The following is a 42083-nucleotide window of genomic DNA, read 5'->3' on the forward strand; positions in this document are numbered from 1 at the left end:
GAGCTATGCGGGAGATTGGGTGACGACGGTGAGTTGAAGGCGGCGTATCGAGGCTGGTTTCGAGCCCGCCAGAACCTCTCAGTGAGAGCGATACGCCATGGAGACACCTGCCAACCTCGTTCGACTTCGTCATCCCGAAGACCTCGACGATCCCCTGACCGAGGTGCTGCGTAGCGGCGCTCGCCGCCTGCTCGCCCAGGCTGTCGAGATGGAGGCGGACGCGTTCCTGAGCGCGATGCAGGACCTGCGGCTGCAGGATGGACGGGCCCGGCTGGTGCGGCACGGTCACGGGCCGGAGCGGGCGATCCAGACCGGCATCGGCCCGGTGCCGGTCGCGCGGGTCCGTGTCCGGGATCGCGGTGCGAGCGGGTCGGAGGACCGGGTCCGGTTCACCTCGACCATCCTGCCGAAGTGGGCGCGGCGCACCCGCAGCCTGGATGCGCTGCTGCCGGTCCTGTACCTACGCGGCATCTCGACTGGCGACTTCCAGGACGCGCTGGCCGCCCTCTTGGGCCGTGACGCCCCGAACCTCTCGCCGGCCGTCATCGCCCGGCTGACCGCGGCCTGGGCGGACGAGTATGCCCGCTGGCAGGGCCGCGATCTCTCCGCGCGCCGCTACGCCTACGTCTGGGCCGACGGCGTCTATCTGCAGGCCCGGATGGCCGAGCAGGCGGACTGTATGCTCGTGCTGATCGGGGCGACGCCCGAGGGTCGCAAGGAGCTCGTCGGCTTCCAGGTGGGCGTGCGCGAGAGTGCCCAGAGCTGGCGGGAGCTGCTCGTCGACGTGAAGCGGCGCGGGCTCTCGATCGCGCCCGAGATCGCGGTCGGCGACGGCGCTCTCGGCTTCTGGCGGGCGCTGGACGAGGTCTTCCCCGGCACCGCTCACCAGCAGTGTTGGGTCCACAAGGCAGCCAACGTGCTCGACAAGGTGCCGAAGTCCATCCCGCCGGCGATGAAGGCGGACCTGCGCGAGATCCACGGCGCGCCGACCCGGGCGGCGGNACCGAGTGACGATTACAGATACGCTTTGAATGCGAGAGGTAAAATTGATCTCGTATCCGCTTTCGTATACCATGGGTCCACAAGGCAGCCAACGTGCTCGACAAGGTGCCGAAGTCCATCCCGCCGGCGATGAAGGCGGACCTGCGCGAGATCCACGGCGCGCCGACCCGGGCGGCGGCCGAGGCGGCGCTGGCCGTCTTCGTCGAGAAGTACGGGGCCAAGTACCCTCGGGCCGCCGCCTGCCTGACCAAGGATCGTGACAGGCTGTTGGCGTTCTACGACTTCCCGGCCGAGCACTGGGATCACCTGCGCAGCTCGAACCCGATCGAGAGCGTGTTCGCTACAGTGCGGCATCGGACCGTGCGGACCAAAGGGGCGCTCTCGGCCACGACCGCCAAGCTGATGGTGTTCAAGCTGGTGATGGCGGCGTCGAAAACCTGGCGCCGGCNGTGCGGCATCGGACCGTGCGGACCAAAGGGGCGCTCTCGGCCACGACCGCCAAGCTGATGGTGTTCAAGCTGGTGATGGCGGCGTCGAAAACCTGGCGCCGGCTGAAGGGCGAAAACCAGTTGCCGAAGGTCGTGGCCGGCGTCATCTTCCGCGACTGGACCGAGGTCGTCGCGAGCCCAGATCACCGCGCCGCCTGACCACCGCCGTCACCTAAAATCCGGCATAGCTCACCGTCGTCGGGCTGACGCCGTAGCGCTTGGCCAGCGCTCTTACGCTCTCTTCACGTAGCTGGATCGCGCGACGGACTGCCTCCGTCGTGGTGGCGCTTCCATGAAGAACCTGGCCCATAGCGCATCCCTCGCCGCATGGTGGCCAACCGTACCACCACATCGCGAGATCATACACCTAGCGGAGCGCGCGCCCGTCCTGGGACCCGAAAGGGCTCGCCGCGGCGGGCTCTTTTTCGCGTGCGCCGCACGCGGCCCGAATAACGAGACAGATTTTCAGGCGCGGGAAGGATTATCCCGCGTCGGCGCACGTCAACATCCCGACATGCCAAGTTTGGAAGAGCACTCAGTTTCACCGGCTACGTACCCCGCCGCGCCCATCCGCGGACGTGAGAGGCCACGCAGGGTCGGCAGTCTGTGCCCAACCCGCGAAGAGGTGCCACGGGAGCCAGCCTAAATCGCGAAATGACGCGATGTTGCGACCAATATAGTCCAAAATCAGACTCAGATTTTTTCACTTGCGTCGCGGATTTTTTCTGTCAAAACAGCGAAGCTTATTTCTAGAACAGGGGTTTATCAATGCGTATACTTGCGATCGGCGCCGTCCTCGCCGTCGTCATGCCGCTCGCGGCGCAGGCCCAGGAGGCCGGCGATGCCGCTGCCGGCGAGAAGGCGTTCGCCCCTTGCAAGGCGTGCCACAATTTCCAGAAGAACGGCGTGGGTCCCGACCTGAAGGGCGTCGTCGGCCGCAAGGCGGGCACCTACGAGGGCTACAACTACTCCGCCGCCCTGAAGAACTCCGGCATCACCTGGGACGAGGCCAATCTGCACGAGTGGCTGAAGAACCCGAAGACGAAGGTGCCCGGCAACAAGATGATCTTCCAGGGCATCGCGGACGACAAGAAGATCAACGACGTGATCGCCTACCTCAAGACCCAGTCCTGAGTTTGACAGGTCCCGGACAGAGGACGCGCACGGCCCGTCGCCGCGCGTCCGCCGCGATTAACCCTGCACGGCCTGGCCGATCGGGGTTTTCTGCGCTGGCTTCAGGGATCTGCACAAAAACATTCTTGGTTTCTCTTCGCGAGATCTTCACATCGCGCAGGAAGATGCTATTCTACGGCCAGTCGCTCGGCGTAACGCACCGGGCGTCCTCAACCTTCAGCCCCGCCGGCACCCGCCGCGCGGGGCTCTTTCGTGGCTCAGCGGCCGCTGCCTGAGGACAGGCTCGACCCGACGCTGCCGGAGAGCTGGCTCGGGGTGCCGAGCACGGTGCCGTTCGGATTGGTGTCCAGGTTGGGATCCTGCGTCGCGAGGCCACCGGGTGAGGGGTTCGTCGACTGGGCCGGCTCGAAGGCCTGACGGCCGCCGGCCAGCGGAACGATCACCCGCTCCGGCCGGATGGTGGTCTCGCAGATCCCCTGGCAGATCGGGACCGTAAGGTCGGTCTCCTGGCAGATCGCCCTCATCTCGCCCCGGACGCACGTGCAGCGGCACAGCGCCGAGGCGGGAGCGGGCAGCGCCAGCAGGGCGGCGGCGAGCATGAACAGGCGCATGATGATCGACCTCATTGCCCGCGACTGGGCGATCGGGGCTCGGCGGACCTCATAGCACGACGCGCCCCGGAGCCCGAACGCGCCGGCGCTCCGGGAGGCCAACCCGCGGGCCGGAAAGGCCCGTCGCTCAGCCGGCCGTGACGCGGCGGTAGCTCGCCGCGAAGGCCTCGGCGGCCTCGCGCGTCAGATCGGTCACCACCAGTCCTGCGGTGTAGACGGTCCACCGCCCGTTCTGGTCTTCCGTGATGCAGATTTCGGCCATCGGGCGCCTCCACTCCACGCCACAACAAAGCCGAGCGAACCTGACGAGTTCCTGAACCGCGCCGGACGATCAGGCCTCCGGCGCGCCGTCCTCCCGGAGGATGCGGACGGGCCGGAAGGCGCGCGCCGACACCGCGGCCTCGACCCAGGCGCGGGCCGCCGCGGCCGCGGGGTGATCGGCGAAGGCGGCCGGGCGCGGCGGCCATTCCGACCCGGACTGGACGACGTAGCCGCGCTTGCCCGCGGCGCAGGGGCCGACGTAGCCGAAGACCTTGCCGGTCCCGTCGACGAGGTCGGTGCAGTGGACCGGCCCCTCGGTCCAGCGGAGATCGGGCATCCTCACCCCCCATGGTCTCGCCCCGTAAGCGGTCCCGGACCGCGCTCCGCCCGGGCCGAGGCGAGTCGACGCCGGCGCGGACCGCCCCTATACGCGCCCGGCGGCCGGATCGTCATCGGCGCCCTCCGAGCCCGCAGAGGGATCCGGCGTGGCTGACGGGGCGGCAGACGGCTCAGGGGAAGACCCGGCAGACCGCTCGGCGGTGAGCGTGGCGATCGTCGGCCTGGGCTATGTCGGGCTCCCGCTCGCCCTGGCGTTCGGCCGGGGACGGGTCACGATCGGCTACGAGCGCGCCGCCGACAAGGTGGCGGCCTACCGGGCCGGGCACGACCCGGCCGGGGAGATCGACGCGGAGGCGTTCCGGGCCGCCGCGCACCTCGCAATTACCGACGACCCGACCGCTCTGGGCGCGGCGGACGTGATCGTCGTCACGGTCCCGACCCCGGTGGACGCGGCCCAGTGCCCCGATTTCGACCTGCTGATCCGGGCCTCAGACCTCGTCGGCCGGCACATGCGGCCGGGCGCGACCGTGGTGTTCGAGTCCACCGTCTATCCGGGGGCCACCGAAGAGGTCTGCATCCCGGTCCTGGAGCGGGCCTCGGGCCTGCGCTGGAAGACGGATTTCTTCGTCGGCTACTCGCCCGAGCGGATCAACCCGGGCGACCGGGAGCACAGCCTCGCCCGGGTGGTGAAGATCGTCGCCGGCGACACGCCCGAGACCCTGGAGCGGCTCAAGGCCCTCTACGGGTCGATCATTGAGGCGGGGCTCCACGCCGCCTCGTCCATCCGGGTGGCCGAGGCCGCCAAGGTCATCGAGAACACCCAGCGCGACCTGAACATCGCGCTCATGAACGAGCTGTCGCTGATCTTCGACAAGCTCGACCTCGATACGCAGGAGGTCCTCGCGGCGGCGGGGACCAAGTGGAACTTCCTGCCGTTCCGCCCCGGGCTGGTCGGCGGCCACTGCATCGGCGTCGACCCCTATTACCTGACCCACAAGGCCGCGATGATCGGCTACCACCCGCAAGTGATCCTGGCCGGGCGGCGGATCAACGACAGCATGGCGGCCCATGTCGCCCGCAGCACGGTGAAGCGGATCGTCCGGCGCGGCGGGACCGGGCGGCCGCGGGTGATCGTCCTCGGCCTGACCTTCAAGGAAAACTGCGCGGACCTGCGCAACTCGAAGGTCGCCGACCTCGTGCGGGAACTCGAGGAATTCGGCTGCGCCGTGTCGGTCCACGATCCCCGCGCCGGCGCGGCGGAGGCCCGGGCCGAGTACGGCATCGACCTCGTCGACTGGGCCGACCTACCCGACGCCGCGGACGCCGCGGTGATCGCGGTCCCGCACCGCGACTACGCCCGGCTCGGTCCGGAGGCGATCGCCGCCCGGGTGAAGCCCGGCGGCCTGATCGTGGACGTGAAGGCGCTCTTCGATAAAGCACCGTTCGCGCGGTTGGGCTACGAGGTCTGGCGACTGTGACGGCGACCGCACCGACGCCGGGACAGCGGCGAGACGCCGGGCCATAAAGCGGCAGGAGACGCGGCGAGAGGCGCGGCGAGAAACGCCACACGACCCGCGATCATCGGGACGACGAGGGAACAGGCCATGGACGAGAAGGGGGCCGAGACGGGCCACGAGAACCGGCCACCCGCGCCCAGCGACGCGTCGGCGCTCGCGGAGCGGCACGCCCGCTACCCGGACGCGCAGATTCGCACGATCCTGAACGGCACGCGCACGATCGCGCTGGTGGGGGCCTCGGCCAACCCGGCGCGCCCGAGTTGGATCGTCCTGAAGTACCTGCTCGACCGGGGCTACGCGGTGACGCCGGTTAATCCCGGCCTCGCCGGCCAGGACCTGCTCGGGCGCCGGGTGGCCGCCTCCTTAGCCGAGGTCCAGGCCGGGCTGGGCGACCAGCCGATCGACATGGTCGAGATCTTCCGCAACTCCGCAGCCGCCGGGCCGCTGGTCGACGAGGCGCTGGCGCTGACGCCGCCGCCGAAGTCGATCTGGATGCAGCTCGGCGTGCGCGACGACGCGGCCGCCGCCCGGGCCGAGGCGCGCGGCCTGACGGTGATCATGAACCGCTGCCCTAAGATCGAGTACGGCCGGCTCTCCGGCGAGATCGGCTGGACCGGCGTGAATTCCCGGATCCTCAGCGCCCGGAAACCGGTGCTGGCGGCCAAGGGCGTCCAGAAGCTGACCATCGCGGAGCGTGGCCGGCGCTCCGACGGCTAGCGGTATTCTGATACCTCAACCATCAAACCACTGATCGGAATAGATTTTTCGGGATCGCGCACTTCTCTATTGACCCGGCATCCGGGGCGGTCTATGCACCCGGCACCGCCGCCGCGTGTGCTCCACGCGGCGGCTCGTTTTTCGGCACCCCGATGTCCGCGGATCCCGACGCGTCGGGGTCCGGTCCGTCGGAACCCCTGGGATTTGGCTATGAAGACCACCTCGCTGAAGCCCGCCGAGGTCGACAAGAAGTGGATCGTGATCGACGCGGAGGGCCTCGTCGTCGGCCGCCTCGCGTCGATCGTGGCGATGCGCCTGCGTGGCAAGCACAAGGCCGCCTACACGCCCCACGTCGATTGCGGCGACAACGTCATCGTCGTCAACGCGGACAAGGTGAAGTTCACCGGCCGCAAGTACGTCCAGAAGCGCTACTACTACCACACCGGCTACCCGGGCGGGATCAAGGAGCGCACGGCCAAGTTCATCCTCGAGGGCCGGTTCCCCGAGCGCGTGGTGGAGAAGGCCGTCGAGCGCATGCTGCCGCGCGGCCCGCTCTTCCGCCAGATCCTCGGCAATCTCCGCGTCTACAAGGGCACCGAGCACCCGCATGAGGCCCAGCAGCCGCAGGCGCTCGACGTCGGCGCCCTCAACCGCAAGAACGTGAGCGCTTGATCATGGCGACCCTGCAGTCCCTCGCCGACCTCAACCGGTCAAACACCGGCGCGGTCGACCCCGCCAACGAGGCCCCCGTCCACGTCCAGAAGCTGGACGCGCAGGGCCGCGCCTACGCCACCGGCAAGCGCAAGGACGCGGTCGCCCGCGTCTGGATCAAGCCCGGCAGCGGCACGGTGACGATCAACAAGCGCCCGGTGGAGACCTACTTCGCCCGTCCGGTGCTGCGCATGATCCTGCGCCAGCCGCTGGAGATCGCCGGCCGCGTCGACCAGTACGACATCACCGTCACGGTGGCGGGCGGCGGCCTCTCCGGCCAGGCCGGCGCGGTGCGCCACGGCCTGTCGAAGGCCCTGACCTACTACGAGCCGGAGCTGCGCGCCCCGCTGAAGCGTGAGGGCTTCCTCACCCGCGACGCCCGCGTGGTCGAGCGCAAGAAGTACGGCCGCAAGAAGGCCCGCCGCAGCTTCCAGTTCTCGAAGCGCTGATACCCGGTCATACCGGTGTCACGGAGAGGGCGGTTCCTGCGGGAGCCGCCCTTTCGCGTTTTCAGGCCGCTGCACGGTCGTTGACAGCCTGTCGCACCGCGCGCACCTGATCCCCGGCCGCGGTGCCCGACTCGGGCGGCGAGGCATTTTTCTAGAGAGCGAGACGAGCGATGTCTGGCGCAGGCGCGACGAAGCCCACCGTGTTCATCGACGGAGAGGCCGGCACGACCGGTCTCGGCATCCGCGAGCGCCTGGAGCGCGACGGGCGGGTCGCCCTGCGCAGCATCGCCCCGGAGCACCGCAAGGATCCGGCGGCCAAGCGCGCGCTGCTCGCCGAGGTCGACCTCGTCGTGCTCTGCCTGCCGGACGAGGCCGCCAAGGAGACCGTGGCACTGGCCGACAGCCTGCCCGGCGGCGGACCCCGCGTCCTCGATGCCAGCACCGCCCACCGGGTCGCGGAGGGCTGGACCTACGGCTTCCCGGAGCTGACCCGGGAGCAGGGCGCGGCGGTGGCCCGCGCCCGGCGGGTCGCCAATCCGGGCTGCTACCCGACCGGCGGCGTCGCGCTCCTGCGCCCGCTAGTGGAGGGTGGCCTGATCCCGGCCGACCACCCGATCAGCGTCAACGCGGTCAGCGGCTACAGCGGCGGCGGCAAGAGCATGATCGAGGCCTACGAGCAGGGCACGGCGCCGCCGTTCCAGCTCTACGGCCTCGGCTTCGCCCACAAGCACCTGCCGGAATTGCAGCGCTACAGCGGGCTCACCCGGCGGCCGATCTTCGTGCCGTCGGTGGGTAACTTCCGGCAGGGCATGCTGGTGAGCGTGCCGCTCCACCTTGAGACGCTGCCGGGCCGGCCCACGGCCTCCGACCTCGAGGCGGCCCTGCGCGACTGGTACGCCGGTCAGAGGCTGGTGGAAGTGGTGCCGGGCGCCGGAACCGGCGCGCACCGCGAGAAGATCGAGCCGGAGGATCTCAACGACACCGACCGGCTGGAGCTGCGCGTGTTCGGCTCGGCCGAGCACGGGCAGGCGGTGCTGGTGGCGCGCCTCGACAATCTCGGCAAGGGCGCCTCCGGGGCGGCTGTGCAGAATCTCGGGCTGATGCTCGGACTCGACGGCTAGCCGACGGGCACGCCCCGTCGCCCTGCGACGGGGTCACGGGACACGCGCCCGCCTCGACAGAGCGGGCTCGCCCGGCAAAGAGGGGGCTCGGGGCGCGGGCCCCGGACCGCTCCCTACGCAGCGCGAGACGCGATGAACGGCGACCTGATCGATGCGGCGTTCGGCCGGCCCTGGCTCGGCGCGGCACCCGCGGCCGGCGAGACCGACCGCCCGGCGGGCCCTCCGAGCTTCCAGGTCGATCTCGGCTTCCGCTGCCCGGTCCGCCGAGTCGAGCTCGTGGCGGCCTGCGCGGCGCCGCCGCGCCTCGCCCTCTCCGACGACGGGCAGGCCTGGCGCGCGGCCGACCTCGACGCGGCCCGGGGCGGGGCCGAGGCCCTGGTGCTGGTGCTGGTGCCCGGGGAGGGTGCCTGGGCACGCCACGTCCGCGTCATCCCGGACGAGCCCGCCGGAGGCGAGCCGCCTGCAGTGCGGGTGCTGTGCGACCGGGCGGATTTCGACCTCATCGCCCTGCGGCGCGTGCTCGACGTGCCCTTCGACATGGCCGACGAGCGGCTCGGCGCGAACGCTTACGTCTCCTACCGCCTCGTCAGCGCCGAGCGGCCGCGCTCCCGCGCCCTGGTCGGGCTCGCGCTCTACGAGTGCGGTGCCTTCGGCAACTGCCTGATCCAGCTGCTGCTCGCGATCGGCATCGCCCGCAACCTGAACCTGAAATACATCAAACTCCCGGCCGCCGACCGGAGCGAGGTGATCGGCCTGACAGGCCCGCTGACCTGCGGCGGCCTCACCTTCATCCCCGGCTCGGAGCCGCTGCCGGAGGCGGGCGCCTTCCTGTCGGGGATGTACTTCGACCTCGGGATCCAGCAGCTCGCCGGCACCCTCGGCCCCGACGAGACCCGGCACATCGTGCGGACCTGCATCCGGCCGCTGTTCAACCGGCTGCCAGTCGAGATCCCCGCCAAGCCCGACGACGAGTTGCTGATCCACATCCGCTCGGGGGACATCTTCAGCACCTGGGTGGCGCCGACCTACCCGCAGCCGCCGCTCGCCTTCTACCAGATGGTGATCCGGCGGCTCCTGGCGGAGGGCCGCATCGCCCGGATCAAGATGGTGTTCGAGAATCGGCTCAACCCCGTGATCCCGGTGCTGGAAGCGTGGATCGCCGAGATCGGCGTGCCGCTGACGACCCAGAGCGGCTCCCTGATCGACGACGTCGCGACGCTGATGAACGGGCGCTACCTCGTCTTCGGGCTCGGCACCTTCGGGCCGGGGGTCTGCCAGCTCTCCGAGCATGTCGAGCAGGTCTTCTACTTCGCCTCCGGCTGGCCGCAGCATTTCAAGAGCATCCCGACCATCGGGCGGGTCGTCGAGGTGCTGGACGTCGCCGGCGGCTACACGAAGGTCGGCGAGTGGGACAACTCACCCGAGCGCCGCGCGCTGATGCTCGCGTATCCGGCCGAGAACCTCGCCTTCGACGACGCCTGAGCCCGGCCGTGCCGCCTTGCCGAAGCCGGCAAAACCGGTGACAAGCCCTCGAGCCACCGCCGGAGGACAGACTTGGCCAGCGCTGACCCATCCCCGGAAGCCCTGTGCGTCAACGCCTTCGACATGCACCGGGCCGAGGTGCTGATGCGGCTGCGGCGGCGGCTCCGGCCGCGCCACACCACCCTGGTCAGCTTCGCCGCCAAGTACCACTACGTCGAGAGCCAGCGCCGGCTGGTGGCCTCGGCCGCCGCCACGGGCGATTTCGACACGATCGAGAGCTGGTCCCCCGACCGGCTGCGCGGGACGGCGTTCTACCGGGAGCATCGCGCGATCCTCGACCGGTCCCGGGGCGCCGGCAACTGGGCCTGGAAGCCCTACGTCATCGCCGAGGCGCTGGAGAAGCGCCGCGACGGCGACTTCGTCGTCTTCAGCGACACCGGCATGCAGGCGGTCGGCGACGACCCGCTGCCGCCGGTGGCGCCGCTGCTCACCTGGCTCGACGGCTCGCAGCACCGGGTCGCGGTGGGCGTGCTGCACGGGAAGCCCCAGCGGGCCTGGACCAAGCGCGACTGCTTCGTGCTGATGGACTGCGACGCGGCGCGCTACTGGGACGCCGACCAGATCCAGGCCTCCTGGATCGCCTTCATGGTGAGCCCCGCCACCCGCCGGCTCGTGGCCGAGTGGCTGCGCTACGCGGGCGATCCGCGGGTCGTCACCGACATCCCGAATCAGATGGGGCTGCCGGATCTCGAGGGTTTCATCGACCACCGCTTCGACCAGAGCATCCTGTCGAACCTGATCTACAAGCTCGACCTGGAGATCCCGCCGCTGCGCCAGCCGTCCAAGCAGATCCGGACGCTGATCGACGAGCTGGAGATGGACACGCTGGTGGCGATGCGGCCCTCCGAGAACATCGCGCTGGGCAAGACCTGGACGGCGAGCTCCGCCTCGCCCTGGTCGGGCACCACGGGCACCTACGGCGAGCGCACCACCGGCGACCCGTCCTTCTTCTTCCACACCGGGCTCGACCGGAACCCCTGGTTCGTCCTCGATCTCGGCGCGGTCGAGCGGGTCTCGGAGATCCGGATCTACAACCGGTGGGGGCAGCTCAGCGAGCGGGCGCAGCTGATGCGGGTCTGGCTGGGCGAGACCGAGGGCGACTACCGCCTCGTCTTCGACGCCGTGGACGCCCACTGCCATCCCGGCCTGCCCCTCCACCTGCGGTTCGACAACGCGCGGTTCCGCTACCTCAAGATCGATCTCGACGAGGAGCAGCACCTGCATCTCGACGGGATCGAGATCTTCGCGGCGCGCTGACGCCGCCCCGGATCGCGACGGCATGAGCACGCCGATGCAGGACAAGCCGCTGTTCCCGTTCGGGCCGATCCTGTTCCTGGGCGACTCGGTGACCGCCGGGTGGACCGCGCAGAACCCGCCCCTGTTCTCCGGACCGCAGACCGTAGGCCGGGGCATCGCCGGCCAGTCGGTCCGGGACACCGCGCGCCGGCTCCGCTCGGAGATCGCCCTCTACGGTGCCAAGGGCCTGCACCTGCTCTGCGGCCGCGACGACATCCTCGGCGGCGCGCATTCGCCCACGTTGGACGGCATCGTGGGCGATATCGCCGCGATGCTGCGGGACACCAGCGACCTGTACGTGCGGACCTGGGTCGGCTCGATCCTGCCGGTCGATCCCAACGCGCCCGGGGCGGCCGGGCGGCCGGTCGCGCTGATCGGCGCAGTCAACGCGTGGCTGCGCGACCACGTGCAGGAATACGGGGCCCACTTCATCGACTACGATCCCGTCCTGGCCACGGGGGCGGGCGCGCTCCGGCCCGGCTACAGCGACGACGGGATCAGCCTCAACGCCGCCGGCCTCGCGGCGCTCGAGGCCGCGACGCTGGCGATCCTGACGGTCCCGGATCTCGAGCCGATCTGGCCGCCGCCGGAGAGCGAGGACGCCGCGCGGCGGCGCAAGTTCCTGCACCATTTCGGCTACCTCGACTCGAACACGCGCTATCCGAGCCCGTTCATCCAGTTCGCCGGCAAGCCGGGCGCGAGCCATTACGGCGTCCCGTTCGACGCGGACGGCTTCCTGAACGCCGCCCCCATCGTCGCGCGCAAGCCGGAGGGCGAGACCCGGATCCTGGTCGTCGGCGACTCGACCACGATCGACGGCGGCGACATCGCCAACACCCTGCCGGACCGCATCGAGCGGATCCTGCGGGCGGACGGCCTCGACAGCGCGAAGGTCTACAATTTCGGGGTGATGTCGAGCTGCCTCACGCAGATGACGCACCTGATCTGGTCGCGGCTCGTGACCTACGGCCCCGACGCGATCCTCGTGCTGAGCGGCAGCACCGACCTGTTCCAGCCCTGGACCTACGATCCCCGGCCGGGACACCCCTACAACGCCTTCATCACCCAGCGGCTCTACGACCACTTCTTCGACACGCACGATCCCCGCGCCCGCGAGGACGGCCTGTCCTACGAGGCGCTGATCACGCTGATCTACGAGGAGCTGAAGCGGCTGCGGGTCGAGGTGGGCTGGCAGAGCCCCGGCTGGGAGGACGCGATCGTCCACCATTACGAACTGGCGGCGCACCGGCTGACCAAGCTGTCCCACGACCACGCGGTGCCGATCGTCAGCGTCCTGCAACCGACGATCTTGCGCAAGCGCCACCTCACCGAGATGGAGCGCGGCGTCGCCTCGGGGGCGTTCCTGGCCTATCTCGACCGGCAATACGCCAAGCTGGAGGCGTTCACCGCGCAGCTCGCGGCGCGCCGCCCGTACCGGCGCACCTTCACGGCCCTCGACCTCAGCGGGATCTTTCGCGACCGGGAGGAGGGGACCTTCTACGACATCGTCCACTACGACGATCCCGCCCGTGAGATCGTCGCGGCCCGGCTGGCCGCCGAGATCCGCGGCGCCCTGGACCGGGCCCGCACCCGCACGCCGCTGGCCCGGGTGCGGCACCTCCTCGCCGGTCTGCGGCGATAGGGCCCAAAGGCGTCGCACCGGGGGCGCGGCGCCGAGATCGGCGCGGGTCCCCTCTCCCGTGCGGGAGAGGGACAGGGTGAGGGGTCGGGTCTGTCCGGATCAGGCGCAACCTGGCCCCGCCGTGATGGTAGCGCGATCCGGATCCGTCTTGTCCCTCACCCCAACCCTCTCCCGCACGGGAGAGGGGGCACGTCGTGCTGCACGGAGTCGCTCCGCCCCGTGCGATGCCGAAAGTCAGCCTCGCTCGGCCGCCCGCTTGACCCGGTGGGTGAAGATCACTGAGAGCCAGGGCACGACCTCGTGCTCAACCTCGATGGAGAGCAGCACCTCGAGATGGAGCGCGTAGGGGAGGGTGAAGCGGAAGCCGCAGCGGGCCTCCTCCATCGTGGTCGGCATGTCGCCGAGCACCGCCGCGATCACGTCCGGCCGGTGGACGTCCGCGGGGATGCGCTGAGTCTCGCCGTCGGCCTCCACGATCAGCGTCGCCTTGGCGCGGCTCGCCGAGACGACCCAGCCGGCCAGGACCACCTGCCCGTCCTGGATCTCGGCCCAGACCCGGTCCCGGGGGTCCTCCAGGTTCGCGCGGGCGAAGGAATCCGGCAGTTCGCCGTCGAGCTCGGCCACGGTGCAGCCGACCTCGTACTTCTCGAAGCCGCGCCCCTCGCCGAAGATGCCGGCGAACTCCTTCTGGTACTGGGCGATCCGGGCGTTCTTGATGTCCTCCGGCAGACCCGACCACTGGCCCTTCTCCTGGACCGTGTACACCGAGAGCAGCTCCCGCAGGAACGCGATCCGGCCCTTGTCGGCGACGTAGAGGTTCATCAGCCAGTCGGCCGCCGAGGCGTTCGCGTAGTAGGCCTCCGGCACCCGGCGCAGGGCCTCGGCGCGGTAGAAGCAGCAGGAGAAGTTGGCGGTCAGCGGCGAGTTGGCCAGGACCGGGAAGCTGATCGTGCCGGTCGGATAGCGGCCCTGCTCGTCGTGCGGGACGTAGGAGCCGGTCGCCGGGTAGTGGAGCAGCACCCAGTTGAAGCACATGTCCAGCTTGCGGTCGTTGCGCAGCATCCGCATCTGCATGGCGATCTTGCGGTCGGACAGCCAGTAATCGTCCGCCTCGCAGAAGGCGACGTACCGGCCGGTGCAGGCGGCGAGGCAGTCCTGCATGTTGCGCAGCATGCCGAGATTGTGCGGCCGGGGCCGCACCGCGATCCGCTCCGGGTCGCGCGCCCGGTAGCGCTCGACGATCGCGGCGGTGCCGTCGGTGGACTTGTCGTCGCCGATCACGACCTGCATCCGGAACAGCCCGCGCTGGCCTAGCACCGCGTCGAGGCAGCGGCCGATATCGGCGGCGTGGTTGTAGGCCGTGACGATGACGCTGACGGTGAGCTGCTCCAGCAGCCACGCGCGCAGGGCCTCCGGCTCTCCTGAAAGGTCATCTGGCGCGTCGAAGCCCATATCGCTCAAGGCGTCCCGGGCGATGTCCGGGTTGGCCTCGATCAGGCGCCCGAGGCTCGGCACGTCCTCCTCGTCGAGATAGGCCTCGGCCAGCCGCCGGAAGATCGACTTCTGCGCGGCCTCGTAGCCCGCGGCGTAGCGGCCGCCGAAATGGCCGCGCAGCTTGCGGAAGAACGCGATCTCGGAGTTGCCAAGCTTCTTGTGGCGGGCAAGTTCGGTGGCGTAGGTCGCCCACATCCCGGCGGCATGCTTGCGGTAGACCGCCATCACTTCCGGCAGGAAGCCGATGCGCCCGACCTCGGCATGCATCAGGTGGACGTACCAGTCGCCGGGGGCGATGCCCTCGTCGAACACGAACGCCTCCTCGCCGTGGTAGCGCCAGCGGTAGAGCACGCTGTTGGTCTGGACGAAGTTGTGGGCCACGAGGTCGGACAGCGACGGCTGCGGGCTGCACTGCTTCGGGTAGAGCTCGTCGACCCCCGGCATGTCCTCGTAGACGACGCGCACCCGGTGGAAGCAGAGGGTGAATTCCGGGCGCGCCCGCAGGAAATCGACCTGCCGCTGGAGCTTGCGCGGGTCGGTCCAGTAATCGTCGCCCTCGCAGATCGCCACGAACTCGCCGCGGGCGCGGGCCGTCAGGTCGGCGAAATTCCTGTTCGGCCCGAGGTTCTCGCTGCGCAGGACCGCCACGAGGTTGGGGTGGCGCGCGGCGTACTCGGCGATGATCTCGGCGGTCCCGTCCGTGGAGCAGTCGTCGCCGACCAGCAGCTCGAAGGGGAAATCCGTGGCCTGGCCGAGGATGCTCTCCAGCGTCTGCCGGATGAAGGCCGCCTGGTTGTAGCTGATGCACAGGACCGAGACGACCGGCCGGTTCCAGGCCGGCGCGGGCCGGGTCTCGGCGCGCGCCCGGATCCAGGCCGCGAAGGGATTGACGAAGCTGCCGTCGAAGGTCTCGTCCGGCGGCGCGGTGAAGTCGGCCCGGGGCCGGCGCCCCAGCCGGGCGCCGTACTTCACGTAGTGCTCCAGGGGCGACAGGTCGGTCAGGCCGACATCGGGATAGCGCGTCGCGTAGCCGATATGGTCAAACAAGCCGCTGGCGTAGATCGTGGCGAAATCGTTCTGCCACGGCTCGAGCGCAGCCGTGGTCGAGCCCGGCGCGCTCGCGCCTGCACCGTCCTGCATCGGTCTGATCCCTCGCACGCACCCCGTCCGGCCGCTCCCTAGATCACGGGACGGGGAGGGTCAACGCGACCGATAGAGACGATCGCGAAGTCTAGCTATTTCGGATCCGGATTTATACTTGGCATGATCGCCCGCAAAACGCGCCAACACTTAGGAGAGACCACTTGCAAGATCGGTCACTCCGCGGCGCGCGCGCCGTCGACCGGCCCTCACAGCGTCGAGGGCAGGCGCGCCTCCTCCGACCCGTGATTGTAATAGTGCATCATCGGATCGGCCCCCGCATTGGCGACGTCGTCGTTGCACGCGAGGTAGAACTGGCGATCGAACAGGCCGGATGTCTCGAGCCACGCGAGCATCGTCTGCTCGGGCACGACCGGGGCGCGGTCAGGGGCGGCTTCGGCGGCTTCCCGGTAGAGGTGGGCGAACCGGGCGATCCGGGCCGCGACCTCCTTGGCGGCGGGACGGCGCACCGACGAGGCGACGACGCTCGACTGCTCGCCGGGACGCCGGCGCTGGAGATCCGCCTCGGCGAGGCGCACCAGCCGGGCCAGCTCGCCCTGCGCTTCCTTGAGCCGCGCCTGGGTCTCGGCGAGCTCCGCCCGCAGCGCCTCTACGTCCTCGCCCAAGGTCGGCTCCGTCTCAGTCGCGGGGCCCGACGGGTCTCGGGCACGCGGCCGCCGGCGGGATCGGCCGGAGGCCGGCGCGACGGGGCGCCCCTGTCGGGTCGAGGCCGGCTGTACGATCGGCTCCGGGACCGGTCAACCCTGCGCGGGGCGCGCGGATCGCGGGGCGGGCGGTCACGCCGCCAGACCGACGGCCTCCTCGGCCTCCGCGTCGGCCTCGTCCTCCGGACGCGGGAGCCACCGGCCAACCACCAGCAGCAGGAGGGCGGGGACGACGAGGATCAGGGCGATGCCGAGGATCCCGACATGCCCGATCAGCCGCCCGTAGAAGCCGCCGGTGACGCCGTCGTGCCACGAGATCACCGCCATGCCGGCACCGGCGGCGACGAGCAGCACGGGGATCTTGAACCACAGGGGCCAGGGCGCGCGCCGGGTGCGGACGGCCGCGCGCGCGGGGGCCTGCGGCGCCGCGCGCGCGCGCTGGGCCAGGAGCGCCTCGATCTGATTCTGGAACTCCGCCTGGACGGGGCTGCTCGGGTCCACGCCGCCGTGCGCCGGGTGAGGCTCCATGACAGGCTCGACCCGCGCCTCGCCGAGCCCCCCGCCGAGCGGTCCCGGGATCTCGGCCTCCGCGGCGACCATCAGGCGCGCCTCGTGCCGGCGCATGAACAGCCAGAGCGCGACGGCGCCCAGCAGGACGAAGGCCAGCAGCCCGAGGCCGACCGGGCCCATCACGTTCTCGATCGACCGGCCGCACAGGTAGGCGCCGAATCCCATTATCGAGGCCCAGGCGACGCCCCCGAGGGCGTTGAAGGCCATGAAGCGGCGCGCGTCGAGCTTGTTCACGCCGGCCAGGACCGCCGCGTAGGCCCGGAGCATCGCGGTGAAGCGGCCGAAGAACACGATCTTCCCGCCGTGCCGGCGGAACAGGTACTGGCCGAGCTTGAGCCGGCCGTGGTCGAGCCCGATCAGGTGCCCCTTGCGCAGGAGCAGGGGCAGTCCCCAGCGGCGGCCGACCCAGTAGCCGGCATTGTCGCCCAGGATGGCGGCGGTCGCGGCGATCGCCACGACGACGGCGATGTTGATGTTGCCCGTGCTGCCGGCGTAGGCCGCCGAGGTCAGCAGCACCGTCTCGCCGGGCAGGGGCAGCCCGGCGCTCTCCAGGGTGATGATGACGAAGATGGCCAGATAGCCGTAATGCGCGATCAGGTCGGCGATCGGCAGATCGTGCAGGAAGGACATGGGCTCTCCTCGCGGATCGATGCCGCCCGCTGTCGCCGACAAACGTGGCCGCTCCGGGGCGAAGACGAGATCCGGTCGGTCAACCGGTGGCGGGGGGTGGACCAGCCGTCTCCGCCTGCGCCAAGTGGGCGCGCATCCACGCGATGGTCCCGGTCAGCCCGGCCTGCAGGGGGACGCGGGGCTGCCAGCCGAGCTCCGCCTGGATCAGCGCGGTGTCGAGCACGTTGGCCGGCACGTCGGCGGCGCGGCTCGGCCGGTGCACGCACGGGACGTGGTCCCGCCCGAAGGCCGCCTTCAGCTCGGCGATGACCTCGTTGACGCTCAGGCCCCGGCCGCTGCCGACGTTCAGCACCTTGTGCGGTCCCCGATAGGCGACCGCGCCCAGGAAGGCGTCGCTGACGTCGTCGATGTGCAGGAAGTCGCGCACCACCGCGCCGGTCCCCCAGACCTCCAACGGCTGGCCGGTGAGGACGCGGTGGATGTAGCTGCCGATCAGGCCCTGGTGCTTTGTGCCGAGCTGGAAGCGGCCGTAGGGGTTGGCGATCCGCAGGATCTGGTAGTCGATCCCGTGGAGGTGCCGGTAGAGGTGGAGCGACTTCTCGATCATCAGCTTGCTGATGCCGTAGGCCGAGATCGGGTCAGTCGGCGCTTGCTCGGAGATCGGAATGGCACGGGGAATTCCGTAGATCGCCCCCCCAGAGGACGAGAACACGAGCTTCCCGATCCGTGCCGAACGGCAGATCTCCAGGAGGTGCAGCGTGGCGATCGGCGCCGCCGAGAGCTCCGCCGACGGGTCGCGGTTGGAGCTCTCGGGGATCGAGCCGGCGATCAGGTGAAAGACGACGTCCTGGCGCTCCACCGCGTTGGCGAGGGCGAGGCGGTCGGAGAACTGGCCGGACACCCGGGCAACGCGCCGGTCCAGGACCTCGGCCTGCGGGTGGCTGCGGCTGAAGCACGTGACCTCGGCGCCCGCCGCCGCGAGGCGGTTGCACAGGTTCAGCCCGAGGAACCCGCCGCCGCCCAGCACGAGGCAGCGGGCGCCCGCGAGCCCTGGCCCGGGCGGCCCGCCGGCGGCGTCGCCGCTCACGGCCGCGGATCGGCGGGGCGGGCCCCTTCGGACCCGGCCTCGCCCGCCGCGATCAGGCGCTCGAGCAGCGTCCGGGCGGTGTCCTCCAGCGCGCGCCGGGTCGGCTCCAGGGGCGCCTTGCCGGAGGCGCGGGCCGCCGCGTAGGCCGCCGCGTAGGCGGTGTCCCAGGCGGCGGCGAGGATCGGGCCGCTGGCCGCTTCCAGGTCGTCGCGGATTGCCGTCCAGGCCGCCCGCTGGGCGGCGTCCCAGGCCGCCGCCCGCACGTAGGGGCCGGTCTGGCGCAGGGTGAGATTAGCGATCGCCGCCCGCTTGCGGGCGCGTCGGAGGTCGTCGCACAGCCCGGCGAGATCCCCCAGATCGCGGATCTCGGGCAAGCCGGCCAGCACGTCGGCCTCGACGTTCAGCTTGGCGAGGTGGAACCATGCCGGCAGGTGAACGCGGACGAGCCAGTCGGCCACCATCCCGGCCCGGCGTCGCTCGACGGGTTCCGAACCGCGCGTCCCGACGAGGCGGGGAAGCAGGGGGAGGATGCGGCCGTCGCGCGCCGCCTGCGGCAGGCCGTCGCTCCACGTGCGGACGAAGGCGGCAATCACGGGCGACGCGCAGGCCGGCCGGTCCGAGAGCGGCTCCCCGGCGAGATGGGCGACCGCTTCCATGGCGCACAGCGCCCCGTCGCGCCCGGCCTGCCGGCCGGCCGCCAGCGTCCGGACCGACGCGATCCGGTCACCGCCGATCTCAAGGCTCCCCGATTCCGGCATCCGAAGGCTTTCCTCATCTCCCGCCCGTGCGCCGGCCCAACGCCGCGGGCGGCGGCCGGCGCGCGAAGCCACGGCCGACCCGTTCGGGACGGGGATTTACCAGTTCCGCGGCGGGACGCTAAGGGTGGGCTCCTGCCACGACGCCCGATGCGCGGCCCCGCTCCTGCTGGCGGCCGTCCGAGGTTGGCACCACGTCGAGGCCGGGAACGGGCCGGTCGAGCACGCGGAACATGTCACACTTCCTGGACCTGATCAGAGATCATCGCGGCGGCCAGGCCGACCTGATCGCGCGGCTCGGCGCGCTCGCGGCCGACCCGGCGGCGGCGGGGACCAGCCCCGGCACGATGATCCGCCATCTCGACGCCCTGGCGTTCCGGCTGGACGGGGGCGGCGCGCCCGATCTCGCGGCCCAGGCCTACGACCTCGCGGCCATCCTGGCGGGCCGCGATGGCGGCCGCTGGACCCTGGCCGCCGCGGAGGCGCGCCTGCGCGACCTCTGCGCCCGCGGACGCTTCGCCGAGGCGGATCCGGTCGTCGCGCGCCTGCGCGCCGCGGACGCGAACCGGCTGCGCCCGCGGATCATGGAGGAGCTGATCGACAGGGCGTGGCTGCTGGAGCTGCGCGGCGAGGCCGAGGCGAGCGTCCAGTGCTACCGCCTCGCCCTGGATCTCAACGGCGGCGCGCCCGGCCTCGTCTCGCGGGACGGGGATCCGCTCGCCAAGAAGATCAAGAATCTGCGCCGGCTCCAGCTCGACGCGCTGATCGAGGCCGGGGACTTCGACGCGGCCGTCGCCCTGCACGAGACGACCCGCCGGCTGATCGGCGCCGGCCCCCTGGCCTGCTACGACATGGTCGCCGCCGCGTCCCTGGCCGGCCGGCCGGGCATCGACTACGCCGAGCTCCGGCCGCCCCGGCCGATCCAGGCACCGGAGCTCAAGTTCACCGAGCCGCCGCCGCCCCTCACCTCTGAGCCGGGGGATCTGGAGGCGCCGAGCCAGTACCTCGCGTTCGTCGACGGCTGCCACGCCTTCCCGCGCAGCAACCTCGTCGTGAAGGACAGCCACCTGATCTATGACCTCGCCGCCCATCCCCGCCGGCGGGACGTGCTGCTCCAGGACGGGGTCAACCCGGACCAGATCGTGATGGCGGCCTTCGGGGAGAGGCGGGCCCTCGTCGAGGTTCCGGAGGACAGCCTGTCGATCGAGGCCGGCCTGTCGATGTTCGGGCTCCAGAGCCGGAATTACGGCCACTGGTTCTGCGAGTTCGTGCCGCGCATGCTCGCCTACAACGACCCGTGCTGCCCGGACGGCATCCCGCTCTGCATCGATGACCACATGCCGGCGACCCACGAGGAGGTGGTCCGGCTCCTCGACACGCGCGACCGCCCGATCATCAAGCTGCCGCCCCGGCCGGTGGCGTTCGGCCGGCTCGGCCTCGCGCCGGTGCCCGCCTTCTTCCCGTTCGAGATGCGGCCGGGGCAGCCGGTCTACGACACGATCTGGCCCGCCGACATCCTGATGGATCTGCGCACCCGCATCCTCGACAGCGCCCGCGCGCGCGGGGCCCTGAGCGGCCGCACCGGCCGCCGGCTGTTCATCTCGCGCAAGGCCTTCGCGCAGCGCCAACTCGTCAACGAGGTCGAGATCGCCGAGGCGCTCCGGCCGCACGGCTTCGAGGTCATCACTCCGGAGACGATGACGTTCCTCGAACAGGTCGACGCGTTCCACGCCGCCGACATCATCGTCGGCTCGTCGAGTTCGGCGCTCACCAACGGACTGTTCTGCCGCCCGGATTGCCGGATCCTCGGCCTGATCCACGCCAACCTGAGCTTCAATTTCCGGGGCTATACGAGCTTCATCGAGGCCGGCGGCGCGCGGATCACGTTCCTGCGCGGCCAGACGACGAACGAGGACGGCCACGCCTTCCACGCCAGCTACCACGTCGCGCCGAGCGCGGTGGTCGCGGCCCTCGGATCTCTGGCGCAGCCAACCCCGGTGCTATCGCCGCAGGTGCCGCCCGTCGCGCCTGCGGTCGCCGGACGGTCGGTCGTGGGCCGACTGCTCGGCGCTCTTCCATTCCCGCGGCGAGCCGATGGACAATAGATCAGTAATTGCATTTGTTCGACAAGGCTCGCGGAAGTAGAGTCCGACCGTTGCGGATCGGTCGCGTTGCGCTTAGAGGGCTTCGCGACATCGGATCGCGCTCCGGACGCGAAGGGGCCTCGGCACGGTCCATGGTATGTTTCGCGGTCGAGGGTCGACGTCAGAGAGCCGGCATTTCGGCGAGGGAACGATGACTCAGCCACACCTGATCGAGTTTCGCCACATCCTCGATCATAGGGGAGCGCTGACGCCCATCGAGGCAGAGAAGGATGTGCCGTTCGACATCCGACGCGTCTATTTCATCTACGATGTCTCGCACGGCGCGGTGCGCGCGGGGCATAGCCACAAAGAGCTGCAGCAGGTCCTGATCGCGATTTCTGGCAGCTTCAAAGTCCACCTGGATGACGGCCGCACGCGCCAGACGTTTCTGCTCAATCGACCCAACATCGGCCTCTATGTCCCGCGCATGGTGTGGCGCGATATCGACGAGTTCTCCGGTGGGGCAGTGTGTCTCTCCCTGGCCTCGCAGCATTACGAGGAGAGCGACTATTACAGGGACTACGACACATTCTTGCGCGCCGTGGGAAGCCGGTAGGGGAGGCCCGCGATGAAGGTTCCGTTTCTCGATCTCGGCCGCACCCACGACACCGTCCGCGCCGACCTCGACGCCGCGTGGCACCGCGTCCTGGACCGTTCGCGATACGTCCTGGGTGAGGAGGTCGAAGCTTTCGAATCGGAGTTCGCCGCCTATTGCGAGGCCGAGCATGCGGTCGGCGTCGCTAACGGCCTGGACGCCCTGATCCTGATCCTGCGCGCCTACGGGATCGGTCCCGGCGACGAGGTGCTCGTGCCGTCGAACACCTTCATCGCGACCTGGCTAGCGGTGAGCCAGGTCGGCGCGAAGCCGGTCTCCGTCGATCCGGATCCGTCGACCTACAACATGGACCCGGCCGGAGCCGCGCGGGCTGTCAGCAGCCGGACGAAGGCCATCATGCCGGTCCACCTCTACGGCCAGCCGGCCGACATGGAGGCGCTGCGCGCCCTCGCGCACCGGCATAATCTCGTCTGCATCGAGGATGCCGCGCAGGCCCACGGCGCGACCTTCGCCGGGCGGCGGACGGGCAGCCTCGGCGACGCCGCCGCTTTCAGCTTCTATCCGGGCAAGAATCTGGGTGCTCTGGGCGATGGCGGGGCCGTGACCACGTCCGACACGGCAGTCGCGCGCCGGATCCGCGAACTCGCCAACTACGGCTCGCGCGAAAAATACGTGCATCGGCAGCAGGGGGTGAACTCGCGGCTCGACGAGCTTCAGGCCGCGCTGCTTCGCATCAAGCTGCGCCATCTCGACGACTGGAACAGCCGGCGCCGCGCCGTCGCGGCCGCGTATCGGGACGGCCTCGCCGATACGGACCTCGCTCTTCCGCAAGTCGATCCGCGCACCGATCCCGTCTGGCACCTGTTCGTCGTCCGGTCCGGGCAGCGGGATGCGCTGGCGGCGCGGCTCGACGAGGCGGGGGTCGGCACGCAGATTCATTACCCGATCGCACCGGCAGATGCCGAAGCCTATGCGGGCGTCTCGATCGCGGGGGAGAGCCGTCTGGGCCGCGTCCTCGGTCGAGAGATCCTGAGCCTTCCCATCGGGCCCCATCTTCAGGAAGAGGAAATCCGGCACGTCGTGCTCGCCTGCCGTGCGGCCATGGCCTCGAACCAGCGCCACGGCCCGGCGTGAGATCTACAGCCTCGGACCGCTGAGCCCGGGGCCGTCAGCAGTCCTAAGATCCGCGGCCGGTTCCCCGCGCCGCGCAGTTCGGGCAGCTGGAGCGTCTCGGGACCGGGACCGCCCGGGCTCGGACGCCGATTCCAAACGGAACAGGAGGCCCCCGTGTCATCGTCACCCCTGAACGCTGCCGACGGTGGGCCTCCCAAGGACGGCCCGAGTTCCTTGGAGAACCTCCGGACCGGCCGCGACGTCGATCTCGCCAAGGTCGACCTCACGTTCGAGGGATTCCGCGCCCTCGCGCAGAATCCGCACCTCTCCGCCAACGAGCGGATCGGCTTCCCGGAGACGTATCGCGACGGCTTCGAGGAGGCGATCCTGCGCGACATCGCGGCCAAGCTCCCGGCCCTGCTCGGGACCGGCGCCACCATCGTGGATATCGGGCCCGGATGCGCCGGGCTGCCGCATCGCCTCATTGATCTGTGCCGCGAGCGGGGCCACCGCCTGGTCCTCGTCGATAGCGCGGAGATGCTCGAGCAACTGTCCGACGTCGCCGGCGTGACCGCGAAGATCGCCGGCGCGTTCCCGGCGAACCGGGACGCCGTCCGGAATGCGGTCGGCCAAGCCGACATCGTCCTCTGCTACAGCGTCTTCCATTACGTGTTCGCGGAGGGCAATCCCTTCACCTTCCTCGACAGCATCGTGGCGCTGCTCGCCGATGGCGGCCGTGCCCTGATCGGCGACATCCCGAACATCTCGAAGCGGCGCCGCTTCTTCGCGAGCGAGACCGGCCGGAGCTTTCATAAGGCCTTCACGCAGACCGACTCCGAGCCGGACGTCCGCTACAATGAGCCGAGCCCCGGCAAGATCGACGACGCCGTGCTCATGGGGCTCATCCAGCGGGCGCAGGCCGCCGGCGCGGACGCCTACGTCATGCCTCAGGCGCCGGATCTCCCCATGGCCAACCGGCGCGAAGATCTCCTCATCATGAAGGCGTAATCGATGAAACCGCTGATCATCTTCGGCAACGGCGAAATCGCCAGCATGGCCTATGAGTACTTCACCCACGACAGCGGCCATGAAGTGAAGGCTTTCTCGATCGGCGAGGCGTACATCACGCAGCCGCATCACCACGATCTGCCGGTGATCCCGCTCGCCCAGGTGCAGCAGGCCTACCCGCCCGAGGAGTACGACGCCTTCGTCGCCATCGGCGATTCGAAGCTCAACCGCGTCCGTGCCGATCTCTGCGCGCATGTCAAATCCATGGGCTACAGGTTGACGTCGTATGTCAGCACGAAGGCCTTCGTCTGGCACAATGTCACGATCGGCGAGAACTGCTTTATCCTGGAGCACAACGTCGTCCAACCCTTCGTTGAGATTGGAAACAACGTCACACTCTGGAGCGGCAACCACATCGGCCACCGCTCGGTCATCGAGGACAATGTCTTCGTGAGTTCACACGTGGTGATCTCGGGCTTCTGCCGGATCGGGGCCTACAGCTTCCTCGGCGTCAACGCCGCCATCGGACACGGCGTCACGATCGCGCCCGACAACTACATCAGCATGGCGTCGAGCCTCGCGCAATCCACGGAGCCGGACAAGATCTACCAAGGCAATCCGGCAGAGCCGCGCAAGATCGCCGCAACGCGCTTCTGCCGAGCGCGCTAGCGATGACCGTGACGGTCCGGCGGTTCACCCAGGATCAAACCTCGGCCTGGAACGCGCACAATGGCACGGCTCTGAACGGACATTTCCTGTTCGATCGCGGCTTCATGGATTACCACGCCGACCGCTTCACGGACGCCTCGCTGCTCATCATCCGCGACGATACGCTGGTGGCGACGCTTCCGGCGAATGTCGACGGCGACACGATCCATTCCCATCAGGGTCTGACGTTCGGCGGACTCCTGACCGGCCGCCTGTCGACCGACGCCACCCTGACGCTGTTCGAGGATTGCCTCAACCATTACAGGCAGGCCGGCGCCAGGAAGCTGATCTACAAGCCGGTCCCGTCGATCTATCACCGCCGGCCCGCCGAGGCCGACCTCTACTGTTTGTTCCGTGTCGGCGCCCAGCTGGTCCGGAGGGACGTCACCACGACGATCGACTACCGGCTGCCCGGCGAACTCTCGTCCCGCCGCCGCCGGGGTGTCGGCAAGGCGCAGAAGGCCGGCCTCACCGTCCGCACCGACAGCCGCTGGCCAGAGTTCTGGGACATCCTCGCGCAGACGCTCCGGGAGCGCCACGGCGTCGCGCCGGTCCACACCCTGCCGGAGATCGAGATGCTGGCGGGGCGCTTTCCGGACAACATCAAACTGTTCACGGCCGAGCAGGCGGGCGAGACGGTGGGGGGCGTCGTGATCTTCGAGACCGCGGACGTCGCGCATGCGCAGTACATCGCGTCCAACCGGCAGGGCCGGGACGCAGGGGCGCTGGATCTCCTCTTCAGCACGCTGATCCAGATCTACCAGCCGACGAAGCGCTATTTCGACTTCGGCATCTCGACCGAGGAGGGCGGCCGCGTCCTGAATCAGGGCCTTCTCACCCAGAAGGAGGAGTTCGGCGGCAGCGCCGTGATGCACGACACCTACGCAATTGCATTGTAGCGAGGCGAAGCGTCCGAGGTCCTGGCCAACCCGAGCCCCGCGGAGGCGGTGATCGCCCCGCCGACGCGTACGGCTTGGCCTTCGAGGTCGGGGGGCCCTGCACCGCTCCCGAAGCCGTTGTCGATCAGGTCGCGGCAGCGCCTGTCCCGACACGCGGCCGGGCTCACATCCTTCGAAATCCGTCCTCGGCCGCGGCCGGATCCCGGTAGGCCAGACCGAACCCAGTTCGTCCGAAGCCGTTGCCGTTGTAGAAGAGCAGGGTCCGCTCGCCGACTTGGCAGGTCGCACCGAAGCACGTCATCTCGGACGCCCATGCCTGTCCTGCGGTATCGATGACCGGAACGAGGCGGGACGGATCGACCGGGCCCTCGTCCCACGGGCACATCATCAGCCTGTAGCTCTGTTCGGTCCGAACCGAGACCATCAGGACAGGGTCCTGCCCGGGGAGCGTCTCGACGCGCGGACGGCCGAAGCCGATCTCGCCGCGCGCCTCATCCGGCAGCAGCACATCCTCCGCCGGGGCCGCCCAGTTAATCCCGTCCGCGGATCTCGACCGGCGGATGGCGTAACGCGGGAGCATCTTCCCGGAGGGGCTACGAACGAAGCGGTTGCCGCCGATATAGAGGATCTGGAAGCCTTCCCCCACCCGCCGGACAAACGGAGCAGTCCGGAAGTAGCCCTCGTCGGGCGTCGCCAGAAGGACAGGCTCCGTCTTCCACCGCCTGAAGGTTTTGCCGCGATCTTCGCTCACCGCGAGGCCGGCCAAGAGGGTATAGGGAACGTCCTCCGACAGCCTCTGCCAGCCGACGTAATACAGCCGCCAAATATCATCGACGCGTTCGAGATGACAGGGATTGACGCCGTCTGCGTCGAAACACCCCGCGGCTCCGAGATCGAGAACGGGGGCGGGATCGAAATGGATGACCGGGTGCGGATGGTCCAAGCTCAGGTCAACGGAGAAGATACGCCCGCGCAGATCGGCATCGCAGGACGAGAAATATACCCGGACACGGTCCGCCAGCACGATCGGCGTGGGCAGCATGGCGTGCGTCCGGAGCAGACCCGAGCCCGGCGCGGCGAACCGCAGGCCAAGATCGGTCCATGGCGTCTTCATGCTGTCATCCCTGTCGATCAAATCGCGACGACGTGCGCCGGCACAGCCAGATTTCAAACATTGGTCCGCAGCACGGTATCCAGGTAATCGAGATCGATGCGGTAATTGCCGTGCGTCAGCTCGAGCGAGCGGCGCCGCGTCTCGGCCCCGGGGCGATAGGCCCCGTGCTCACCGGGGACGGCCAAGTAGCGACACCCGGCAAACCTCGCGAGGCTGGCGAACGTCGAGAACTGCACGGCGAACGGCGACACGAGTCCCAGGACGAGGGTGCCCGGGGATGCGAAAACCAGATTGGCGAAGGCGGCGCCGATCGGCCCGGCGATGCAGCGCGCAGTCCTGAAAGCCTCGACCTGTTCCGCGAAGCTGAGCTGCCCCGGGTTCACGATCTCGAAACCGTGCCGGCGAAACACTGCCTCCACCTCGGCGGCGTTCGTGATGTTACGCCCCGCGGATCGCCCGAGATAGAGCTTCCGGACCGCCGGAGTACTGGGCGCTGGAACGGCCTCGATCACTCGCTCACGCAGCCAGGAGAGGCTCGCGTGATTGACAGCGGCGACCGTCCAGAACTCGACGTCGGGCGTATCCGGAATGAAGGTCATCAAAGACGGAACGTAGAGCGTCTTCACGTCCAGCCGCTGCCCGTGCTGCCGGACCGTGAATGGGCGGCCCGGGAAGAGCAGCTTCAGGGCGTCCATTTCCTGCGGAAACAGATCGTCACTCAGGATGAGCGGCACATCCTGCGGTATCGACGCATTGTCGACGATGTAACCCTTCGTGGCGTACTCGATCAGGAAGTGAAAATAGTTCGCACCGCATCGCCCGATCAGAAGGATGCCCGCATCGATCGCCCGATCCGCCTCCTGCGGGACACGGGCCAGGACCCGGTCGCCCTTCGGGCCGAAACAGGTGATGACGAACTCGCACTGGCGGCTCGTGTAGCGGAACGCCGGGTCCGCCTCCGGCTCGTAGACCACGAAGGCGGAATGGGAGACGATCTGAGCGAAGCCGAAGAGCGACGCGTCCCGGATCGTCGCGCACCAGAGTTCCGGCCTGCGCAGTCGACGGGCGGTCGGCGGCTGCGCGGACAGGGCGACCTCTGGATCCGTGAAGTCGAACACGCCGGCTTCCGCGATGCCGCGGCAGTCGATCCAGGGCACCGCATCCTGCCCGATCCGCACCACCGGGTAGATCGAGCCGAGACCGGTGCCCGCTCCGCCGCTCGGACGTGCGTGCGATGCGGACCGCACGGCGAGGAAGCGCGCGAGCGCGAGGGCGAGCCGAAGCTGCGGGCCGAAACCGCGCCGGGTCGCGAGTTGGTTGATGCGGTAGCGGAAGCAGTCCGTGATGTCCTGACGGCTCTGCCCGAGCATCGCCAGAACGGCGACGAGCACGGGCGACCACGCGTAGATCCGCGCCTCCATGCGCGCGTTGGGCGCGCGCAATGGCGCCGCGGACCAGTGCCGCGCGAAATGGGCGACCGGATCGACGCCTGCCGCCGCCACGTCGGCATTTCGTGTCAGATAATAGTCACTGTCGACGATCCGGCGCGCGATCCGTAAGGCAAGCCACTCCAACATCGCTGAGATATCTATCCTCGACGTCGAACGGCGCATCGTGCAGCTGAGATCGGGTGCTCAGCACTGTCGCTCGCCGCCGCTCCGATCAGGAGGTCTGCAGCAAGGCGGAGTGGCGCTCGATGGTCGACGCGTGCGCCGACCTGAACGCGTCATATGCTTCGCGGCTGAAGTGAAAGAAATAATCTTGCTCGCCCTCGTCGACGATTTTCGCGCCCGAACGGAGGTGGAAATTGATCACGCTCTCATTCTCACGACGCACGTCGAAATGACAATGCTCGAAGCCGAGGTGCTCGAACCCCAGTTCGTAGATCGCGAGGGCGGAGTAACCTGCGAGGCCGACGACCGGAGGGGGGGCGATGATCCAGCTGCCCCAGCAGAACGACTTCAATCCGGCGATGATCCGAAAATCGTACATCCGGACCGTGCCGCGATCCCGGCCATCGGAAACGATGATGAAATAGGACTGTCTGCCCGCGGCCTCGTCGTTCTTGTATCGCGTGAGCCACGCTGCCTGCTCTTCCACCGTGGTGGGTGGCGCGTTGAGGAAACGGCTGAGACGGTTGTCGGAGCGCAACCGGTAGATCAGAGCCGCGTCGCTCGGCTCAGCCAGCCGCAGATGCGAGCGCCGCCGGCTGTCCAGCGGACGCGTTTCACGGATCCGGTCGATGGGCATGTGCATACGGGGTGGATACGTCTCTGTGGCTGGAACGCGACGAACGCACGGATTTCGGCAAGTCCTGCCACGCGCGAAGGCCCTTGTCACGCGACGCTGCGGGGCCGGTCGGCCGTGGTGCCGACACGTCGTGTGCCCGTCGGTCCGACGCGGAGAGGGTCACGCATCCCGGCATCAAACGACCCGGGCTGAGCCGGACCCGTACAGCGGGCGAAGCCACCTACCTTCCGCGGAAACCAACCGTCTCAGGCTGGCACGAGCCACGTCCTCAGCAAGCCGTCGAGGCGCCGCGTGTTGATGGCATAGCTTCCTTGCCGGAGCGAGATCTTGTTCGCGCTCAAGCGGACAAAGTCACGCTTTCGCTTGTCGCTCAGGAGATGGATGCAGTCGCAGCCCATCAATTCCGCCAGATTCTGGAACAGGGACGAGGTGACGGCGTAGCGTGATCCGAGGCCGAGCACGGATGTCCCGGGCCTGCAGAAGATCGTGTTCGAGAACGCGGCGCCCAGGGGACCGGCGACATGGGTCGCGGCAGCGAACAGTCTCACCTGCTCGATGAAGGACAGAGTGCTCGGATCCACGATCGCGAAGCCGTGCCGCGCGAAGACAGCCTCGACCTCGTCGGCGTTCACGATGTTTCTGCCGCGCCGCCGGGCCAGAAAGATCCGGGACGGCTGGGACGGTGCGTCGTCTTCGAGGTTCAGGGCCTCGTAGGCACGCCGCCGCAGCCAGTCCAGGCTCGCGAAGCGGAGCCCCTCCTTCTTCCAGTCGGTGACCTCAAGCGCGTCCGGGAGATACGTCATGAGGGACGGGATGTGGAGCCGCCCAACGTCGAGCCGCTCCCGGCTGGACGCCGCGACGAACTTCCGACCCGGAAAGAATAACTCGAGGGCCTCTATCTGCGATGGGAACAGATTGTCCGAGATGACCAGCGGGATGTCGTCGGGGAGACCCAGGCGATCGATCAGGTAGCCTCGGGAGAGATACTCGATGAGGAAGTGGAAATGGTTGTTGCTGCACCGGCCGCCCAGCAGGATCGCCTCGTCGAGGCGGCTTGTCGCGGCATCGGGCAGGCGCGCCACGATCTTGTTGTCCTGTGGCGCGTAGCAGGCGATGACGTGCCGATGCTGTCCGGCCGCGAAGGACAGGCTCGGATCGGCGGCGGGCTCATAGACCACGAAGTGACCGCTCGCCGCGACCTGCATGGCTCCGAAGACGCTGGCGTTCTGGACGGTCGCGCACCAGAGCGGGGGTAGCGTGACCTCGCGCGCGACGAGCGCGCCGCGCCCTTCCCACACTCGCGGGGAGCTGAATCGATGCGTTTCCGGCCGGTCCATCCTCCGCAGCGTGAGCCAGGGATGCTCGTCGCTGATCCGGGCGATCGGGAGCGTGGTGCCGACGATCCGCTGCAGATTCGCAGCGTCGGGCCCGGAACCCGTGGCCCGGGCCGCCAGGAGACGCGCAACCCAGCGGGCGAAGCGGAACTTCAGACCCAGGTCGCCGCACCAGAGATCTTGATAATGCGCAACGAAACACTGGACCCAGTCGTCGCGCCGGATCGGCAGGAGCACGGCCGCCAGCGCCAGGAAGGGCGAGAGCCTGATGATGGCCCGCTCCATGGACGGGTTCGCCGCGCGGATGGGGACGGCATAACCGCATTCGGCGAAGTGTCGGACCGGATCGACACCGGCCGCGCGGACGTCAGGATAGCGGTTCAGATAATACTCGGCATCGACCAGTTTCCCCGCGAGAAACAGGCTGACGCGCGCGCGCAAACTGGAGATGAGGACGGCACTCATACCAACCCCTCCGGGCATCGGGCGCTCAAGGGCCGGACCGAGGAACACTCATTGCCCCGACGCCGGCCGATCTCAGGCTGCGTGCACAGCGCCGACGGCGCCGTCCATCACGATGTGACGGAGGATCTGGCAGATCCGCTCCGCGTTGGCGGTCCCGAGCTCGCCGTAGAAGGGCAGGCAGAGGACTTGGTCGCCGACTCTGTTGGCGACCGGCAGATTGTCGATCGAGCTGTCGGGAAAGAGACGGTACGGCTCGTACTGGCTGCACAGCGGATAGAAATAGCGGCGCGCGAAGACATTGTAGTGCTTGAGGCGGTCGTAGACCTCGTCACGGCTCACGCCGGCGACGGCCCGGTCGATCCGAAGGCAGTAATACTGCAGGCTGTCGGTATCGAGGTCGAGCGGCCGCGAGGCGGTGATGCCGGGCACACCGCCGAGGTGATCCCGGTACACATGCGCGAGGTCGAGCCGCTTCGCCTTCTCGGCCGCGACCGCATCGACCAGGCACAGGCCCATGGCGGCCTGGATCTCGTTCATCTTGCTGTTGATGCCGACAGCCTTGACGGTCACCTCGTCGGCGATTCCGAAATTCTTCAGCAGCTCCATCCGCCGCTTCACGTCGCCGTCGTTGGTGACCACGGCCCCACCCTCCGCGGTGTGGAAGAGCTTCGTGGCGTGAAAGCTGAACATGGTCGCGTCGCCGTAGCTCGCGATGGGCCGGCCGTTAACCCGGGTCCCGAAGGCGTGGGCGCCGTCGTACAGCACCTTGAGGCGGTGCTTGCGCGCGATCCGCTCGATCGCCTCGACGTCGCACGGGTTGCCGTAGACGTGAACCGCGAGGATTCCGGTGGTGCGCTCCGTGATCGCGGCCTCGATCCGGGCCGGATCGAGAGTCATCGAATGCTCCTCGATGTCGGCGAAGACCGGCCGGATGCCGTGCCAGGCGAGCACGTGCGGGGTCGCCGCGAAGGTGAAAGGTGTTGTGATGACCTCGCCCGAGAGATCGAGGGCCTTGACCGCCGTCATCAGGGCGTTGGTGCCGTTGTTGAACAGCGCGATGTGGCCGTCGCCCAGATGGGCGTGGAGCCGCTTCTCCAACTCCACGTGCTGCGGTCCGCCATTCGAGAGAACGGCACACTGCCAGATCGCCTCCAGATGCTTCGTGAAGACCGCGAGTTCGGGCAGCATCGGACGGGTCACGTAGATCGGCTGCTCGAACGATCGCGGCTCAGCGCTCATGGAACCTCCTCGCGATGTTCGGACGCGAGGCCGACCATCTGGACACATCGAATTCGGGAAGACTGAAATGACGTAGCAATCGGGCGGAGCTGAGGCCGATCAGGCCGGTTTCGGCGCCGGGGCGACGATGTCCGCCCGGGGCCAGATCGTCGCGTTGTCGGGCAGGGCGCGCAGGACATTGCAGCCCATGCCGACGGTGACGCCCTGACCGAGGGTGAGGCCCTGAAGGATCTTGGCGAGCGGCCCGACGAGGCTGTCGGCACCGATCGCGCAGCGGCCGCCGACGAAGGCGCCCGGCGAGATCGTGGTGTTGTCGCCGACGACCGTGTCGTGGCCGACGATGGCCGCCGAGTTCAGCACGCAGAAGCGCCCGAGCCGGGCGTCGGCGTTGACGATCACGCCGTGCGCCACGAAGGCGCCGGCGCCGATTGCGACGTCCGGGCTCACGATCGCGCGGGGCGAGACCAGGGCGGGGCAGGGGAGGCCGTGCCGGTCGAGCCACGCGATCAGCTCGGCCCGCGCCCGGATCGCGCGGCGGCTCACGCCGCCGACCGCCAGGACGACGCCGTCATACTCTGCCCGGTCGGCGAGCAGCGCGTCGAGATAGCCGCGGTAGCGGCCGACCTGGACCTCCGGAGCGGTCGAGTAGGTATCCTCGACCGTGTGGCCGAGGGCGCGGGCGATCTCGGCGATCTCCTTGGAGAAGCCGCCGCCGCCGATCAGCGCGAGCCGCTGCGCCGTCCCGGTCACAGCACGGCCCCGCCGTCGACCCGCAGGATCTCGCCGGTCACGTGCCGGGCCTGGGGCGACATCAGGAACGCGATGGCGTCGACCACGGACTCGACGGTCGCGGCGCCGGCGGGGCTGCGCTTCTCCAGCGCCGCCTTGAAGTCCGCGCCGTACAAGCGGGCATGGGCCTGGGTCATCTCGGTGTCGAGCCAGCCGGGGGCGACGCCGACCGCGCGCCGGGGGGCGAGTTCCCGGGCGAGCCCCTTGATCAGGGCGTCGAGCCCCGCCTTGGAGGCGGCGTAGGGCACGATCGCCGGCTCGGGCCGCTGCGCCGCGACGGACGAGACCGCGCAGAACACCGCGTCCCGTGTCGAGACGCGGGCGCTGCCGAAGGCGGCGGCGAACAGGGTCGGCGCGACGAGGTTGGTGCGGTAGAGGCGCTCGACCTCCTCCACGCCGAGGCTGCGCATCGGCTTGATGACCTGGACGCCCGCGCAGTACACGAGCCCGGTCAGGAGCCCCCGCTCGGCCACCGCCGCCTGCAGCACGCCGCCGATGGCCGGAAGGTCGGTGACGTCGGCCGCGACGGCGGCGCAGCCGAGGGCCTCCAGCTCGGCGAGCCGGTCCGCCCGCCGGGCGAGGGCGGTGATCCGCGCCCCGCCCGCGCGGAGGCGTTCGACGACGGCGCGGCCGATGCCGCTGCTGGCCCCGACGACGAGGACGTGCTCCCCTGGCAACGGCTCGGACATCGGCTCAGGCCTGCAGCTTCGCGCCGGCCAGCGCGATCAGGTCGTCGGTGGTCGCCGCCCCGGCGATCCGCTGCGGATCCACCTCGAGGCCCAGCGTGTCGTAGAGCGCCATGATGTTGAGGATGCCCAGCGAGTCGAAGGTCTCGATCGCCCCGAGGCTCTGCCCGCGGGCGAGCGGCCCCGGCTGGTCGAGGATCGTGCCGAGCTCGTCCAGGAATGCGCCCTCGGTCATCGGGTGGTCTCCTCGTAGGTCAGGACCGGGGGCGCTAAGATCCGGTCGGTGGTGATCGTGCAGGCTCCCCAGCTCAGGCCGACCCCGAAGCCGGCGAGCAGCGAGCGCACCCGCCGGCCCGCATAGGCTTCCGCGAGGAAGCCCGAGATCGTGCCGGGGATCGAGGCCGAGTTCTGGTTGCCGTAGACCGACTGGGTGCCGGTCGGGAGCTTGCTGTCGTCGAGCCCCAGGCGGCGCTGGAGGTTCTTGAGGATGTACTTGTTCGGCTGGTGCAGGACCAGGAAGTCGACGTCCTCGGCGCGCGTGTCCGAGAAGGCCAGGATGCCCTCGATCAGCGGCGGGACGCGCTTGAGGGTGAAGTTGAAGACCTGCGCCCCGTCCATGTGCATGGTTCCGGGCTTGCCCGCATCCTCGGCGTCGGCCCGGAGGCCGCTGTGCGGGATGAACAGGGCCTTCTCGCCCGAGCCGTCGCTGTGGAGCTGGAAGAAGCTCTCGCTCGCGCGCCGCTCGATCAGCACCGCGGCGCCGGCGTCGCCCATGATCGGCGTGATCGACCGGTCCCCGGTCGCGACCATGCGGCTCGCGACGTCGCCGACGCAGAGGAGGACGCGCCCGAGGCCGGATTCGACCAGGCTGTAGGCGACCGACAAGCCGTAGACGAAGCCGCTGCAGCCGAGGCGGATGTCGAAGCAGAGCGTGTCGGTCCGCATGCCGAGGCGGTGCTGCATCCCGATCGCGGTCGACGGGGAGCTGTAATCCGGCGTCTGGGTGACCAGGATCAGCCCATCGACGGCGTCGGCCTGCAGGTCGAGGCCGCGCAGGAGGTGGCGCGCCGAGTGCAGGCAGAGATCCGCCGTCGTGGTGGCGGGATCGGCGACGACGTGCCGGGTCGCGAAGCCCATGGCCCGCTTGAGGCGCTCCGCCTCCTCAGGGGCGAGCCCGAGGCCGGCCGCCTCGTCGTCGAAGGCCTGGACGCGCGCGCCGACCGTGGTGACGAGCCCCGCGAGGGTCGCGCGCGAGAACCGCAGGTCAGCCATGCTCGACCGTCTCGGCGACGTAGTCGATCCAGCCCCGGAAGCGGCGGAGCGGCGACTTCGTGCTGTCGAGGATGCTCTCGTTGGCGAGCGGCACGTAGCGGCCGACCGTCCGCTCGATCTCGGATTCCGTCTCGAGGAGGAGCTCGACCACCGCGAAGGAATCGAGCCGCTCGTAGACGTCGTCCTCGGGCCCAGGATTCTCCAGGTCCGGGCGCCCCCAGGTCTCGACGAGCCGCGCGAAGGTCGCGCGGGCAGCCGCCTCGACGGCGCCGCGGTCACTCTGCGACGATGTGGATGTAGGGGGTGTCATCCGGTCCTCGTGTCAGTCGGTACGTCTTGCCCTCGGGGCCAGCGCTCAAGGGTTCGAAGCCGTTGTCGTCGAGGAAGCTCTCGACCATCCGGTTCTTCGCGCTCGGGCGATACTGGGCCTTCAGGTCCCGATCGCCCTCCTGCTGGCAGACGTGGCGCAGAATTTGGGCCTCGATGCGGCGTCCGAGCGCCCGGCAGCTCATCAGGAACGTCTCGAGTTCGCCGCCCCGGACGATGGCGACCCCGACGATGCCCATGTCGCCGAACCGGTCGACCACCCGGGCCGCGTAGACGCCGCCCTCCCGCATGGCGGTGGCCACCTCGTCCTCGGTGTAGCGCCGCGTCGTCAGGTTGAACTGGTTGGTCTTGTTGATCAGCTGCGTGACCCGCCGCAGGGAGCCCGGGTTGTTGCGGGCGACGTGTACCCGGATCTCGAGGGAGGCGAGGTACTCGTCCATCGAGGCGGCGGAGCGCTGCAGCTCCTGGCGCTGGGCCTCGCCGCGGTACTGCTCGGTCTTGGCCAGGTCCTCGGCGGTGACGTTCCGGGCGCGCAGCGACGCGATGCCGTCGAGGAGGGTGAGCGCCTGCTCGGGGCGCGTCCGGTCGAACAGGTGGCACTCGACCCCGGGGAGCCGGGCGCGGACCTCCTCGATCTCGAACGGGTTGTCGTCGAGGAAGATGAAGCTGTCGAGGCCGAGGTTCAGGGCCGCGGCGAGGTCGCGGATGTTCTCGCTCTTCTCCGTCCAGTTGCTGCGGTAGGCCACGAAATCGTCGAGGCGGAGCGGCATCGCGCGCTGGGCGAAGACCGCGCGGAAATCCTCCTCGTTGTTCTTGGTCACCGCGCAGAGCAGGATCCCGAGGCCCTTCAGGCGCAGAAGCTGGCGCTGGAGCTGCGTGTGGACGATCCCCGGATAGTCGCTGTCGACCTCCAGGTTCTCCACGCCGTCCTCGCCGACGACGCCGCCCCAGAGGGTGTTGTCGGCGTCGACCACCACCACCTTGCGTCGCGCCCGCAGCCGCGCCGCGACGGCGTCGGCGTAGCGCTCGCTGAGCGCGTCCACGGCGGCCGGGGCGTAGGGCATCTGGTACATGTACCGGTTGCGCTCGCGGAAGGCGTTGGCGAAGCCGAGCAGCGCCAGGGCGCCGGCGGCGTCGACGACGCTGACCCGCTCCTGCGCCCGGGCGAGGTCGAACAGCACCGCGTTCACCCGCGCCAGCGCCTGAAGCTGGTCGTGGAGGTCGCTCTCGACGGACGAGACCGGCACGAACGGCACGGTGTTGAGGATGATCGTCCCCGGCGCCCGGGCGAGACGCGCCGAGACCAAGTCGGCGAGGCCGCGCGCGCGGTCCACGGCCGCCTCGTCCGGGGCGACTTCGAAGAACCAGCGGTGGTCGAGATGCACGATCAGGACGTCGGCGGCGGCGGGTCCCGCCAGCACCTGCTCGATCTGCCCGATGGGGAGATGCTCGCACGAGACCGTGGCGAGATCCGCGAGGCGGCCCGCCACCTTCCCGAACGGGTTGGTGACGACGTTTCCGACGAAACCGATCGATAGGGCGCGAGCCGTGGTCATCCTCGATACCGGTCCCTGCGACACCCTGCGGATGCCTGCCCTCCGGCGATCGACCGGCCCCTTTCCGTGCGTGCGAGCGCCGCCCTCTTGCGAGATCGCGTGCCATAAAGCAAGGGGCCGGGCATCCGGCGGCCGGCCCGGCCGAGGCGGGGACCGGGCAGGGACCGGCCGAGGAGGAGCTGCGCGATGAACGGATCCGGTTCGGACGACGCCGCGACGACGCGGACCTGGACCGAGGCCCATCAGGCCGCCTTCGCGCGGGCGACCGGCGACGTGAACCCGATGCACATGGACGCGCGGATGGCCCGGCGGACGCTGGCCGGCGAGCGCGCCGTCCACGGCGTCCACGCCGCCCTCTGGGCCCTCGACGCCTGCGCCGACGCCCATCCCCTCGACCGGCTCGCGACGCTGCAGATGCGGTTCGAGCGGTTCGTGCTGGTCGGGGACCGCACCGTCCTGACGGTCCACGAGGCGGACGCGCGGCAGCTGCGCCTGTCCGTGGCGGTGGACGGCGTCCGCACCCTGACGATCCAGGCGACCTTCGCGGCGGAGCGGGCGCCACCCCGACCGGTCGAGGTCGCGCCCGTCGCGATCCCCGCGGAGCCGGTCACCCGCGATCCGTCGGCGCTGACGGGCCTCGCCGGGGCCTTCGCGCTGCCGGACCCGGCGGCGATCGCCGCGCTGGCGCCGCGCCTCGCCCGCGCCCTCGGTCCCGGCCGGGTCGCGGCCCTGGGCGGCCTCTCGACCCTCGTCGGCATGTTCGTGCCCGGCCTCCACTCGATCCTCTCGAAGATCGACGTGACCGTCACCGAGGGCGGCACCGGCTCGAGCCTCGGCTACGCGGTGAAGCGGTTCCAGCCGATGCTGCAATCGGTGACGCTGGACGCGGTCGGCCCCGGCCTCGTCGCCCGGGTCGAGGGCTTCGTCCGCCCGCGGCCGGTGGAGCAGGAGAGCCTGCGGGACCTCGCGGCGCTGGTGGAGCCCGGCGCCTTCGCGGCGGTGTCCGCGCTGATCGTGGGCGGGTCGCGGGGACTCGGCGCCGCGACCGCCAAGCTGATCGCCGCCGGGGGCGGGGCGGTCTGCATCACCTACGCGTCCGGCGCCGACGAGGCGGAGACGATCGCCCGGGAGATCCGCGACGCCGGCGGGCGCTGCCAGGTCCTCCGCTACGACGCCGCCGAGCCGGCCGCCCCGCAGCTGGCGGCGCTGGCGATGCGCCCGTCGCAGCTCTACCACTTCGCGACGCCCCGCATCTTCCGCCAGAAGCGCGCGCCGTTCGAGCCCGCCTGCCTGGACGAGATGATGCGCGTCTACAACACCGCCTTCTACGAGCTGAGCCAGTTCTGCCTGGAGCGCGGGGACGCCCTGGCGGCCTTCTACCCGTCGACCAGCGCCATCGACGAGGCGCCCCGCGACACCCTGGAATACGTCATGGCCAAGGTCGCCGGCGAGACGCTGGCCGCGACCCTGGCGCGGACGCTCCCGAACCTGCGGACGGTGATCGAGCGGCTGCCCCGGGTGAAGACGGACCAGACGGCCACGATCTTCCCCGTGCCGGCCGCCGCGCCGAGCGCGCTGATGCTGCCGATCATCCGGCGGATGTCGGCGGCCGCCTGACCCGGAGGCGTGGCGGGCACCGACCGCGCCGGACGGCCCTGACCGAGCCGGAGCGCCGCGGTCTCACGCGCGGCGCAGTGGCCGAGGGCCGCGCGCCTCCGGCGCCGGGATCACGCGCGGGATCACTCGGCGGCAGCGTCGTGCCGGACCTCTTCGTCCGCGTCCGGATCGGCCTCGGCGTCGGCTTCGGTGTCACCGTCCTCGGCCCCGTCGGGCGCGGCCGCGGTGAAGAAATCGCCGGTCCGGATCGCCTCGCCGCCGGTCACCAGCATGCTCAGGTAGGTGTTGAGGGTGTTGGGCGCGACGTCGGGCAGCCGCTCGGCGATCTGGGCATGCGACAGGCCCTGCGGGCCGGCCGAGCCGAGCAGCGCCTTCAGCCGCCCCTTGGCCGAGTTGGCCCGGGGTCCGCGGGCGCCCCGCCGTCCGCCGGAGGCGGGCGCGGCGCGGTCGGCCGCGGCGGCCCGCGGTCCCTCGGGCGCGTGGAGGCCGGAGGCGTCGAGCGGGATCCCCTCGACGATCGAGGTCAGCGCGGCCTCCGCTGCCCGGAGCTTGGTCAGCTCGGCCGCGATCCGGTCGTAGTCGCTCTGCAGCGCGGCCCTGCGCGCCCGAACGTCCACCAGGGCCTTCGTCAGGGTGTTGTCCTCAGCCACCGGACGGCCTCATCCCATGATTTCGCTGGCTGACGGCATACGGCATAGGACCCTTCCGGCGTCAACAGCCGCGCAGAGGCGCGCCGACCGCGCCCGGCCACGCGCCCCCGATCCCCGCGCGAGTTGTGAGGACGGCGCCCGATGGCTTAGAGACGTTTCTGAAACGCCGCTGCCGGCTCGGGGGCGTCGGCGCGACCGCCGAATGTCGACGGATCCCGATTTCGGCACGCCGATACCGCAATCGTCATGTCAGAAGGCGAGCTTTCTTCCGCGGGTTCGATGTGCGGCCGTCGGCTCCGGGACGCCGGCCGCGTCGCACCCAGGGGCGTTCATAGATCCCGCAGAGCGAATTATGTCTTTGAATATCTTCGACAAAGGGGAGAATAATGTCATCGACATTGATTCGCGGGATCAGCACAGCCAAGCGGGAAAAATCTACGTCAACGGTGACAACAACTACATCCGCATAGGCAGGGGCTGCGTGTCCGACAAGGACATGCACATCGTCATCGAGTCGAACTGCCGGTTCGATGTCGGCGAGGACGTCCGGCTGTCGATGGCCAACATCTATATCGGCCCCGGCTCAGTCCTGCGCATCGGCGACCGGACCGGCTTCACCGGGCTCGTCCACCTCAATCCCGTCGAGGGGAAGGCGATCGAGATCGGCACGGACTGCTCGATCGCGTCGGGCGTCTGGATGACGACGAGCGACTTCCACTCCATCGTCACCCGGGACACCGGCGCGCGGCTGAACCCGGCCAAGCCCGTGCGAGTCGGCAACCACGTCTGGATCGCCAATCAGGCCACGCTGCTCAAGGGCTCGGCCATCGGCGACAACGCGATCGTCGGCGCGCACGCGGTCGTCACCGGGACGGTGCCGGCCCACTGCGTGGCCGCCGGCAACCCCGCGCGGATCGTGCGGGAGAACGTGACGTGGCGGTCCGACCTGATCTGACCGCACCGGACGGACGCGCGGGACGTGGGGCAGGGGGCGCCGTTGTTTACCCCGCGCGCGCGTTCCGTTAGGGCGATGGGCCGTCGGTGCGACCCCTTGCCCGGCGCACCGCCACGCCTCCGATCCAGCCCGCGCGAACACATGCTCACCCGAGCTTCAGGTCTCGACCCCAGCGCCGCGTCCGGCACGGTCTCCGACCGCGATCGGCGGCCGCCGCGCCGCAGAGCGGGCGCCCCGCGTTGAGGCAGATCCGCGGCCTGTACCATCGCTGGGCGCGCTCCGAGCCCGTCCGCGCGAGCGGCAACCCGCTGATCCGGCTGGCGGCCCGCCGCGGCCTGCCGGCGGCGAACGATGTCGTCGCTGCCGACGCGCAGATCGCCGTCCTGGCCCCGCACGTCGACGCGGCGTTCTACGCGAGCTGGTACGGGATCGCGGCCGACCCGGTGCGCGACTACCTCGTCCACGGCTGGCGCGCGGGCCGCGACCCGCGCCCCGACTTCNATCGCGGCCGACCCGGTGCGCGACTACCTCGTCCACGGCTGGCGCGCGGGCCGCGACCCGCGCCCCGACTTCGACTCCGCCGCCTACCTCGCCGCCCATCCCCACCTCGCCCGCGCCGGCATCAACCCGCTCCTGCACGCCCTCGCCCGCAGACGCGGCGGGGCGGGCTGGGAGGGGGAGGCGGCCGCCCTGCCCAGGCCCGACGCGGCCGAGGCCCAGCGCCTCGCCCGCCGCCTCGTCGACGGCGCCTACTATCTCGCCGGCAATCCCGACCTCGCCGCCGCCGGCGTCGACCCGGTCGACCACTACATGGCCTCGGGCTGGCGCGAGGGCCGCGAGCCGGCGCCGCAATTCGACACCCTGGCCTACTGCCTCAGCCGCGGGATCACCTTCGGCACCCAGAACCCGCTGGTGCACTACGTCCTCCACGGCGGCCCCGCCCGGCCCGACCCGGACGCGGCGCTCGCCCTGCGGGTCGAGACGCTCGCCCCCTACTTCGACACCGCCCATTACCGGCGGCGCCTGCCCGAGCCGCAGGCCGAGGCGCTGGCCGGGGCCTCGGATTCCGAGTTGCTGCGCCACTACGTGGCGGAGGGCTGGCGGGCGCGGATCGGCCCGCGGCCGGACTTCGACCCGGCCGGCTACGTGCAGGCGCGCGCCGGCAGCCGGGCGGTCGCGGACGACCCGTTCTTCCGCTACGTCGCCGAGGCGCGGCTGACGGGGGCCGAGCCGTTCGCGGAGCCGCACCGGCTGAACCTGCCGGCGGTGGACGCGGCGTGGTACCGGGCGACCTACCCGGACGCGGGCGGGCGCGAGCCGTTCCTGCACTTCGCCGAGGCGGGCTGGCGGGAGCTGCGCGATCCGGGACCGGGGCGCTCGACGCTGGCGGCGCTGCTGCGGGTCTGCGGGCTGCGGCCGGCGCGGGCGCCGGTGGAGGACACGGGCTGGCTCGGGGCGATCGGGCAGNGGGGGGGGGGGGGAGCCGTTCCTGCACTTCGCCGAGGCGGGCTGGCGGGAGCTGCGCGATCCCGGCCCGGGGCGCTCGACGCTGGCGGCGCTGCTGCGGGTCTGCGGGCTGCGGCCGGCGCGGGCGCCGGTGGAGGACACGGGCTGGCTCGGGGCGATCGGGCAGGGATCGCTCGACCGGGACGCGCTCCTGGACCTGCAGGCGCGGCTGGTGGCGGGGCATTTCGACCACGGCTTCTACCGGGCACGCTACGGCCTGTCCGAGGCGGAGGACGCGGTGCGCGACTACTGCGACACCGGCTGGAAGAAGGGCCGCAATCCCAGGCCCGACTTCAACGGCTGGGCCTACCGCGCGCACCATCCCTCCGCGGAGGCGACGGGCCTCGCGCCCTTCGTCCACCACCTCGCCCGGGCCCTGCTGCGCGGCGAGGACCTCGCGGGCGACGCCGTCGATCCGCGCTACGGCGCGCCGCCGGCCGAGGAGGACGCGGACCTGTTCGAGCAGGCGCGCGTGATCGAACCGTTCTTCGACGCGGCCTGGTACCTCAAGCGCTACCCGGACACCCGCGGCTTCGAGAACGGGCCGGCGATCCACTTCCTGTCCCACGGCCAGGAGGAGGACCGCGACCCGAGCAAGACCTTCTCGACGCGCTTCTACCGCCGGGCCTACGGGCACCTGCTGGGTCCCGGGGAGTCGCCGTTCCTGCACTACGTGCGCACCGGCCGGGCCGCCGGGCTGATGGGCTGCCCCGAGGATCTCGGC

38 protein-coding genes and 4 pseudogenes are annotated in these 42083 nt (G+C 70.1%); 21 read left to right on the plus strand and 21 right to left on the minus strand.

The genetic code is table 11. From position 1 onward, the window contains the following. Window positions 1-97: 97 nt before the first annotated feature. The 3 genes and pseudogenes from ASG32_RS19535 to ASG32_RS33420 all read left to right on the plus strand — a co-directional run. Window positions 98-1001, plus strand: a 904-nt coding sequence (locus ASG32_RS19535) for an IS256 family transposase (RefSeq protein ID WP_157862024.1), incomplete at its 3' end; no start/stop codon positions are given. Between the two features lie 73 nt (window positions 1002-1074). After that, window positions 1075-1450, plus strand: a pseudogene (locus tag ASG32_RS19540) (transposase); the annotation flags it as partial. A gap of 1 nt (window position 1451) precedes the next feature. Beyond that, window positions 1452-1649, plus strand: a pseudogene (locus ASG32_RS33420) (IS256 family transposase); the annotation flags it as partial. 31 nt (window positions 1650-1680) lie between these two features. Here the strand turns inward: ASG32_RS33420 and ASG32_RS33425 are convergent. After that, window positions 1681-1800 (minus strand): annotated as a pseudogene (locus ASG32_RS33425) (IS481 family transposase); the annotation flags it as partial. Between the two features lie 458 nt (window positions 1801-2258). Between ASG32_RS33425 and ASG32_RS19545 the strand changes: the two are divergent. Then, on the plus strand, window positions 2259-2624 hold the full coding sequence (locus ASG32_RS19545; RefSeq protein WP_056529650.1) for a cytochrome c family protein: 366 nt from the start codon (window positions 2259-2261) through the stop codon (window positions 2622-2624). A gap of 257 nt (window positions 2625-2881) precedes the next feature. Here the strand turns inward: ASG32_RS19545 and ASG32_RS19550 are convergent, their stop codons facing one another. The 3 genes from ASG32_RS19550 to ASG32_RS19555 form a co-directional block, all read right to left on the minus strand. Continuing rightward, window positions 2882-3235, minus strand: a complete 354-nt coding sequence (locus tag ASG32_RS19550) for a hypothetical protein (protein WP_244492064.1) — start codon at window positions 3233-3235, stop codon at window positions 2882-2884. A gap of 127 nt (window positions 3236-3362) precedes the next feature. Next, a complete protein-coding gene (locus ASG32_RS35645) occupies window positions 3363-3497 on the minus strand; it encodes a hypothetical protein (RefSeq protein ID WP_020096204.1) in 135 nt (44 codons plus the stop codon). A 69-nt stretch (window positions 3498-3566) separates the two neighbouring features. Then, window positions 3567-3833: a hypothetical protein gene (locus ASG32_RS19555; RefSeq protein ID WP_056529656.1), complete on the minus strand. Its 267-nt coding sequence runs from the start codon at window positions 3831-3833 to the stop codon at window positions 3567-3569. A 208-nt stretch (window positions 3834-4041) separates the two neighbouring features. On the opposite strand from ASG32_RS19555, the gene ASG32_RS19560 reads away from it, so the two are divergent. The 8 genes from ASG32_RS19560 (at window position 4042) to ASG32_RS19595 (ending at window position 12830) form a co-directional block, all read left to right on the plus strand. Then, entirely contained in the window at window positions 4042-5313 is a 1272-nt protein-coding gene (locus ASG32_RS19560; RefSeq protein WP_244492071.1) for a nucleotide sugar dehydrogenase, read from the plus strand. A 126-nt stretch (window positions 5314-5439) separates the two neighbouring features. Then, complete coding sequence (locus ASG32_RS19565; protein WP_056529661.1) at window positions 5440-6069, plus strand: CoA-binding protein; 630 nt, start codon at window positions 5440-5442, stop codon at window positions 6067-6069. 210 nt (window positions 6070-6279) lie between these two features. Beyond that, window positions 6280-6741 (plus strand): 50S ribosomal protein L13, encoded by a 462-nt coding sequence (gene rplM / locus ASG32_RS19570; protein WP_056529664.1) that lies wholly within the window; start codon window positions 6280-6282, stop codon window positions 6739-6741. A 2-nt stretch (window positions 6742-6743) separates the two neighbouring features. Beyond that, window positions 6744-7229 carry a 30S ribosomal protein S9 gene (gene rpsI, locus ASG32_RS19575; protein WP_042671562.1) on the plus strand — a complete coding sequence of 162 codons (486 nt, stop codon included), beginning with the start codon at window positions 6744-6746 and terminating at the stop codon, window positions 7227-7229. Between the two features lie 170 nt (window positions 7230-7399). Beyond that, window positions 7400-8350 carry an N-acetyl-gamma-glutamyl-phosphate reductase gene (gene argC, locus ASG32_RS19580; RefSeq protein WP_056529666.1) on the plus strand — a complete coding sequence of 317 codons (951 nt, stop codon included), beginning with the start codon at window positions 7400-7402 and terminating at the stop codon, window positions 8348-8350. A 132-nt stretch (window positions 8351-8482) separates the two neighbouring features. After that, window positions 8483-9832, plus strand: a complete 1350-nt coding sequence (locus tag ASG32_RS19585) for a hypothetical protein (protein ID WP_056529669.1) — start codon at window positions 8483-8485, stop codon at window positions 9830-9832. Window positions 9833-9904: 72 nt separating this feature from the next. Then, window positions 9905-11149: a hypothetical protein gene (locus ASG32_RS19590; RefSeq protein ID WP_056529672.1), complete on the plus strand. Its 1245-nt coding sequence runs from the start codon at window positions 9905-9907 to the stop codon at window positions 11147-11149. Between the two features lie 22 nt (window positions 11150-11171). Further along, window positions 11172-12830 carry a GDSL-type esterase/lipase family protein gene (locus ASG32_RS19595; RefSeq protein WP_056529675.1) on the plus strand — a complete coding sequence of 553 codons (1659 nt, stop codon included), beginning with the start codon at window positions 11172-11174 and terminating at the stop codon, window positions 12828-12830. A 234-nt stretch (window positions 12831-13064) separates the two neighbouring features. Here ASG32_RS19595 and ASG32_RS19600 read toward each other — a convergent pair whose 3' ends face one another. The 5 genes and pseudogenes from ASG32_RS19600 to ASG32_RS19620 form a co-directional block, all read right to left on the minus strand. Further along, the gene (locus tag ASG32_RS19600; RefSeq protein ID WP_056529678.1) at window positions 13065-15464 is read right to left on the minus strand and encodes a glycosyltransferase; all 2400 of its coding nucleotides are present in this window, start codon (window positions 15462-15464) and stop codon (window positions 13065-13067) included. A gap of 209 nt (window positions 15465-15673) precedes the next feature. After that, complete coding sequence (locus ASG32_RS19605; RefSeq protein ID WP_056529681.1) at window positions 15674-16090, minus strand: hypothetical protein; 417 nt, start codon at window positions 16088-16090, stop codon at window positions 15674-15676. 603 nt (window positions 16091-16693) lie between these two features. Further along, a pseudogene (locus ASG32_RS35200) lies at window positions 16694-17329 on the minus strand (DedA family protein); the annotation flags it as partial. A 79-nt stretch (window positions 17330-17408) separates the two neighbouring features. Continuing rightward, window positions 17409-18416, minus strand: a complete 1008-nt coding sequence (locus ASG32_RS19615) for an NAD-dependent epimerase/dehydratase family protein (RefSeq protein ID WP_056529688.1) — start codon at window positions 18414-18416, stop codon at window positions 17409-17411. Beyond that, window positions 18413-19174, minus strand: a complete 762-nt coding sequence (locus tag ASG32_RS19620) for a hypothetical protein (protein WP_056529691.1) — start codon at window positions 19172-19174, stop codon at window positions 18413-18415. Before ASG32_RS19620 ends, ASG32_RS19615 begins: the two co-directional genes overlap by 4 nt. A 230-nt stretch (window positions 19175-19404) precedes the next feature. Here ASG32_RS19620 and ASG32_RS19625 point away from each other — a divergent pair, with 230 nt between their 5' ends. The 6 genes from ASG32_RS19625 (at window position 19405) to ASG32_RS19650 (ending at window position 25599) form a co-directional block, all read left to right on the plus strand. Continuing rightward, window positions 19405-21276 (plus strand): glycosyltransferase family 61 protein, encoded by a 1872-nt coding sequence (locus tag ASG32_RS19625; RefSeq protein ID WP_056529694.1) that lies wholly within the window; start codon window positions 19405-19407, stop codon window positions 21274-21276. Between the two features lie 190 nt (window positions 21277-21466). Beyond that, entirely contained in the window at window positions 21467-21871 is a 405-nt protein-coding gene (locus ASG32_RS19630; RefSeq protein WP_056529697.1) for an FdtA/QdtA family cupin domain-containing protein, read from the plus strand. 12 nt (window positions 21872-21883) lie between these two features. After that, window positions 21884-23005: a DegT/DnrJ/EryC1/StrS family aminotransferase gene (locus tag ASG32_RS19635; protein ID WP_056529700.1), complete on the plus strand. Its 1122-nt coding sequence runs from the start codon at window positions 21884-21886 to the stop codon at window positions 23003-23005. A 153-nt stretch (window positions 23006-23158) separates the two neighbouring features. Further along, complete coding sequence (locus ASG32_RS19640) at window positions 23159-23992, plus strand: class I SAM-dependent methyltransferase (RefSeq protein WP_244492065.1); 834 nt, start codon at window positions 23159-23161, stop codon at window positions 23990-23992. Between the two features lie 3 nt (window positions 23993-23995). Then, window positions 23996-24661: an acetyltransferase gene (locus ASG32_RS19645; RefSeq protein ID WP_056529705.1), complete on the plus strand. Its 666-nt coding sequence runs from the start codon at window positions 23996-23998 to the stop codon at window positions 24659-24661. Window positions 24662-24663: 2 nt separating this feature from the next. Beyond that, a complete protein-coding gene (locus ASG32_RS19650; RefSeq protein ID WP_056529708.1) occupies window positions 24664-25599 on the plus strand; it encodes a GNAT family N-acetyltransferase in 936 nt (311 codons plus the stop codon). A 163-nt stretch (window positions 25600-25762) separates the two neighbouring features. Here ASG32_RS19650 and ASG32_RS19655 read toward each other — a convergent pair whose 3' ends face one another. The 11 genes from ASG32_RS19655 to ASG32_RS19705 form a co-directional block, all read right to left on the minus strand. Next, window positions 25763-26713 carry a hypothetical protein gene (locus ASG32_RS19655; RefSeq protein ID WP_056529711.1) on the minus strand — a complete coding sequence of 317 codons (951 nt, stop codon included), beginning with the start codon at window positions 26711-26713 and terminating at the stop codon, window positions 25763-25765. Window positions 26714-26766: 53 nt separating this feature from the next. Then, complete coding sequence (locus tag ASG32_RS19660; RefSeq protein ID WP_157862023.1) at window positions 26767-28290, minus strand: glycosyltransferase family 61 protein; 1524 nt, start codon at window positions 28288-28290, stop codon at window positions 26767-26769. Window positions 28291-28375: 85 nt separating this feature from the next. Then, a complete protein-coding gene (locus tag ASG32_RS19665; RefSeq protein ID WP_056529715.1) occupies window positions 28376-28969 on the minus strand; it encodes a GNAT family N-acetyltransferase in 594 nt (197 codons plus the stop codon). Between the two features lie 239 nt (window positions 28970-29208). Then, window positions 29209-30762 (minus strand): glycosyltransferase family 61 protein, encoded by a 1554-nt coding sequence (locus ASG32_RS19670; RefSeq protein WP_056529718.1) that lies wholly within the window; start codon window positions 30760-30762, stop codon window positions 29209-29211. 72 nt (window positions 30763-30834) lie between these two features. Further along, window positions 30835-32001 (minus strand): DegT/DnrJ/EryC1/StrS family aminotransferase, encoded by a 1167-nt coding sequence (locus ASG32_RS19675; RefSeq protein WP_056529721.1) that lies wholly within the window; start codon window positions 31999-32001, stop codon window positions 30835-30837. 99 nt (window positions 32002-32100) lie between these two features. After that, window positions 32101-32751: an acetyltransferase gene (locus ASG32_RS19680; RefSeq protein ID WP_056529723.1), complete on the minus strand. Its 651-nt coding sequence runs from the start codon at window positions 32749-32751 to the stop codon at window positions 32101-32103. Continuing rightward, window positions 32748-33479: an SDR family oxidoreductase gene (locus ASG32_RS19685; protein WP_056529726.1), complete on the minus strand. Its 732-nt coding sequence runs from the start codon at window positions 33477-33479 to the stop codon at window positions 32748-32750. The genes ASG32_RS19680 and ASG32_RS19685 overlap by 4 nt, the downstream gene beginning before the upstream one ends. Before the next feature lie 4 nt (window positions 33480-33483). Beyond that, on the minus strand, window positions 33484-33711 hold the full coding sequence (locus ASG32_RS19690; RefSeq protein WP_012318193.1) for a hypothetical protein: 228 nt from the start codon (window positions 33709-33711) through the stop codon (window positions 33484-33486). After that, window positions 33708-34748, minus strand: coding sequence for a ketoacyl-ACP synthase III (locus tag ASG32_RS19695; protein ID WP_056529728.1), 1041 nt, complete (start codon window positions 34746-34748; stop codon window positions 33708-33710). The genes ASG32_RS19690 and ASG32_RS19695 overlap by 4 nt, the downstream gene beginning before the upstream one ends. Then, window positions 34741-35058: a hypothetical protein gene (locus ASG32_RS19700; protein WP_056529732.1), complete on the minus strand. Its 318-nt coding sequence runs from the start codon at window positions 35056-35058 to the stop codon at window positions 34741-34743. The genes ASG32_RS19695 and ASG32_RS19700 overlap by 8 nt, the downstream gene beginning before the upstream one ends. Beyond that, on the minus strand, window positions 35024-36631 hold the full coding sequence (locus ASG32_RS19705; protein ID WP_056529735.1) for an HAD-IIIC family phosphatase: 1608 nt from the start codon (window positions 36629-36631) through the stop codon (window positions 35024-35026). The genes ASG32_RS19700 and ASG32_RS19705 overlap by 35 nt, the downstream gene beginning before the upstream one ends. Before the next feature lie 186 nt (window positions 36632-36817). Between ASG32_RS19705 and ASG32_RS19710 the strand changes: the two genes are divergently transcribed. Further along, a complete protein-coding gene (locus ASG32_RS19710; RefSeq protein WP_056529738.1) occupies window positions 36818-38248 on the plus strand; it encodes an SDR family NAD(P)-dependent oxidoreductase in 1431 nt (476 codons plus the stop codon). A gap of 122 nt (window positions 38249-38370) precedes the next feature. Here the strand turns inward: ASG32_RS19710 and ASG32_RS19715 are convergent, their stop codons facing one another. Continuing rightward, entirely contained in the window at window positions 38371-38898 is a 528-nt protein-coding gene (locus tag ASG32_RS19715; RefSeq protein ID WP_056529741.1) for a hypothetical protein, read from the minus strand. Between the two features lie 202 nt (window positions 38899-39100). Between ASG32_RS19715 and ASG32_RS19720 the strand changes: the two genes are divergently transcribed. Beyond that, window positions 39101-39853 carry an acyltransferase gene (locus ASG32_RS19720; protein ID WP_244492067.1) on the plus strand — a complete coding sequence of 251 codons (753 nt, stop codon included), beginning with the start codon at window positions 39101-39103 and terminating at the stop codon, window positions 39851-39853. A gap of 239 nt (window positions 39854-40092) precedes the next feature. Next, the coding region (locus tag ASG32_RS35205) for a hypothetical protein (protein WP_244492069.1) at window positions 40093-40353 on the plus strand (261 nt) is incomplete at its 3' end. Window positions 40354-42083 lie beyond the last annotated feature (1730 nt).

This window comes from Methylobacterium sp. Leaf361, from assembly GCF_001424445.1.
Classification (GTDB): Bacteria; Pseudomonadota; Alphaproteobacteria; order Rhizobiales; family Beijerinckiaceae; genus Methylobacterium.

Bases quoted from the DNA above. Each gene is read 5' to 3' on its own strand.
- ASG32_RS19545 (WP_056529650.1), top strand. From the start codon at position 2,259: ATGCGTATACTTGCGATCGGCGCCGTCCTCGCCGTCGTCATGCCGCTC.
- ASG32_RS19550 (WP_244492064.1), bottom strand. From the start codon at position 3,235: ATGCGCCTGTTCATGCTCGCCGCCGCCCTGCTGGCGCTGCCCGCTCCC.
- ASG32_RS35645 (WP_020096204.1), bottom strand. From the start codon at position 3,497: ATGGCCGAAATCTGCATCACGGAAGACCAGAACGGGCGGTGGACCGTC.
- ASG32_RS19555 (WP_056529656.1), bottom strand. From the start codon at position 3,833: ATGCCCGATCTCCGCTGGACCGAGGGGCCGGTCCACTGCACCGACCTC.
- ASG32_RS19565 (WP_056529661.1), top strand. From the start codon at position 5,440: ATGGACGAGAAGGGGGCCGAGACGGGCCACGAGAACCGGCCACCCGCG.
- rplM (WP_056529664.1), top strand. From the start codon at position 6,280: ATGAAGACCACCTCGCTGAAGCCCGCCGAGGTCGACAAGAAGTGGATC.
- rpsI (WP_042671562.1), top strand. From the start codon at position 6,744: ATGGCGACCCTGCAGTCCCTCGCCGACCTCAACCGGTCAAACACCGGC.
- argC (WP_056529666.1), top strand. From the start codon at position 7,400: ATGTCTGGCGCAGGCGCGACGAAGCCCACCGTGTTCATCGACGGAGAG.
- ASG32_RS19585 (WP_056529669.1), top strand. From the start codon at position 8,483: ATGAACGGCGACCTGATCGATGCGGCGTTCGGCCGGCCCTGGCTCGGC.
- ASG32_RS19595 (WP_056529675.1), top strand. From the start codon at position 11,172: ATGAGCACGCCGATGCAGGACAAGCCGCTGTTCCCGTTCGGGCCGATC.
- ASG32_RS19600 (WP_056529678.1), bottom strand. From the start codon at position 15,464: ATGCAGGACGGTGCAGGCGCGAGCGCGCCGGGCTCGACCACGGCTGCG.
- ASG32_RS19620 (WP_056529691.1), bottom strand. From the start codon at position 19,174: ATGCCGGAATCGGGGAGCCTTGAGATCGGCGGTGACCGGATCGCGTCG.
- ASG32_RS19625 (WP_056529694.1), top strand. From the start codon at position 19,405: ATGTCACACTTCCTGGACCTGATCAGAGATCATCGCGGCGGCCAGGCC.
- ASG32_RS19630 (WP_056529697.1), top strand. From the start codon at position 21,467: ATGACTCAGCCACACCTGATCGAGTTTCGCCACATCCTCGATCATAGG.
- ASG32_RS19635 (WP_056529700.1), top strand. From the start codon at position 21,884: ATGAAGGTTCCGTTTCTCGATCTCGGCCGCACCCACGACACCGTCCGC.
- ASG32_RS19645 (WP_056529705.1), top strand. From the start codon at position 23,996: ATGAAACCGCTGATCATCTTCGGCAACGGCGAAATCGCCAGCATGGCC.
- ASG32_RS19650 (WP_056529708.1), top strand. From the start codon at position 24,664: ATGACCGTGACGGTCCGGCGGTTCACCCAGGATCAAACCTCGGCCTGG.
- ASG32_RS19655 (WP_056529711.1), bottom strand. From the start codon at position 26,713: ATGAAGACGCCATGGACCGATCTTGGCCTGCGGTTCGCCGCGCCGGGC.
- ASG32_RS19660 (WP_157862023.1), bottom strand. From the start codon at position 28,290: ATGTTGGAGTGGCTTGCCTTACGGATCGCGCGCCGGATCGTCGACAGT.
- ASG32_RS19665 (WP_056529715.1), bottom strand. From the start codon at position 28,969: ATGCACATGCCCATCGACCGGATCCGTGAAACGCGTCCGCTGGACAGC.
- ASG32_RS19670 (WP_056529718.1), bottom strand. From the start codon at position 30,762: ATGAGTGCCGTCCTCATCTCCAGTTTGCGCGCGCGCGTCAGCCTGTTT.
- ASG32_RS19675 (WP_056529721.1), bottom strand. From the start codon at position 32,001: ATGAGCGCTGAGCCGCGATCGTTCGAGCAGCCGATCTACGTGACCCGT.
- ASG32_RS19685 (WP_056529726.1), bottom strand. From the start codon at position 33,479: ATGTCCGAGCCGTTGCCAGGGGAGCACGTCCTCGTCGTCGGGGCCAGC.
- ASG32_RS19690 (WP_012318193.1), bottom strand. From the start codon at position 33,711: ATGACCGAGGGCGCATTCCTGGACGAGCTCGGCACGATCCTCGACCAG.
- ASG32_RS19695 (WP_056529728.1), bottom strand. From the start codon at position 34,748: ATGGCTGACCTGCGGTTCTCGCGCGCGACCCTCGCGGGGCTCGTCACC.
- ASG32_RS19700 (WP_056529732.1), bottom strand. From the start codon at position 35,058: ATGACACCCCCTACATCCACATCGTCGCAGAGTGACCGCGGCGCCGTC.
- ASG32_RS19705 (WP_056529735.1), bottom strand. From the start codon at position 36,631: ATGACCACGGCTCGCGCCCTATCGATCGGTTTCGTCGGAAACGTCGTC.
- ASG32_RS19710 (WP_056529738.1), top strand. From the start codon at position 36,818: ATGAACGGATCCGGTTCGGACGACGCCGCGACGACGCGGACCTGGACC.
- ASG32_RS19720 (WP_244492067.1), top strand. From the start codon at position 39,101: ATGTCGACGGATCCCGATTTCGGCACGCCGATACCGCAATCGTCATGT.